The sequence below is a fragment of the Candidatus Melainabacteria bacterium genome, from assembly GCA_003963305.1.
Lineage (GTDB): Bacteria > Cyanobacteriota > Vampirovibrionia > Obscuribacterales > Obscuribacteraceae > PALSA-1081.
The window spans coordinates 115344-173014 of the sequence record RXJR01000024.1; the positions used below are offsets into that span (position 1 = coordinate 115344).

The window sequence follows — 57671 nt, forward strand, 5'->3', positions numbered from 1 at the left end:
ATGCCTCGCAAGAACGTAGCTGCCTGGGATTATGACAAGCGGAAACGGCTTTTAATGCAGGGAATATTCAGCATTTGCAATGTGGATTCAAGATCACCAGACAATGGAGTAACACTTTTGCCGAGCCGCACGGCTGTTCATGACGGTGATTTGGACGGGCAATACAATTCGTCAATGACTGCGGCCCGTGAGCTCATGGTCAGCACGCATCGAAGATATCTTCCGACGCAATTAGCTGATCTTCTCTCATCGATGGTCCTGGGAAATAGAGCGATCGCACTGCCGGCAGACATTACTCATAAATTCAGAGATGTTGGACTCTCGCACATTTTGGCAGCGTCAGGCTTCAACCTGACAATCGTAACCGTAATGTCGTACGCCCTGTGCCGCCTACTCACACCTTCTGTAGTGGCATGCAACACCTTTTGCTTCCTCAGCATTTTGGCATTCGTCTCGCTTGCCGGTCCGTCACCATCAGTAAACAGGGCAGCATTGATGTGTTCGACAGTGCTCTTAGCCAAATCCGGGCAGCGCCGTTGCAATGTGTTAGCAGCCCTCGCCGTTTCTTTTCTGCTTACACTGGTCTTCGATCCACTATGCACAAACGACCTGGGACTGCAGTTGTCTTATGCCGCAACGCTCGGTATTGTGCTGGGCAGCAAAGCCCTGACGTCCCATATTTATGCCGGAAAGACAAAATGGAAACAGTCACTCGCCGATGCTGTTTCAGTGGTGCTGATCGCACAATTCAGCGTCATGCCAATCCAACTCTTCTACTTCTGGAGAGCCGGAACAATGTTTATTCCAGCCAATTTACTGGTCACGCCTTTGATTACACCGCTGACTATGCTCGGCTTTGCCAGTTCGACGCTGGCTCTCACGCACATTCCCCAGACCCAGTTGCAGGCAGGCATCTCACTAATGATCGCTTTCGCAGACGCGATCGCTTTCATACCACTGACAGCAATGATGTTGCTTGTGAATGCGCTCGGCTCAGTGAACGGAGCAAACTTTTCAATTGGACCACCATCGCCCTTAAGCGTTAACTGCTACTACGCATGCTTCCTGGGTCTGCTGATTGCATTGCGCTTCAAATCGCGGATAACTCTTGCCAAGACAGCATTTACGTGCACGCTCGTTGCCTTGCTATGGCGCCCGAACGCGCCACTCGTGACGATCGCCAGTGTGCACGGACATACAATCGTGATCAACAACCAACGGCAGTCCATCGACTTAAACGCCGCACAAAATACGCCTCCAAGCAAATTAGCCGAGCGATTTGCGGCCTATTCGGGCGCCAATTTAGCACCAGAATCGTTCAACACGGGATCTTTGCGCTCAGGAATTGCCTTTGTTCAATCACAAAAATGGCTGCTTCTCCTGGTATCTAGCCCTGCAAGCATTGCCCACAGAGGCAACGCAATGGAGATTCTCTGCACTGCACGCAAGCTGCAATGCAACAGAATCATACTCATCGCGCGGCTTGACAGGCTGCCCACGACGGACTTTTTACCGCCCAGTGAATACAAACCGGTTGTCCAGACCGAAAATGAGCAACCAAAGTTTGTCGAATTGAAAAATATGGGTGCGCTACAGTTCGTAAGAAGGTAGCACTATTCCAACTCAGCGTGCGGTACTTCAGATAACTGATCGACTTTATAGTTGAAGGTGTAAAGCAAATCCAGATAGTCAGCCGTAAACTCGGGCGGCAGAGGTTTGAAGGGCGCACATGCGGTAATCGCATGCATAGCTGAATCGTCAGTGTCAGACTCGCCTGAACTGCGAATCAACTTCATCGAAACCAATCGACCATTTTTGCGAATACGAAACATGATCTGCGCACTGCCGGTAATATCATCAACACCAGGAGTCCAGGCGTGCTTAATACGCCTGTGCACATCTCTCAAGTAGGTGACAAGCAATGTTTGCGAGCCCGAGCCGCCCTTTGAATGCCCGCCATTCTGAGACACTTCGCTAGCCTTGTCGTTCGGCTCAGTCAGCTCGAGCAACTGGGCAGGAGCCACCTCCTCCAAAACTGGTTGCGTGGCCTCGACCTTCGGTTTGGACGTCTTTACAGGTTTCTTGTCCTGAGAGGCAGGCTCCGGGCTGGGCTGCTGCCTTACAACGAAAGCAGGCTCGGCCATCTCGTCTTTTTTCTGATTCGAGAAAGTGCCCGGAGTATTAAAAGTCTTTGCACCAGATGCGGTGGTAGTAGCAAGGAGCGGCACAGGGTGCAGAGGCGATGGCTGCGCCTTGATAGAGGGCACCACGACCTCATGCCTGCCTTGCACAGAGACATCGCGCGCCGGTTGTTCAGTTGGTTTGGTACTGGGCAAAATATCATGCCGATCTTCATAATCAGAGGGTGAAACAAGCACGATATCGACTACCTGCCTTCGCACTTCCATATGTTCAGGATGAGGCATGCCGTGAGTTAGAATCCAGCCGCCCAGAAAACCTGAAAAGATAGCGACAGTAGTTGCTATCGACCCCGCCAGCGTTGCCCAGCGATTCTCGCCAATACGGAAGACGCTCAACCGGTGTGACGCTCGTGATAAAGACAACCAGGCCAGAGTGATAACGACGCACAGCGAAAAGGAACAAACCCATGCCAGGGCCTCATGTATCTGACCGGATGTAACAAAGACACCAATCCAGGTCAAACTGAGCAAGATGAGAGCAGCAGCTGAGAGCGTTTGTCGACCCGATTTGATTTGATCTGGTCGCTTCAATTGGGCGCGCAAGATAGCACCATATTTGGTGCAGGGCACGAGCATTTCTTTTTCCGCAACGGAAACGGAATCAGCCATCAAGTGTTCTCGGTCGCGACAGCCGCAAAACGCGGCCCACTCATGTTAACACGGCACCTGACATGCCCGCATAAGCAGGCACTCATCTTCATTAAAAGCACTTAGTAATCGCTCCAGCCAAGCCATCTAAATGCGCAGAAATAGAGGCTGCCTGTATCTGACTGTAATGCCAACCGGAACTGACACCAATTTTAGTGACGGAAATTCGATATATTGTAAAAAGCACCTAATCAGCCACTCAAGTGGTTTCAAAATGACAAATTGGTTCACTTCAGATCATCACTTCGGGCACGCAAAGATCATCCAATATTGCGACAGACCGTTTGAAACAGTCGAGCAGATGAACGAAGAACTGGTTCAAAACTGGAATGCCCTGGTCGGGGACAACGATACGGTTTACTATCTAGGCGACTTTTCACTGAAAAGCAGCGCTATGGAAGAGTTTGCGCCTCGGCTGAAGGGGAGAAAAGTACTGATTGCAGGCAATCATGATGGCTGCCATCCCTCAAACCACGAAGGCAAACTGGGTAATCTTGCACTCTACAGAAAGTACTTCGATGCAGTCCATGAAGACTTAGAATGGGATGGACTGCATTTGCACCATATGCCTTACCACGATGACGTCGACCATCGTTACCCGGAATACAGACCGATAGACGCTGGACTGATCTTGCTACACGGACATGTGCACCAGCGATGGACAGTGAACGGACGGCAGATCAATGTCGGTGTGGACGTCTGGAACTACGAGCCCGTACACGAAAGTGAGATTCGAAAATTAGTCGCTCAAATAGAGTCACAGTCAGTAGACTGCGATTAATTGAAATTTGAGAGATGGCGCAACATCAGGCGCAGCCTGATTTGAGGCATTCGCCCCAACAAACTGCAATCCGAGCTGCCCACTGATACCCTGATGGTTAGCGCGTTATTTGCCCATTGCAGCGAAGTAGACGGCGCACGCGTGATCGATGTATTCGCGCGATAGCCGTGGATCTGTCTGCAAGAAGGCACAGAGGTTGATGACCTGGTCAACAACGTCGCGCGGATGGCAACAACGCATGTTGCGTCTGCCGCTTCGATATTGTGACTCGATCAAGTAGTTAACGGCTTCTTCGTTGTAAGGCACGCCGGTGCGTTGGCAATACTGCAGGAAGATCCACTTGAACTCATCTTCAGTCGGGTTGGTGATGTTGATCTTGTACGGAATACGTCTCAAGAACGCTTCGTCAACCAGGTCAGATGGATTCAGGTTGGTAGAGAAGACGATCAACTGTTCAAACGGCACTTCCAGCTTCTTACCGGTGTGCAGTGTGAGATAGTCGACGCGTTTTTCCAGAGGTACGATCCATCTGTTCAAGAGAGACTTATGGTCGATACGTTGTCTGCCAAAGTCGTCGATCAGCAACAATCCGCAGTTTGACTTGAGCTGAATCGGCGCTTCGTACAGCTTGGTACCGTAATCGAATTGCAACTCCAACATGTCGATGGTCAATTCACCACCGACCACCACGCACGGTCGTTGAATACGCACCCAGCGATGGTCATAATCGCGAGGATAGTTAGCGGCCGAGACCTGCTCATGGTTATGAGAGTCGAAGATTCGAACGATCTGACCGTCGATTTCAACGGCATAAGGAATAAAAATGTGTCCCTTGAAACTGCGCACAATGCGCTCTGCAATTGAAGTTTTACCGTTGCCTGCTTCACCGAACAAGAACATCCCGCGTCCGGAGTTGATGGCGGGACCGACCGAGTTGATGGTGCGGCGGTTGACCATGATGTCGGAGAAAGCGACTTCCAGGTCGCGCGGCGTTACTGACTCGCGGCGAATCGTCTGATACTTCAAGGAGTCGATGTAACGGCTCCATGGCACCGGACAAGCACCTACGTAAGCGTTGTGATCGAAGTAGGTTCTGGCTCGGTCACGACCTTTCTCAGTCGGCGTGTATTCGTAGTCGGCAAGTCCGCCTGAACTACGCACTTCGACGAGCAGTTGCTTCTTCAAGACTTCAAGTACTTCTTCGACGATTTTAAATGGCAACTGTGTGCGAGCAGCGATTTCTCGACCCAATGCAAAGTTGACGAGGTAGATGTCCTTGAGAATCAATTCTTCAAGGAAGCCCTCTTTTAAACCCGTATCCTGAATGGTTGCCGGGTATGGAGGAACGAATTCCTGCTGTTGCTGCGTACCGGTTTTGACCTGTTGAACCATAATGCTTTCTCTCTTGTGGTTACTCGCGAAGTACTTCACTCCACTCTATCGCGTAGACCGCGTTATTACTAGCTTTATGCCCAAATTTGGTCAATTGTCATGGTGCTTTGCGCGAACAAGTGTATGAATTTGATCGCTGAGCTGCTTCATTTGGCTGGCTCTCATCTCAGCCGCGTCGTCGCAGCCGAAGCGATCGGCAATGTATAGCTCCATGAAGTGTTTGCAAAGTGGCTCTAAATCAGGGTGTCTGTTGACTTCCGGATCAAAATCTTCGTCGCTTGTAAAACGCGCCAGCAAATCTTGAGGTGTGTCAGTTGGCAACCGATAGATTTTAACCCGAGCCAGGTCGTCTACGACCTTGAGATAGAGCAGAGTAGAGGGTTTCGGTTTTTCGAGAGTCTTTGCTTTTCGCGCCGCGCGGGCCTGATTAATGGCAGCTCGAATCGCCTGTATAAGCAATATCACTGCCGGCACCACGACAATCAGCAATATCATTTGATGCCAATCTATGGGCTTTTCCGGAACTTTCGGCGGCTCAGGTTTGGTTTCTTCCTTAGGCGGCTTGGCTCCATTTTTATCAGTCGTTGAAGAACCATTGCCTCCAGACTTAGTCGACTTACCGTCTTTGCCGGCAGTCGTGGTCGAATTCGTTCCCGTGCCTGTTCCCGTCGCAGTGCCGCCGCTGGTGGTGCCGCCGTGTCCTGACTGACCGGCTGCTTGTGGTCCCTTATCGGAGGTTGGAAGTGGCGGCGGAGTGGGGGTTTGGTTGGCAAATCGGTCTGAAAGCTGATCGATACCCTTCTTGATCGTTCCCATAAACGAGTTGTCTTCCGGCGTGGGCTTCGGCAAAAGTCCAGTCGGAGTAGCATCGAAAGGCACCCAGTCGTAGCCTGGAATATAGACCTCGCCCCAGGCATGACCGTGCAGGTTTTTGATTTCATGCATGCCTGTGCCTTCATTGAAGTCACCAGGTCCGAAGCCGCCGATTGAACGTGCAGGTAATCCAGCCGCTCGACACATGACCACAAAAGCGGTGGTAAACGGTCCACAAGCGCCTTCCTTGGTTCGGAAGAGGAAGTGATAGGCAATCTCTTCTTTGTCGTCGGAATCGCTAAGGTCCGAAGAATATTTGTAATTGCGGCGCAAGAAGTTACAGATGCGCTCGGCCCGCGCGAACCAATTGCCATCGCTTCCAGCCACTGATTTAGCCAGTTTTATCAGATCGGGACTGAGGTCAGCCGGCAATTGAAGGTAGCTCTCAAATTCTTTTCGCAGACTTTCTTCGTTCTTAGTATCAGAAGATGCCTTACGCATTTCGTCGAGATCGTAGTCAGGCACTTGCGATACAACCCGATAGTGCGTTCCGGCTTTGATCGGATCTTTAGTGCGCAAAGCCCCGAATTGATCGACGAGAATGGGATCTTTCGGATAACTGATTTGTTGAGGAATAGAGGCAACCGGAAGCAAATGTCCGATGTCAGACTCGACGGTTATCTCCTGAGTCAACTGCGCTGAATGCATACCAGGCTCGACAAACAGTGATGGAACGCCGCCCAGCTCCTGATAGGCATTTTTATGTTTGGAGCACTTCGAAATCTTTCCCAGGTCACTGATCGTCCACGAATGTCCATCATATTTGTCAAAACAGACACGCCTGAAATAGGTGTCTCGGCTGCTCATAACGCGCATGATCAGGTCATTTTCGTGCTCCACTGAATCCTTATTGCGGAAGACCATAGACTTGTCTTCCTCTTCCGGAGTCTTTTCCTGCTCACCTTTGCTATCTGCGCTTTTCTTTTGCGCATCGGTATTGCTGACGTCGCCTGGATTGTTACTCTTGCCGTTCTTGTCTTTACCGCCCTTGCCGGACTTGCCCGATTTACCGTCGGCACTCTTGCCGTCGCCAGGCGCTCCGCCGTTCACATTCTCACCTGATCCAGTGCCACCTGTTCCGGCGCCGGGAATGGCGCTTCCGCCAGGTCCACCAGCCGCTCCCGCTCCAGGCACAAGATCAGTGCCTCCCGGTCCCGAACGTCCGCCTGCTCTGCCATTGCCACCAGATTTGCCACCATGCTGACCATCGCCGGCCCCGCCACCTGTGGGCGCTCCTGAAAGTCCCGGTACGCCCCCGAGAATGCCCAGTCCGTTTGACGATCGCACCCAGGTGAGATTGAGCGATTCGCCGTTCTGGGCGCGGCGAATGTTGTTCAAAATCAAATCAAAAAGAGAGTCGACCCGCGGCAAAGCGAGGAAAATAACAATGCTAAGGACAGGCAACATAGCCAGAGAAAGAAAAGCATTGCCGACAGAGACTTTCTTCTTGACCGCGGCCTCGCGCAACTCATTGATTTCCGTACGTTCTGAAGATATGCCGGCAGCACCGGCTGAACGAGTGCGCGCCACCGCTTCAAAATAAAGCAAGCCGGCAATCAGAGTGATGTATCCCAGCGTTATGTAAGCAAAAAGCGCGTCACGCGCGATAACAGCCGTACAAGCAAATAATCCCAGACCGATTAGAGCCGAGACGTTGACGTCAGATTTGGCTCGCAAATCGAAAGTATGTAGAGCCTGCAAACCGGTCAGAACGTGTATGAACGGCACCAGCGCCTGGATTTTTCCGGAATTGAACTGCCCGACCATTTCCTCGAAAAAATTCCCGAGCACAATTAAAAGTCCGGCAGTAGTGATAAAGGTCAACCAGAAAGTCTTCTGATGCCTGAATTGATAGCTGACGTAACTGCCTGTGAGTGCGCCCCAGAGATAAAAGAAGATGAGCATCGACGAGCTGTTTACATAGATGCAAGCCGTGACTATGCAAAGCACGGAGATGCAGCACGATATGAGGCGCAGACCGATCGAATCTTCAGCCGGTTCGATTGTGACTTCTTTTTTCTGCGGAGCCGGTTTGGCGACCTTGAGCCCCGCCTGAGAGTTAGCGTTTTTCCCGAGCTGCGGCAGCGTTGGAAGTGACGGCATCTTCATAAGCGAACAACTTCCTCTAAGCGCTCGATCACGGTTATAACACGTCCCGTAGATTTTCCGGAGCCGCGTCGGTTGACGATACCGCCTTCGTGCACCGGCATGTGCGCCTCTTTTATGCTCTGCGCTTCCTGGGCAAGCGCGGCTTCCCAGGTTCGCGGAATCACAGCCAGGTCTACTGTTTCAATAACTGTATTGGAGTCGGCAGTTTCACTTGTGGTCGGGCGAATAGTTAAAAGCGCCGCGTGGGTGCTCTCACCGAGATTCGTGGCTTGAGACGAAGATGCCTTGCCCTGCTTGAGGGGCTCGACACGGGCGAGCAAATGACCGGAGCGGTGCAATCCCGGTGGCAAATTAGGCATGTCTTTCATAAAGTAAGGCAGATACTTGTTTTCGCCGTCGAGCGACGGAACAACCAGCAGGTCTGGAGCGCCACCTAACTTGAAGCCCAGATTCATCAAAGAATGAACAATCGATACAGCCAGCTCGAATTGCTCACGATTTACCCAGTTGGCACGCAAGTTGAGCAAGATGTCGTATCCGGGCAGTCCTTCTGCCTCGAACTCGCGCACCAACAGCCTGCCGACCCTGGCACTAGAGGCCCAGTGCACCAGGCGAGGACTGTCGCCGTGCAAGAATTCACGCACACCGCGCACCGAAGACGATACCACATTGGTAGGCTTACGACTGGCCACCAAGCCCATTGGAGAGTCAGTTGCCGACCTGATTTTGTAGAGAAAGTTGCCTTCGATAGGAACCATGCGAGGATAAACGACAATGGTTGGGCGACTGTCTTCTTCAGTCTCACTTTTCAGTTCAAAAGTACGAGACCACCAGGCCAACCCCAGTGGGAAACAAGAATAAATCTCCACACCATAGAGATGATAGACGCCTCTGCGGAGCGGTGATGTGGCAGCATAGACCCACGACTCATGCCCCACGTGCTCGACGAGCATGGGCTTCAAGACGCTGCTTTTGCCGTTGTTAGCAACGAGATTAGCCCGCACGAGCAGCCATTTGATCGGAAAGAACAGAGAAAATAATTTGCTGTGCTTGCGTCGCTCCAGAGTAATTTTTAAGAGCACACTGTCGCCGTCCATAGAATTGTTCGGAAGCGAGCACTGGGTAGTTACGTCCAGAACCTGGAAAAGCGGCATGATCACGCCAAGCACTATGGCCGAAATCACACCGGCGGCAATAAGGTAAAACCACTGATTGGTCGTCTCACCGGCAAAAACATAAAGCAAAGGCACGAGAAGAGCAGCAATGAAGACGCGTTGTTCTAAATAGAGTGCAATCTTTGTATTTGGACTATCTCGAAAACCGATGCGAAGGGCCTTCAGCCCCCACTCTTCGCCCTCAGGTGTGGCAACAAATTTAGACCGGAACTGGTACTTGCTCCAGAACCCTTTCAATAAGGTCTGCATGACTAACCCTATTATCTCTCACTTTAGGAATGACTCTGTGTCCCAAAACAAATGGACTGAGAGCCTTTACGTCCTCCGGGCGAACGAAATTTCTTCCGTCCAGAAATGCTACCGCTTGCGCGGCACGCATCAGCAACTGGCTGCCGCGGGGGCTCACGCCCAGAACAATTTGAGGATGCTTTCTCGTTGAACTGACGATGTTGACGATATATCTCTTGATAGATGGCTCAACAAAGATATTCTTCACGGCACTACGGCATTCGACCACTTCAGACTCAGACAATACTGGTTCGACCTGAAAAGCGCGCTCATCGAGCGTCTTGTCGAGAATCTCCACTTCTTGTTCGAACTTGGGATAGCCCAGCGAAAGCGAGAGCATGAACCGGTCTAACTGAGCTTCAGGCAACGGGAAAGTGCCGTGATATTCAATTGGGTTTTCTGTCGCGATGACAAAAAATAGTTCCGGCAATTTTCGAGTCGCACCGTCTGTGGTGACCTGATTTTCTTCCATCGCCTCCAGCAAACTTGACTGAGTACGAGGCGTGGCGCGGTTGATTTCGTCTGCCAGCAATATGTTGGTAAAAATCGGACCGGGAATAAATTTGAAGGTACCTTCCTTCTGCTCGAAGATACTGACGCCGCATACATCGGAAGGCAACAAGTCAGGTGTACACTGCACCCGCTTGAATGTGGCGGTAACAGACATGGCGAGCGTCTTAGCCATGAGCGTCTTACCGACACCCGGCACGTCTTCGATCAAAACATGACCACCAGACAAAAACGCGATTACAGCCAGCCGCACCGCTTGCTGCTGACCGACAAGAACACTGTTGATGTTGTTAAGAAGTGACTGAGCCTTGCCGCTAAGTTCGGCTAATCGTGTCGGAGAGGTCGCCTCTGCTTGCGTCTTTGTCGCAGTCGGTTGCTCCATTTGGTCATCATCCAACTCCGCCGTGCTCTCGGCTTTGGTCTCTGCTTGCGTCACTTTTACTCCTTGTGCAAACCGATTATCAGACTGACGCCCCGAGGTGCGTCAGAAAGGGCGACACGTGCGTTATGCCCGGCAATTTCACTTTCTAGACATACGCCAATGTGAATAGTAACCGGTCGAACCCGCTTGCAGGTGAGCAAACGGCTGCCATTAGCTGAATTTTTCAAATGCCGCGATTGTATCGGGCAACCTTGATGACCGCTCGGAAGATAGGATAAACTAGCTTCCCTGTTGGATTTCCTTGAGAAATCGCCTTATATTTCGAGGTCATGTCATGCAAGAAGCAGTGCGCTTGCGAGCCGAAGAAGCCGTTGGTCAGAAATTTCTATCGTTTCAAAAGGTAATTCAGACCCTGAATGACTTCTGGGGCGACCGCGGCTGCGCAGTGATGCAGACATTCGACCTGGAGAAAGGGGCCTCGACCATGAGCCCCGGCACTTTTCTGCGTGTGCTCGGTCCCGAACCCTGGAACATGGCCTGCGCCGACGCCTGTCGGCGCCCCACCGATGGTCGATACGGCGAGAATCCGAACCGATTGCAGCATTACTTTCAATATCAGGTGATCCTCAAACCCTCTCCAGATGACGTACAAGACGTCTACCTGGACAGCTTGAGAGCCCTCGGAATCAATCCGCTCAAACATGACATCCGTTTCGTCGAAGATAACTGGGCTTCCCCTACACTGGGTGCCTGGGGTGTCGGCTGGGAAGTCTGGCTGGATGGGCTGGAAGTGACACAATTCACTTACTTCCAACAAGCCGGAGGTTTAGAGGTCAAACCAGTTGCCGCAGAAATAACATATGGATTGGAACGCCTTTCAATGTATTTGCAGAACGTCGACAACGTTTACGACCTGAAGTGGAACGACCACATCAAATATGGTGAGCTCTATCACAAAAACGAAGTCGAACAATCGACCTACAACTTTGAAGAAAGCAACCCTGATTTGCTCAAGCAGCTCTTCAGTCTGCACCAGGAAGAAGCCCAACGCCTGATCGGCAAGAAGCTGATTATGCCTGGCTACGAGCAGATTCTGAAGTGCTCTCACTACTTCAACTTGTTGGATGCGCGTGGCGTCTTGGGTAGAGACGAACGCATGGCAAACATCATAAAAATCAGCAAATTGTCAGAGAAGATAGCCCGTGGATATCTGGAACAGCGTATCGAAATGGGCTTTCCGCTCCTGGACGAATCAGTTAGAGCAGAGACAGTCAAAACTTATCGCGAGAAATATTTGTCCGCGGAAGAAAAGTAAGGACGAGCGCTTCAGGGTTCAACCAGCGCACGCCCGCCACTTCACGCCCACTTCACGCCTGGAATCCATCAATGGAGATCGGCTCCAGGCGCGGCTTTCAGTTGCTCATCTGCAGGCGCGAGTCTGATACAGAGCCAAAAAAGGGGTACATTCTACCACCTGAAAACCAAGCGTATATGCCGCTTGGACACCTTGTTTCAATTTGTCAATACTGTTTATTGACGATCACTTTGGGTATAAAGAAGATGAGGGAAGGTTGCCATTTAGTAAGGAACTCTTGATGGAAAAAACTGTTCGCAATGAGTTGATTCGGCCGCTGCGAAAGTTTGCCGGATTATTGACATTATCTGCAGTGCTTGCCGGGTCATTCAGCCTCAGAGCTGAATCATTGGGAATGATTACTCCGCACGTCTTTAGAGGCGTAAGCCCTCACCTGGTTCCACACCGCGTGCCAAACAGAGTTCCTTCAAGGCGTTATGCGCCGGCTCCGGCTCGCTCATATCAAACTTCAAAATCCTCGGCGAAATCTTCAGCCAAAGCTCGTGCCCTTGCCTCTAAAAAGAAAGTGGTGGCAAAAGCAGTCAATCATCCCATTCAGCCGCAGAAATTTACTGACAGCATGAGCTCGGAAACGCTCGCACCAGGCGTAATTCACCGCTTTGTGCGCGGACCGCTTTCCATTCATTTGCTCGACATCGACATGAACTCGGCTCCAGTGAAAGTGCAACCGACCCTGGCCGGTGACTCATTCAATCAACTGAAAGACGTCGCTGCTCACGCGCGAGAAAACAACGCCATCGCCGCTATCAACGCCAATTACTTCAAGACCAACGGCACTCCTCTGGGCACTCTCATTATCAATGGAGAGTGGATTGCAGGACCGCTATACGACCGTGTTTCGATGGGTATCACCGACAACGGCCGTGTAAAAATCGATCGTGTCAGCTTGAGGGGCACACTCACCACCGACAATCCGGAAGTACCGTCGCTCTTTTGCAACACTATCAATCAGCCGAGACGACACGGTTCTCGCCTGGTTGTCTACACGCGCCGGTGGGGCAGTTTCGTGCGCCTGCCTTATGAAGGGTGTGTTGTAGCAGTGAACGCCCAGGGCGAAGTGCAAGATATCAGCTTGAAAGAGATGGCCATTCCATATGGTGGCTATGTTCTTACTGATTCCAAAATCGGCGAAATCTCAAAACTGAAAGTGGGAGACAAAGTCGATCTATCCTGGCACACAGGTCCAAACGACTGGCATGACGTGGTTCAAGCCGTGAGCGGCGGACCGATGCTGATCAAAGACGGCAACCTCTTTCTCGACCTGAAGGCAGAAAATTTCCGCAAAGGTTGGACAGGCGCGCAAATTCACGCTCGCACCGCCGCTGGAGTCACAGCCAACAACCACCTGCTGCTTGCCACCATTGAAGGACCGCACACACTCTGGGATGTAGCAAAATTCCTCCATAAGCTCGGCGCAGTCGATGCAATGAACCTGGACGGTGGCGGCTCAACGACTATGGTCGTACACGGCAATACCGTCACACGCAACGCCAACTCGCATCAGCGGCACGTAGCCAGCTCGATTGCAGTTGTCGACATGCGTACAGCCATGCAAAACAATCTCAATCGCGTGCCGCCTGAAACAGCCGAGCCGACCGAAACTCCTCCGGCAAAGGAAGAGACGAGCGAATTTACAGTGCAAAAACCGAGTCAGACTGAAGAACCAGCTGCAGTGATGCCCGAAGCACCAGAGGACCTGATGCAGTCACCAGCTCAACAACCGATCAAGCCGCCCAAAAAGCATTTGTTTGGTTTATTTCATTAATCGCAATTGATGGGGCGATTGTGACCGGCAGCTAAGAGGAATAGCCTGCATTTCAGAGGCATTCTGTAATAGAATTGCGTGGTCTTTCCAACTCGATGTATATACAAAATGCCAGACAAATTCGCTGTCGGAGTCGATTTTGGCGGAACCAAAATTTCAGCAGGCGTGGTCAGCTTAGAGACCGGACGCCTGGTGAGCGCCGCCAAGAAAAAAACTCGTCAAGTCCAGGAAGAAACCGACGTGGTCAAGAGAATCATCTCAGTGATCGATGATTGCTTGAATGACGCCAACGTCGATATGAAGAAAGTGGTTGGCATCGGCGTTGGTGCCGCCGGCATGGTCAACAGACAGAAAGGTATTCTTTTGGCAGCCGTCAATATAGGTGCCAATGATTTACCGCTGACTGAGCCGCTCTCCAAGTACTACGGCGTTCCGAGCAAGTTAGGAAACGATGTTGAAGTGGCTACTCTCGGAGAACTGACTTTCGGGGCCGGACAAGGCTGCGACGATTTCGTCTGCATTTTTGTTGGCACTGGTATCGGATCTGGTATCGTTCGAAATGGCAAGATCATTCGCGGTGCTACCGGCACTGCCGGCGAAATAGGGCACATGATCTTGTTTCCAGACGGCAAACAATGCGGTTGCGGCGCCTTCGGCTGCCTGGAGGCTTACGCATCACGTACGGCTGTCGCCAAGAACATTCTTGTCGATTTACAACGTGGACTTGATTCGTCCATCCGAGACAAAGTCGATATGCAAAAAGGAATTTTGCGTTCAAAAGCAATTTCTCAGGCAATTCAAGCAGGTGACGAACTTGTCACCCGTGCGGTCGTAGACTGCGCCCAGTTCATGGGAGTAGGGCTGGCTAGCGTCGTCAATTTCTACAATCCACAGCGAATCATTCTTGGTGGCGGGCTGGTAGAGGCTGTCGACTTGTATTTAGAAGTTGCAGAGAAAGAAGCAAAACGACGCTGTTTGAAAATTCCTTCCAAAAAACTTGAAGTAGTGAAGGCCGATCTCGGCGACTATGCAGGCATCATCGGCGCTGCACTGCTTTGCGCAAACTGATACGCTTCGACATGAGGATGCGCGGAGTCATGCACGAGGTTTGTTTGGTCAGTGCAAAACCAGGCAGTTGAAACTCCTTCTCAGCCCAATGCTGCGCGCAACTGGTCTCGCAACGACTATGTGGCGCTAATGGCCATCTGCGCGGCAGCAGCCATGGTTGTTCTGCCGGGACTCGGCACTTTTGGCATTATCGATCCCAGTGATGGACTCTACGCAGAAGGCGCGCGCGAAATGATGGAGTTGAAAAACTACATCACACCTCATTTCAACTATCTGCCCTTCTACGAAAAACCAATCTTGCTCTACTGGATGATGATCGCGTCCTATTCGATTTTTGGGGTTCAGGAGTGGGCGGCGCGGCTGCCCTCGGCGCTTTGCGCCATCAGCACGTGCGGGGTCGTATTCGCGCTCTCGCGATTTTTCATTGCCCGCAATGCGGCTGTTTATTCCGCGCTGATCCTGATCTCTTGCCCGCTCTTTGCGGCAGTTGGTATGCTTGCGCTCACCGACATGCCTCTTTGCTTTTTCCTCACCACGACAATGCTCATATTCCTGCGAAGATTGAGCGGCGACAATTCGAAATTGATCTGGGCCGGTTATGTCAGCCTGGGATGCGCAGTTCTTACCAAGGGACCTCTGCCGATAGCGCTGACAGTCATGGTCTTCGCAGTCTATCTCTTGCTTATTAGCGGTGACAATTTAAAGAAACCAGCCTGGTATTGGCAAAAATTTCAACAATTAGAACCCGCCATAGGCATTCCGATCGTGCTGATTATTGCGCTGCCCTGGTTCGTCATAGAGAGCGTAGTCACCAACGGTGAATTTTTTCAGGAGTTCTTCATCAGACAGAACCTCGGGCGATTAGGAGGAATGGTCAATCATGTAATGCCATTCTGGTTTTACTTTCCAGTCTTGCTGGTCGGAACCATTCCATGGGTGGCATTTCAATTCCTCGTGCCCGAGATGCTAAGAAAGCTCCTGGAGAGGAGATCAATTGCTTTTCCGGCAAACGCACTGGCGCTCTTCTGTCTTTGCTGGAGCGTCGTAGTCTTTGTTTTTCTGACCATAGTCAAAACCAAGCTTGCCACCTACATACTACCGGTGGTACCACCAATTGCTCTGACCGTGGGTATACTTTTCGACCGCTGGGAATTGGTAAAACCGCGCACACGCTTGTTTTCCGCTGGTGCTTTGATGGCATCGCTGCTTTTCATCGGCGCCGGAATACTGCCTATGATTTCCGATCATCTGCCGCAAAAACTTACAGATGGACGAATTACACTTCTGGAAATCGGCGCGGTGCTACTGGCGATCGGATGGATTGAATTCAGCTATAGAATCTGGCGCGACCAGATCAATCAAGCCTTCAAAACGGTACTCTCATTTTCAGTTGCAGCTATGGCAATAATCATTCCGACCGCCATCTCGGTCGTCGACAAAGAAGACGATCAGCCCCTTCGTCAACTCATATTTCAAGCACGAGATGCCCATGCCCGCCTTTCCGTCTTCGCGAGAACCTGTACAGCGGCGCCTTTCTATCTAAGGGAAAGTGTACCGATGATAACGAACGAACAAGAATATCAAGCCTTTGTACACGATAGCGACCGACCACACTGGATACTCGCAAGCAAAGATGTGGTGCCGCAGTTACTTGTTCACCCGGGCGAAATCAAACTGGTCGGAAAGAAAGGCAAGTGGTCGATGTTCTCGTTGCAGTGATACTGAATACGGTTGCACTCGAATAATCAAACCTCTTTGAGCGCCATGGCTCACTGTCGCGCTCACTATAGCGCTCACTGTTGAGCTAGCGCTACTAATTCATTGCCGCCATGAACCCCAAACTAGTTTTGGCGAGAATACTTATTCATAGCGATATAATTTCAAACCATGTCTACCAAAGGAATTCCCGCCATGCCAAAGTACAGCAAATTGTCTAAAGAGAACGCCGCCGTGTTGCTCATCGACCACCAGGCAGGGCTGCTATCTTTAGTGCGAGACTTTCAACCTGATGAGTTCAAAAATAATGTCCTGGCGTTAGCTGATATTGCTAAGTTTTTCAATTTGCCAACCATTCTGACAACAAGCTTTGATCAGGGACCAAACGGTCCAATCGTGCCAGAACTGAAGGCGATGTTCCCAGATGCCCCCTACATCGCCAGACCCGGGCAGATAAACTGCTGGGACAACGCCGATTTCGTTGACGCGGTAAAGAAAACCGGTCGCAAGCAATTGATCATGGCGGGCGTTGTCACTGACGTTTGCGTTGCATTTCCGGCGCTGTCAGCGCTTGAAGAAGGATTCGAAGTTTTCGTCGTCACCGACGCATCAGGTACATTCAACACGACGGTCAGAGATGCAGCATGGAGCCGCATGACGGCTAATGGTGCTCAACTGATGAATTGGTTCAGCGTTGCATGTGAATTGCATAGAGACTGGCGCAATGACATCGAAGGACTCGGCAACTTGCTTTCAAATCATCTGCCCGCATACGCGAACCTGATGCAAAGCTTCGGCACAAAAAAATAGAACGTGCCAAACAAATTCGCGACAAATTCGCGACAAATTCGAGACAAATTCGAGACAAGGTCCAGACAGGATTCGAGAAGGGGTCAAGCAGGCTTAAACCGGCTGCCCTGGCTGGTGCCGCGCCGCGCCATTTCTTTGTCGATCAGATCCATCGTGTGACGCTTATCAAAGCACCACTCCGGACCAATTACGTCCTTGCGCGAACCTTCAGCGACAAGTCGCATAATCACCTGATTTGGTGGCAACATTTCCAGAGCATCGCAAACCATCTGCACATATTTCTCTTCTTCGAGGAACTTCAGCTTGCCGCGCTCTAACTCGCTTTCCAGAGGTGTTCCTTTGTAGACGCATAGCTGGTGAATTTTCACACCGTCTACGGGCGAATTGGCAATCTTCTGAACTGTCTCGAACATCTCTTCTTCAGTTTCGCCCGGAAGTCCAAAAATCAAATGTGTTGCTACTTTCAGGTTGCGCTTCTTAGCTCGCTCAAGGGCATCGAAAAACTCTTCTGAAGTATGACCTCGATTGATAAGGTCAAGGGTTCGGTTGTGAATCGACTGCAAACCCACTTCCAACCAGACAAAGGTTTTTCTGTCGTATTCCGCCAACAGATCAAGGATGTTGTCAGGCATGCAATCGGGTCGAGTGCCGATACACAATCCAACAACGTCCTCGAACTCGAAGCAAACATCGTAAAGACTGCGCAACACTCCTTCTGGTGCGTAAGTGTTTGTGAAGGCCTGGAAGTAACCGAGAAATTTTTTCGCCTTGTATCGCCCGATAATGCGCTCTATTCCCGTACTCAGCTGTTCCCTGACATTGAGGGTCTGGTCGATCGTTGGCGCGCCCGACCCCTTCTCGTCACAGAACGTACAACCGCCAAAAGCACGAACACCGTCGCGATTGGGGCAAGTAAAGCCTGCGTCGATAGGCACTCGATAAACTCGCGTTCCGAAATATTCCTTCAAGTAATTATTGAAAGTTCGATATCTTGGCGAGTCGGTTTCGATGACTTCAGTGTCGAGTAACGTGTTCATAGGCGCAATGGGACGTCGTTAGCTGGAAATATGGAATGGAAAACCTCAATACTACTACGAGTTGCCAGTAATAAGTAATGAAGCACTTCGAGTTGACACCATTTAGTGCGTTTTGTTATTCTGGCTTACCGATGCTGTCTGCGTCTTAGACTATGCCCCCATCGTCTAGAGGCCTAGGACACCTCCCTTTCACGGAGGTAACGGGGATTCGAATTCCCCTGGGGGTAAATTTTTCAGGCATTTGATGCCTTGCACCTTGAAGACCTCCATCCAACCCTCGCTGCGGTTGATGAGCTAGTCGTATACAATTTAAGCGTGACGACACAGGTGCGCTAAATGGAACCGGAGAGCAAGCCAATCAGACTTGGCGAATTGCTCACAAGAGTTGGCTTATTGCGCTCACATGAGTTGACAGAAGCCATCCAAATCGCTGGTGAAACGGGCTTGCCCATTGGGCGCGTCTTGATTATGTCTGGTTACCTGACCGATCAAGAGCTGCAGGCAGCGGTACAGGCACAGTCTTTTATCAAAGACAAAGTGATTGACATGGATCTGGCAGTCAATGCGCTGCAAAAGGTCTCACAAGATGACCTGACTTTCGAGCAAGCGCTTCGCCAGTTGGGCTTTACAGTTAAACCATCCCATCAGACTGCCAAGCTGGGTGAACTGGTTATCGGTGCTGAACTGGTCACTCAGGCACAGTTGAATGAAGCTTTGCGCACTAGTCAAGAAACGGGACTGCCGTTAGGGCGGGTACTCGTACTCACTCAAGCCCTGAACGACGAAATGTTATCAGCAGCTTTGACCGCGCAGGTTCTCGTGCGCGACGGCAAAATTTCCCGAGACCAGGCAATTCAAGGACTTAAATCGGCAAAACGACGTCGCGTCACGCTTGAAGTGTCGCTCATGGATCACGGATTCTATCGACCACCTGTGCGCCAGTCAGTAAAACTTGGTGAGCTGCTGGTGTTGTCGGGGCTGGTAAATGAGGGCGATTTGATGAACGCACTCGAACTCGGGCTACTCAGGGAACAACCGATCGGGCAGGTGCTTGTAGAGTCCGGATACATTACAAAGGAAATACTCTCAGCATCACTGAAATTACAGCAGATGGTGACTAACGGAACGTTGAATGCCCTGCAAGCCTCGGAAGCGATTCGCCAGGTGGCAACTCGTGGCGTGTCGATGGCACAAGCGGTTGCTGAACTCGGCTTGCTCAAATTCGAAGCCAACGAGACCATTAAACTGGGCGAAATCTTGACGGTATCAGGCGTAATCACTGATGAAGATATCAAAAAAGCGATCGATCTCAGTTCGCGGAACTCTGCACTGGTAGGCAAAATGCTGCTCGTGACCGGTATGATTGACGAACAGATGTTGCACGCCTCACTGCGCTGTCAATTTCTTTTGAGAGAAGGCTTTCTTCAAATGGAACAAGCCAAACAAGCGCTATTGCACTGTCAGCGAAACCGCTGCAACTTCGACGATGCGCTGCGAGAATTGGGTTTTGAAACCAACACTCGCTCGAATGATGTTCTCGATATAGCTGACGCCCCGCACGAATTCTAGATAACAGAATTTAGCGCTAAATAACCAGAGTTTCGAGTTGGTCGTGCACAGCCACTGGACCGGCGACCACGCGTACTCCCTTCAACAATGCGTCCGGAACATCGAACTTATTGACTTTGCCACCGGCGGCTTCGATTATTGCAATTGCGCCAAAGCAATCCCAGGACCACATGTGTGGTTCGACATGTCCGAGCAGCCTACCGCAGGCGACATATACCAGAGAAAGAGCACCCGATCCACTTCGGAAAAACATGCCTTTACCATCTAAAAGTTTAGTCAGCGAATCGAAGAGGAACTCTCGCGGCGACCTGCTGGAAAAGCCGATGCTGACAAGACCGGCGGTAAAATCAGTACCGGCATTTGGCGAGACCGGCTCACCATTGACGGTGGCAGGAAAGTCTCTGCCGCCCGAAAATAATTCGTCCATAGGTGGGTTATAGATCAATCCAAACTCAATAACCCCATCGAGAACGTAGGCAATTGAAATGCACCAATTCGGCATGCTGAAAAGGAACGGCTGAGTTCCGTCTATCGGGTCTACAACCCAGACGCCGCGCGCCGTATCGAGGGCAGTGGCACCGGTCTCCTCTCCAAAAAATGCGTCGTCGGGAAAATGTGTATTAAAACGCTCCTTGATCAGAAGCTCCGTGTTCAGATCTGCTTCACTGACCAGGTCATGTGAACCTTTGCTTTTGACAGTCAGCGAGGAAAGCTTTTTGAAGTATCCGTTCGCAAGCTCTCCAGCCTCACGGATAACTGCTTGAGCAACTTCGAAGCGCTTTCGCAAATGCTCGACTCTATTAAAAGTAGCTGTGGATGAAGTCACGATAGGTCCCCTGAAAGAAGACCAGATTTTAACAGAGTTGCCGCTCCCCCCTGGCGAACTGTTGAAAAATAATTCGCCCTGCCAAATTTCTGCCAAACGATTTGATTATCTTCTTGTTGTCGATGGATTTCGCAGTTCGACAAACCAACTCAACTTACCAGCAGGTGATCAGCATGAACAATTCAGAAAATTCTTTAGTCAAACATGTTGTACACGAAGGAAACATCTATATCGTCGACTTCAACGCACCTGCAGCGGTGTGGACCTATGCCATGCCTTTAGCGCTCTGGGCTGCCAGACAAAACCAGCAATGCCGCAATCAATTTCCTTCTTTCCACGCTGATTCAGAAAGCCGATAGAAAATATATTGCCTCACCTCATAAAGTCTGTCACGAAACTTCTGAAAGGATCATGGAAGCTCAATTTTTGCGCTGGTTGCGGTACGACAGCTGCTGTATCGACGGGAAATTTTCCAGCGAAATCGGCAATGACGGAATCAATCGAACCTTCCTGTAGATTCGCGAATGGCAGCAGGAACTGTTTGTCCACAGGATCCGAAAGGTAATAGCTCGCTGTCGAAACAAGCGGTAGTCTAGCGGACTCCGCCGCATCGAGAACCTCTTCAGCGCTGCAGTCAGCCTTGAACGTAACGATCAGATTTGTACCACTGTCTTCTGTAGCAATTGATATGCGCTGCGCAAAATGCTTCATCAAAGCAATCACAAGTTGCTGGCGACGATGAGACAGCAAGCGCTGATTCTTTCTCAAAGCCCGCTCGTACAGACCGCGTTCGAGGAAATGAGTGAGAACTTGCTGCTCGAGAAAGTTGACATCGCGCTCGAGCATTTCTTTGTATTTAGTGACGAGCGGCATCCAACTGTCGGGAAAGACTGCAAAGCTGATTCTCGTAACGGGCAGAAGAACTCTCCAGAACGAGGCAAGATAGACAACGACCCCGTGATCATCAAGTCCCTGAATCGCAGGTACAGGGCGATTCCGACGATGCCAGTACTCGCTGTCATAGCCATCTTCAATAATTGCAGTGTTCGAACGAGCAGCCCACTTGAGCAGCTGCCGACGCTTCTCGAGGCTCATCGTTGCGCCTGTCGGATTCTGATGGGCCGGAGTGACGTAAACGAATTTGGCGTTTTTCTCACTATGGACAAGCTGGTGAACATCGATTCCGTCATTCTCAACGCCAATCGCTTCGATCTGCGCGCCATAAGCAGCGAAGACATTTCGAGCATGCTTGAAGCCGGGATCCTCCATAAAAATGGAGTCGCCTCGATCAATCACTAATCGCGCAATAAATTCAAGCGCCGAAGTTGGTCCAGAAAAAACCACCACATTTGACGGCTTGCATCGTGTCGAGCGAAATCTATTTACATACTTGCTTATCGCCTCCCGCAACGGTTCATGCCCGAGCGGATCGCTCTCACCATCATGCCTGGATTCCTTAATGACTTCGATCATGATACGGCGCCATTGTTCAAGAGGTGTCAAATCTTCCTGAGGCGATGAAACCTGCGATTCAGGGAATCGATAGTTACGGTCTGAGAAAAGCAAAGAGCGCCCGAACCCAGAAAGCAGGTTCTCGGACACGACAGCCCCCGACTCAGGCGGAGGCGAAAAATCGCAGTCAGCATCCTTATCTACAACAGAATCAGCTTGCGAACTTTCTCTGCAAAAGACACGTAGACTCTGATCTCCTGAATCTAAATAGCCTTGCGTCACCAACAATTTTGTCGATTTCAAAACCGTATGACGCGAGACTCCGAGCTTTCTCGCCAGATCGCGCGTTGAAGGCAAAACCTGACCGCCCTCCAATCGCCCGTCCAAAATAGCATCACGCAAAATCTCGTAAAGCTCGATAAACAGCGGTTTTTCCGAAACACCGAGGACAATCGGAATATCAGCAAAAGAAGTTTTCAACTCAATCACCTTTTCCAACTTGAACAACTGATTTTCAAATCCAAATTACTTATCAGCGCAGGAATTTGTCTGGAATTTCCTGTGACAAAATCGGGTAAAAACTTTTCAAAATCAGGCTTGAAATTCACCAATCATTCCTCTCCGGCTTTCTATGCCTGCTTGCCACCAGTTGCTTTCTGCAAGAGGGATTCAACCATGTCGCCAGGTTTGAAATCGAGAGCAGAGAACGGAACGTATGCGAGCATCACCATAAAAGCTGTGTACACAATGGGTTCCCACGCGCTTGACGGGTCGTAACTTCCCATCTCTTGCAGCCAGTGAATGCGCGTGCACATGCACAATAAGATAATGCACCACCAGAAGCGCCAGAGAACAAGGTCGATAAGAGCATTGACCCAGTTGGAAAAAACTGGACGAAAGAGCGTTCCTGCGCCCTCCGGCCAGGCGAACATAGCAGCAGCAATCGGACCAAGCAAAAACAGGTAGCAGACTGCAACCAGTTGATATGTGGTCAGCACCATAAGTCCGGTGTTAAGAAGAGCCTGCACGCCTCCAAACACAGCGCGGGTCGTGGAATCAGCCGTAGACTCGCTCTTGTTGCGAGCTGATACCTGAGCCGGAGTCATGTTTTTGGTCGGATTCATCAAATCTTGTGACCACTGACTCACCGTTTGAAGATCGATTTCTTGCTTCACAGCATCAGTCATAGAATTGCCGAAATCGATGGAATAGCTTACGACCAGTTGCACCGTTCCCAGTAAAAATATCGCCACGATGGAACGGAGAATGCCTTCAAATGGCTGCCACGTAGATGCCATAGCGGACGCAAAAGGTGCAGACACGTAATTTTTGGTCTGAGTTATAACCGCTCCCACAAGCAAAAGGAGAACTCCCAGCGGAAGAAAAAACGCTTTGTACATTTGCTGGACAATCCAGACTGACTGCGACAACGTGCGCTGCGTATCAGTGCCTCTCGCGGGAGTGGCGACAATTTCGTTGGCGACGTTGATTAGTGGACTGGAAGTAGCATTGAGATTAGCCTGAAAAGCAGAAGCAGCGGCACCGTTGGCGGCATCAGCTGTCTGCTGCGCGGTACCCTGATATGTTGCCTGAGTTGTCTGGATATTAGGATTAAGCAATTGCTCTGCGGTTCGCTGCGTTGCCGTCAATCGCGCCGCCTGATCCACCAGGTCACTGGCAGGAGCACCAGTCATCAGTGGCATGCCCGAAAAAGTGTTGACGTTCTGAGTATTCGAAATCGGATTATTAGGCAGAATATGCATATAAAAGTGTTCGCCGACTGGTGGTCCGAAGTGACTGAGCATCGGATTAGAATCGATTGTGAATTCCTTCTGCATGAAAGGCTGTGGTATCACGCCCGGCAGCACTTGCTGCGCTGTAGCGGAGAACGCTGGTGTCGTCACAGAAGGGGCTCTGCCTGAAGGGCGAGTTCCTGCTTGATTAGGCATCTGGTAGGTTGCCGGCTGATCGGCGCCCAGCTCAACGGAGAAGGGCTGCATCAAATCGGAGATGCCGAGGTGCGGCAGCATTTGATAGAAATTCTGCTTGATTCCGAAGAAAGAATTGCTCTGAGGCAACGTAAATGAAACTGCCCCTGCTTTACCCGTTAAGTTGTTACTGATAGCGGCTGGCGCACCTGCAGTAAAGGATGCACCGACAAGTAAACACAAGGCGAAAAGAGAGTCAATTCTATGTATTCGGTTCATTTTTCTGCCCTGAGAATGTATTTCGAAAGAATGCCGTAACATCAGGTGAGGTCGAAGGTGAGGCGCTCGATGTATCAGCAATTAGCCAGTGGTGGCAATGCGATACCATGATCGTGTTCGGCGGCGAAAAACATTACACTCTCCAGGCTTTCATTTTGAGAACTGCGCGGCTTCAAGCCACTGGTATTGTGCAGCATGTCGAAGCGTGGAGCTGACGTAGAAGCGTCTGACATACGTCTAAAGAACTCACGGATTGACTCAGAATTATTCATTGCAGTTTCCTCAAATCAAATCCTCGAACGAGGATCAGGAGTTAGTAAAAGCCAGACATGGTGAGCTGAAGGGCATTTATTCGCTGGCAATGAAAGATTAGCTGGGACGACGTTACAGCCACCGGACAAAATTGTAACTAAATTGGGTAAACGAAAATTCCGTGCTCAAAGCAGCCTTGCTTACTTCGTGTTGCGCCATTTAAAATCACCCTCTCTTCTTCGTTGCCTCATCTAAAATCCACCCTCTCTTCTTCGTTGCCTCATCTAAAATCCAACTCCTTACTTGAAGGTAATTAATTAGATGACAAACGATGCCCACCAGCTGGCACTCAGGCCGCATCGAATTAATTACATCGAAGTAAGGGGCTTGAAAGTTCCATATCGCCAAGAAGCAGGCGCAGTAGGGTTTTCAGAACAGAAACGTAGCATTACCGACTTTGACGATGGCTGCGAGGGTCATAGGCTGGCTGTTACGAAGAACAAGCGAGAAAAACGCATATAGAAAGGACTCGGGGCAAGCTTACACAAAAAACACACAAATCGTTCCGTTGCTGTTCCTCCAGCGCTTGCTAGATTTCATGCACCGCACGAGTCCATTCTGGGAGATTGAAATGACTTCTAGCGCTCGCTCTATAAGCAAAGCTTTCAAACTGGCTCTGGTAGCCTGTCTATTCATAAGCATAAAAACAGCATCAGCAGCTCCTGGCGCCCCCGCCAATCCAAATATCGGTCATGCATCGCTAAATACGATGGCTGATCAATACTTGCAACAGTATCCTGAAGCGAAGTTCTTGCGAGATGCAGACCTACGTGATGCCAACAACAATGCGATCCCAGGCATTGTTACTCCTGCGGCGATCCCCGGTGCGGGTCCGTTAGGCACAATGTTTCCACCTACGCCGGCAGCAGCAATGAACTTTCCGACTCCCAGCAGAATGGAAGCTGCCATGATCACAGCCGGGCTCACGCAGATGGGCGGATTCAGTGGGCAACAACCGTCAGACCTGAAAACCTATCTCGGTCAAATGGTATCAGGCAGCTTCATGGCTCGCTCACTGCAATACCCGCCCAACGTTGCTAACCAGGCTCGTGCGCAAGCGATCGGACAGTCGCAGGCGATGACGAACGCCATGGGCGACATGTCCAAATCGCAGGCAGCAAGTGCGATTGGATACTGCTCCAGCTTTCTGCAGAACTTTACTAGCGACGACAGCAACAGATGGAACAAAATTCGCAACGGCTTGTTCGTTCCAATAGCTGTTCTACTGCTACTCCCAGGCGCTATCCTCACCCAGGTAAGAGCCATGGCTGTTGCCGGTAACCCAGTGTTATCCGACCCTTCAAAAGGCGATGTCAATCCGTTCGAAGGAATTTTACGTGCGGTTGTGGCAATTTTCTTGATTCCAGCAACTTACCTTGTTATTAACTACGGCATCGACTTTTCTAATTCCGTTGTCGATTCAATCGCATCGACTTACCAGACCATCATGGGCTCGAACATGTATCAAGATGCGCTTGGAACACAAGTGAACGCATTTCCGGTTCGCACTCCAAAGCAAAATCAGAACGCAGGTTTTGCCAAAGAATGGCCGCAAACGGCTATTACAGATCCAAAATCATTCGAACAGAACTTGATCAGAAATCTCGATCCTGTCACCGGTCAACCTATACCCGGCAAAACTGACGAAGCGATGCCATCGGCAGCCGTAGCCGCTCGCCAGCTCTCGTTTGGCGCCAACGCTGGTCTGACGGCGGCATGGAACATTCTCTGCGCCTTCCAGATGGCATATCTCGGCTACCTCTTTTTCGTTGGACCAATTGCAGCGGCACTCTGGGTGTGGCCAATGGCAAACTTCCGCAGTGCCTTTCCAAACTGGATTGAAGGCGTAATTACACTCTGCTTCTGGAGTCTCTTCTGGAACACTACCATCTTGCTGATGGCATGCTTCAAAGGCTCTGACGAAAGCACCACAATGATTACTACTGCTCTGAATTTCCTGGCCACGTCATCCGTCAAATTCGCGTTCGATTTCGCCAGCCTGGTCAAAGCGGCGGGACAAGAAGCCGGTTCCAAGGCACTGGCTGGGAACCAGGGCGGCGGCGGCAAGGGCGGTGGTGCCGGCGGAAAAGGAGCGCAAGGAAAGGCCGGCGCAGGCATGGACGCGGCGCATAAAAATGCGGGGGCGCTAGCACATCAACCGATGGGAGCAACGCACGGAGCAGCCCCAGCATCCGATGCATCGCACGCCGAACAAGCAACGGTACAGCCCTCAGGCTTGAGCTCCGCTCCATCGCAAGGTGGGTTCGAGCCAGGCGCTACCCCTTCCTCCACCGACAGTTCAACAGAAACAAGCAATGCCTCTTATTTCGCAGCACCGCAACTGCCACCACTGGCACTAGCACCGCGCCAGGAAGCCAACTCGATCAGAACTGAAAACACATCCCTGGGCAATTTTACAGTCAGCCGCAGTTTCAATGAAAATGGAGAGCCAGTAGATGTTCTGAGAACGGCTACTGGAGAAGACATCGGTACACTTCCATCCGACCCGTCTCTTCCCGCACATTTGAACTACGACGGTCAACAAATCGACGTTGCACGCGTAAACACAGCGGAAGGCACCAGATTCACATTGAGCAGCCCATCTGACCCTGGTCATTCTTTCACAGCCATGATGCCACCCGCCAGCGCTTTCCAACCAGAAGCTGTTTTGGGCGGAATGCTGAACGGCAGCGGCAATAGAGCAGAAGATTCAATCGCGCTTCGCTCAAACTGCGGCACGCTACTTCTAGAAGATGGCGGCAACACCATTCTCGTACCATCGAGCGATCAAAACGGATACGACTCCTTCACGTTGCAGCCAGGTGCTTCGGAAGGAACATTCTTGAGCGAAGGACGAGCAGTTACAATATCATCCCTCAACCCTGGAGACCCATCGAATCCAGACCGAGCGGTTTCTCTGCGCGCCGCAAATGGCGCACTAGAGTCGTTCAACATCAGAATGACAGGCGACGGGGCGTACAACATCGCGCATAGCATCAATGGACAAAACGCCGGCAGCAGCTACGTTTCAACAGACGGACAGAACACCTATTACGCAAAATACGACGCCAACGGTGTGCTCACCGACATGGATCAGATCAATGGCAATCAAATCAACAGCACGCTTTACTCCGATGACTCCACTGTGCTTGGTTCCGTCAGTACAACCTACGAAGCTAACGGCAATTCCGAATCGCTCTACTATCAGCCAGACGGCACACTCGCAGCCAGTGCCACGCACATGTACAAACCAGAAGGTGGCTTCATCGACACAGTACGCAACGCTCAGGGCGAAGTAGTTAGCGTGCAGAACGTCGGTCCGAACCAGTACTACGGCAGCGCATATGCACCAGCCAGCAGTTATCAAACGGATGCGAGTTATCAAACAAACGCAAGCTATCAATCAGCTGCGGGTTCCGAACCAGCCAACGTAATGCAACAATACAGTTCCGCAGCTTCGACAACTCACAACTATAACGACGACTCACAGACCGTTGTCGCCGAAACGTCCGCCATGGCTAATCAAGCCGCCGCATTATTGCATCGAGACGCGCAATCGGCAATCGCGCACCAGAGCGCCTCTTCCGCACCAGCACCGGCACTTGCTCCGGCCCTGGCACCGGCGGCACCAGTCCGCGCTCGCGACGCTGCCGATGTGCACGCAGCAGCGGCGACTGCGGCATCGGCAGCAGCAAACGCTGCAACCAGCAATCAAAATGCAAACATGCGCAGCTTCAGAACCATTTCTGCCATCCTCGCAGGAACTACGCCTGCTGCAGTGGCTCGAAACAATAGCCAGAGCATAGATAGCAATGGCACCGGAAGAACCAGTGGCGAAAAAGTTTCAGCCCCGACAGTTGATGTTCAGGAGCAATATGCAGCAGCAGCCATGGCTGCACAACATGCTACCTATGCGAGGGAGCAGCTTAACTCAAACAGCCAGGTGCTAAGCGTTTCATCCACACCAAACAACACCAACGTCAATCCCATTTTGAGAAGTAGCTCCTATCCCGAACATGCACGGGAAAAAACTTCCGCCAACAACGCTTCGAACTACGAAATTCTCAATTCGCTGCTGCAGATTGGTCACTTTCAGCAGGCCCGATTAATCATCCCGATCATTCATCAAGAAATCGCTAAACAGCACATCACAAATGACACCCGACAAATGGTCAACGCCTACGTTCGATTGTTGCAGCAATACAACATGAATGACGAGGCGAAGTTGATTCAGAGCACAATCGGTCAGCCAGCCAGCGCAACGCTCTAAGAATAAACTGGAAACAGTTGTGCACTCTTGAATGGCTGTGTGGTCTCCACACATTGGCCACAAAAAACGTGCATTCTCTAGATAGCCCAATTCAAATCTCTTACCATCACAATGCAACGGCGCTCGCCAGGCGCCTACTTCAGCTGCACCAGAACACACGCTTCGTCGACCAATCGGACGGGCACGGTTTCGTTTTACTGAAGAGAAATCTCAGTCAATCAACGTGAACACGGCACCCTAAAGAACAGGAGCTTCCATGTCTAGTGACTCGCAAAGAAAGGGCGATTCGTGCCATGAAGGTCGAGATACCGGTTCGATTTCAGTTAATTCGAATCTGATGCATGAAATTTCGGAACTGCGGAGAAATCAATCTGCACGTGGTCAATGCGCACAAACTCAAGAGAGCCCGGATAATCGACCAAACACCCTCGCATACCTACCTTGTTTACACCTTTACAGCGGGAACGACCAACATTCCAGCACGGATGACGAACACCATCGGCGCAACGGTTACGACCCTCATCCAGACCGTGACGAGCATCACCGGCATCACGATGACGAACATCATTCAGACCGAGATGAACACCACCGGCATCACGATGACGAACATCACCCAGACCGTGATGGACAGCACCGGCATCACGATGACGAACATCATTCAGACCGCGATGGACATCATCGGCATCACCACAGACATGACCACGGCGAACACGGTGAACATCACCACGGGCACCGTCATCAGCACCACGCTCACAACCACCCGAGCCAAGATGGGAACGACAACAATTCTTCTGCATCTCAGCCAGACAAACCGCCTGTGGGACAACCGAGTGACTCAAATAACGAACAAACTACGAATCCGCCGGAGACCTCTCCAAGTACACAAACAAGCCTGGGCAGCCATATCTACAGCGATGGTCCTTCATACTATGTTTCTCCCAATGGAGATGACAAAGCCGATGGCAGCAAAGAACATCCATTCGCCACGCTGAAACGTGCTGCTCTGGCGATGGAAAACTCGTCAATCAAGACAACGACAGTAGAAGCTGGAAACTACAAGATGCAAGAAACACTTCATCTAACCCAAAAGGATGATGGCGTTACTTTCCAGTTTGATAAAGCAAGCGGTCCAAACCAAGCGGTTTTCGACGGCGGAAATTCAATAGACCGCATGATTGATATCGAAGGCGGCTCACACATTACGATCAACGGATTGCGCCTCACTAATTTCAAATGGACTGGCATCTTCAACCACGGTGGCACGGTCGATCATCGAGATAAATCAAGTCAAAATGTCGGCTCGGCAAGCGGGAATAGATTCGTCAACAATGAAATCGATCACAATTCTCAAACAGGTGATTGGACTGTCGGCGCCACGGGAGTTAGTGCGGCCATCGTCAACGACCAGGTGACACCCGACACACTCGTCGCCAACAATTACATTCACGACCTCCAATACATGGGCATACAGGCAGGACGCTCATCTGATCTATCTGCCGCAGCAGGGGATTACAGCGGCACCGTAATTAGTGGCAACGTCATCGACCACGTCATGCAAGGCAGGCACGATGGAGGCGCGATCTACTTATGGAACGCGCGCAAGCAAATCTCCGGTGGAGAAATTATCGAAAACAACTTCATCACGAACTACAGCAGTTCGACGCTGGGAGACGGGAAGGGCATCTATCTCGATGATGGAGCATCAAACACTATAGTCAGAGGCAACGTCATCTCTGAAACAGACCCTCAAAAGTCCACATCTGAAGCCATTTTTATTCATGGAGGAATTAACAACACAATCACCAATAACTTGATTGATCTTGGTGACTCGGGAAAAATTGCGGCACTGGGATACGCTTCAAGCCCTCTGCATCCCGGCGGAATGACAGGCAACGTTTTTGAGAACAACGTTATCGTCTCCGATTTTAAAGGCAATCAGCAGACAAGTGGGATGGGAGTGACCGGCTACACCTACTTGAACGGTTATGGCAATGCAGCACGCGGAGCCAATCCCCAGATCAAAAACAACATCTATCACAACTACGCCGGTGGACAAGAGCGCACTGATGGTAACGGTATTGGCGATAGTAGTCCAATCCACGAAACGCCGAACCAAATACCACTGGAAGGGAATTGGGGTCCGCTTGGATACTCTCTCCCGGCAGATCGAAAGGCTGCCCTTCAGGAAACTAACTCCTCACCAATTGCCGAGACAAGTCCCTCTCCATCAAACTCAGCTAACGGTTCCCCAAGCAAAACCCTCGACTTCACGCCTCTTCCATATGCGGAATCAGCCGCTACCATTGCCGTTCTTCCGGTCAATCAGATTCAGGCGCACGTCGATGAAAACAATAAGTACAACAATCAGGCTAAAGCTGGTGGAATCAAAAAGCTGTTTGTCGGCGACTCACTGACGGAACTGCAACCTGCGGATATATTTCAGCAAAACTTCGGCACAGATGCAGCCAAATTCGGAGTAGGCGGCGATAAGACGCAGAATCTCCTCTATCGCTTGAAAAATGGCGAATTGGACTTTCCAGCCAACGATCAGCCCAAAGTTGTTGTCATGGAAATCGGCACCAACAACATCGGAAACACAACAGCCAGCCAAATTCTTGACGGCATAAAAGCAAATATAGATACGATAAAGTCGAAACTGCCTCACACAAAAATCTTGCTGGAAGGCATATATCCGCGTGGCACGTCCATGACTCCGGCGTCCATCGTGGCCCTTAATACCGAAATCGCGAAGCTTGCAGATAACAAGAGTATTTATTACACGAACGCGGGCGGAGAAAAGCTCCTGAACGCAGACGGCAGCGTCAACACAAGCTTATTTAGATCGGATCATGTGCATCCCAACGCTCAAGGTTACGCCATATTGGATGCAGCGCTTGCTCCGATCGTCGACGAGCTAGCCGCGAGCTAGCCGCCTGATCGGTCCTGAGGTGGCAAATTAGGGTCTTCTGCGCGATTAACGTTCCGTCTCAGGCATGGGATACAATCATTAGACGATCGTTCGACAAGTGGGCGAAAGGTCGCGTTCAGACCTGGATGAAAAGTCGAGTTTAGACCTGGCTGCCCATTGCAGGGAAAAGGTAGACCGAAAAATGCCGAAATTGCTTCTAGCAGATGACGACAATCAGCTCCGCCAACTCGTGGGTGACTGGTTAGAACATGAGAATTACAACGTAGACCTCGCCTGCGACGGACCTGAAGCAAAAGAATATCTGTTATCCGGTGACTACGACGTGCTCATCCTCGATTGGAGCATGCCGGAACCTTCCGGCATCGAACTCTGCAAATGGTTCAGGGCAAAAGGCGGCAGCACGCCAATTATTATGCTGACTGGTAAAGACGAAATCGAACACAAAGAAGTCGGGTTCAGCGCCGGAGTAGACGATTACCTCACCAAACCATTCGAATTGCGAGAACTGGCGGCGCGCTTGCGGGCTCTGCTGCGACGTGGAAATGTGGCAGCATCGCGCACTGTCAAGGTTGGTCCTCTTGTGCTGGACCCTGACAGCCACAGCGTCACTGTTGACGGTGGACCGCTGACACTAACAGCGACAGAATTTGCGGTGCTCGAGTTTCTCGGACGTCATCCCAACCAGGTCTTTAACGCGAACGCGCTTTTGGACCGAGTTTGGAGCAGCTCATCCGAGGTATCACCAGATACGGTGCGCGTCTACATCAAGCGACTGCGAGCGAAATTCGAAGGCATTGGATATCCCGACTTGATTCAGAACATACACGGCGTTGGTTATAAATTGAACGTGGTGTGATGCCCGCGAGACGCGGGCGTTCCATTCGGCCTGTCCGCTAGACGCGGGCGCTCCATTCGGCCTGTCCGCTAGACGCGGGCGCTCCATTCGGCCTGCCCGCGAGACGCGGGCGCTCCATTCGGCCTGCCCGCGAGACGCGGGCGCTCCATTCGGCCTGCCCGCGAGACGCGGGCGCTCCATGCGCGCGAATCAGCTCATTGCCAGTGATTGATTGAATAGTTTTAGCGCCTCCGGCTCTCCTATCTGTGCCACCTTGTCAGGCGTCAAACCAGCGCGCTCCATTGCCGCTTGCACTCCTTTTGGTCCCGCTTGATTGAGGGCATCGCACAAAGTAGCCAGAGCGGAATCGCTCTTGATTCCCACTGAAAGTCCAATCTTCTCAGCAGAAACTACATTTTCGCGAGCCAGAGCCAACTGCACCTCTTTCATTTTTGGATCGCTCAATCCCTTCTTCAGTTCGCCAAGCATTGCGTCGGCTTCGGGACCGCCCGAGAAATCGAAGTTACGAAGCTTCTCCTCATCTATCTTTCCGTCGGGTCCAACGAACTGCTTGAACAAATCAGGAAACAATTTCTTGAATAACTCCGGATCGTTCTCCAACATTTTTTGCAAAAGCTCAGGCAATCCTCCGACTCTCTGATTCCATTGCAACATTCCAACCGACAATCCGTGACCAGAATCATTTTTATTGATGCTGTCGAACGAACCTGCATTCTTAGCCAGATTGCCGACTATCTTGTCAGTCAGCGCGGACATCAGCAAGTGCTGATCGGCAGGCAAGCTATTATAGAATTGGTTCTCCTCGGCACCAGGACTGCCCGTGGCGACTCCCGCAGGCGTGTCGGACAGGCGCTGTGGAATACCACCACCTGTGCCACTATTATCACCGCCGAACATCGATCCATTACCACCGCCACCGCCGCTCTGACCAATCGCAGACTGATCGCCGCGTGGAACAAAAGGTGCCTCAGTATTGCCGGCGCCACCATCATTAGTGACAATACGCGGTTGATTGGTACCATCACCTGACCATACCGCCGTAAAACCCTTTACCGGCGAATTTGTAAGGAAACTCGAGAGATGGTCTTTCGTCCAGTGCGTAACTCCGGGGCTGGCTGGGTCTCCAACTATGTACGTGCCGTCAGGAGCTTTTCCTGCCACATAGATAAAATGATGCGGACCATTGACGATGCACCCACGCCCTTGCGCCAACTGCTCATCTAAAGCGTTTATATCAGTGCAGTTTGCCTTATCTTCAACGCTCAGACCCCTTTTCTGCGCCTCCTGCGCCATGAGCGAAGGACCACCCGGGAACTGACCTTGAGCCATCACCCCAGTCTCATTCATGACACGCACACGCTCATCTTCAGTTGGCGGATGCGAAAAACCCGGTGCGTTAAAGTCTGCGCAAGCCATAGTCAGGCTCGTCGCGCCGCAGCCAAAGAGCCCGCCACTGCCAAATTTGCGATCGCCCATTTGCGAGATATAAAACCTGTTCCTGTCCACAGTATGCTCTGGTGCTACCGGTTGAGCTTGTGGAACAGCCACAGCCGCCTCAGGCGAACCCGGCCGAGCGGCAGCTTGCAGCTTGTCCGTGGGCGAATCAGTCATACGAGGAGAAGCGGATATCGCTTGTTCGGAGCGCGCCGCAGTTGCACCAGCCGCTGCTGTTTCAACTCGTGCCATCGCTGGTGCTACCATGATCTTTGTCACCTTACCAGTATTACAATTCCAACTCTAAACTCTTCCAGCGGAACGAAGCCGGAAATATTTGTGCATTTTTTGGGACAAAACAGTCCTGGCTAGTCGTTGTGAATGCCATCACTGGTTGTTTCGGAACTGCTCATTGTATGATGCGCGCCGCGCGACTCCTCGAACGAAACTTTGCCATTGTCCAGCTTGATGGTGCTGCCAACGATTTCAACAAACGTTTGACTGCCTTCTCTGTTGTAGTACCACTTGCCGTCTCTTTGCGTCAGAGTGTAATCACCCTGCCCATTGTGCACGCTGTACTGATTGACGTTTCCATCTTTATCGTATTTAACTCTGGTACCATTTTGGTTCTGCTCGTAGGTCGGCTCGCCCTTTTCATTAAGCGTCACGTGTGTTTGGCCCTCATGCCCCTTGAAGCCTTGTGGCAAATCATATGAAATCTGCCCATTTGCTTCGATGCGAACGTTCTGCGGTTGCTTGCCATCTGCCTGTCCGGGAAGTCCAGTCCACTGCCCATCTTCACAATGAACCCCACTCATACCAGGAGCGTTTGAGGCAAACTTGGTGACATCGCCACCGGCCCTGGCGCGATCGACTGTTGTAACAGTGTTGTCCTTATTTGTAATTTGGGTTGTCTCTGTGCCGCCCGGATGAACGGTGACAGTACCGTGTTGACCATCGCCAAGACCAGTGCGATTCATCGTCAACTCACCCGAATTCGGATCGAGTTTTACTGATTTCGGATCGACATCGGTGTGGTTGAAAGTATCCACAGAGCCGTCCTGGGATGTACTGGTGACCTGAACACCTTTATCGCCGACACTGAATGCTGTTGTCCGTCCCGCATTGTCCATGAACATTCCACTTTTACCATCAGCGGAAGTTCCACCATATCCGGTGGCGTATCCTCGATCGTCAACCTGCACACCAGCAACAGCCTTATCACCGGTGAAGTTGGCACGATCACCGGCGGCGCCATCTGGGTCTACAGCCGCGTCAGTAAGATCAATTTGTGGAAGCAATCCATTCAAAGTTGGATTGCTGCGCGCATCAGAATGGACTTGATTATAGACAGCATCAATCGTTGCACGATACTGGTCCGGATTATTTTGACGAAGATCACGAACATACGCTTGAATGTCTTGCGACGTCCGACCTTGCTGTTCGAGATATTTGACGCCATCGTCGACCTTGCCTTTGGAAGCATTCTGCGCGTCGGCAGTATCATATTTCGGTGCCATTTCTCATTCCTCGTCTGATTGCAGCAATAGGACTGTAGAGGCGACAAAACTCAGATCGGGTAGCATTAATTGCTCTGCGATTGCTTATTGTCTTGCGATTGGTAAGTTCCTGCTGATGCTTTTAAGAATATCGCTGAAAACGGAACTAAGTCTGGTACACATTGTGAATTTTTTGGTTATGCAATATCGAGTTGCACACTAACAACCCGACTCGACTTAGGACACGATATCTATGTGGCTCTGGATCTGACTCAGTGTCTGGGGTAGCCAGGTCCGAAACAACGAGCTGAACTGACTTTGACCAGTCAATACGGCAAAACCTTCTGCAAACGACTCAGAGCGCGCACTCCATTCCGAGTCATTCTTTATGAAGTATGCAAGCTGGTCGATATCCTTCTTCTGAGCAAATGCCTTGATGTTTTCCACGTCCTTCCGCCACGCCCAATCAAATGAGGTGCGCTGGGATATGTAGTTTTCGGCCCGATCGAATGCATGTCCGAACTCATGTCGCACGACATTAGCTACATCCATTGCAGAAACTTGTGGACCGTCTGGTCCATACTTATACGTCTGAGCCAAAACAATTTCGTTGTTTCCGGTGTCGTAAAAGGCAGGATTATTTTCGAATGTCAAATTGGAGTCATAGCCGGAAGGCTTGGTACCGGCAAGATGGGGGTAAGGGTCTGTAACCTTTTCACAGAGACGGATTTTAGTATTTCCTTCTAAAAATACGACGTCTCTCACGCCCTCAGGAATCTCAGACAACCCGCGACAAGCTTGCTCAGGCATGGAAGTCGAAACTGGAGAAGCTATCTCAATCGCATCACCGACCTCGCGATAACTTAACCCGAAGTTTTGGGCTGGCAAAAAAGTATCACCCGGGTTCAGAGTTTCCGTAGGTTGAGCGATCTCCAACCTGCCATCCTTCACGACTCGATGAACAAGATTGCCTGGTACCGAAGGAGATTCTCCGCTCACAGGCACTTCAGCTGCACCGCCAGGCTCTTCAGTCGCCCGGAGTGGCAACTTGAACTTAGATGCAACAGTGACGGCAGTTCTGGGTACAACGCCGTCCAACCCAGCTGCCGCGACGCCAGCTCCGCCTGCCACGCCACCTGCGATACCAGCAGCAGTTTGCGCTCCGAAGGCTCCTAACTGGCGCAAACCCGCCTCCGCAGACAACTCCTCTTCTTTAGTGTGTGGACCAGATCCGGCGACGACAGCCAGGTCATTGCCCCAGTCGACCACAGAATTTCCTAATGCTTTAGCATCATTAACAACACCATCAATACTCCCATCGTTCTTCACCAGTTCTGTAGTCGCAAGCGCTGCCGCACCGAGCCCCAGAGCCACAAGCGCACCACCACCAGTAGCAACAGTAAGAGCACCAACGGCTGCGCCAATTGCCACATCCTTCAGAATTTCACCAGGGTGATGTATAACCTCATCGACGGCACCCTTCTCAATTTCTCCTATAGCTTTAATTGCATGAGTTCCTGTTAGCGCGTCCATAGCAGCTATTGGCGCAAACGCGACACTATTGAACGTATCGAGGGGATGATTCACAACCGCATCCTCTACATGACTGGCAGCACTTGTGATTGAAGACATAAATCCAGTACTTCCGTTGCCCAAAGTCTGGTTATCTTTACCGAATAAGCCACTTTCGCTGTAAGTAACTTTACCCTGCTCATCCATCTTTATCGAGTCGCCATTGACCTCGACAAAATCATGGCCTTCACCATTTTGATGGTAATACCACTTTCCATCATCGTGCCTGGATAGCGTGTAGTCACCGTTAGAGTACTCTTTGACTTTGCCCTGATCGTCCTTCTTTACTGAAGTGGCTCCATGAGCTTCATCGCATCCGGTGGCTGATGCCGGGGACTCTGAAGCATTGCCGGCGTTTGTCTGATCGTTCGGTTTACTGCCAACTCCAGTTCTGTTCGAACTGGAATCAATGATTTGCAAATCGTGAGGAAGATACAAAGACGCAGTGTTAACACCTTTAGAGATATTCCCGAAGTCACCCGGCTTTACGACGGACAGCATGTTCAAACTTTGATTATCTGTTTCGTTACGCTGCTGCAGATTAGTATCATCAGCCGCTTTATAAACACTGCGTGTGGTGTCTGCAACCATACCGCGAACCTCATTCAACAAAGCGAGGCGCACCGATCTACTCTCGATAAACCGATCTAGAAGCGCAGCCATTAAGTAGTAATTGCGTTACGAACGTTTCGATAGTAGAAGAAGCGATGGAACTAATTCCGGTACCTAAAGGGAATTTTTTGGGTACGGTTTATTTAAGGCGCCCAACTTTTCCCGCACTTCCGCATCATCCTTTATTTTCAAAGCCAGCGCATATTCAACCGCAGCACCTTCTAAGTCTTTCTTTGCAACGGCACTTTCTGCCAGTTTGACGTGGTCACCAAACGAATCAGGATCCAGACCCAACTTTCTGATTGTGTCTGAAATGTTGACTTGCGCAGGCTCGTTGAGAGGGTCAAAAAACAGGGCACGATGATAGTAAGTTAGAGCTAACTGCGGACTAGCTATGCTTTTCGCTTTGCCATTGTAGGCAATAGACAAATTGCGCGAGGCTAAATCATGTCTCTTATTTAAGTCCAATGCAATCTGCCATTTTTTAAAAGCTGTTGAAAATTCGTCGTGAGCGTCCACGCCCTCCTCACGATTAAGACTGGCTTCTAGGTCCATAGCCATTTTGAACTGCTTAATTGCCGAATCATAATTAAGGCGTGCAATGTCATCTACACCACCATTGTTCAACATGATGATTCGATTATAAATATCCTTCTTCGCTTGAAATCGTGCGGGACTTTTCAACAAGATCTTGTAAGCATCGTTGGCAATTACTGTTGCCTGCGCCAGCTGAATCTTTACTTCTGACTCCTTTTGCTTTCGAATCGACTCGTGTAAAGCAAGCCACTGTTTGTAATCATCGGCATGAGAAGCAGCGCTGATAGCTCTGTTTAAGTTCTCAGAAGCAGCAACGCTGTTACCTAGTTGTTGATAAACCGATGCCCGCATTGAATAAAGCGAACCCTCCTCGACGTCTTTTTCCGGCACCACTTGTACACGAAAAGTGCCGAACATTGATTGAAGAGGAATACTGACGCTGCCTCTATCATAAAGCTGAATAGACTGCGAAATCTCTGCCAGAGCTTCTCTATATCGCTTCTCGGCGTAATGAATCTGCGCTTGCCAGTACCAATAGAAGTATACTTCTGGCTTCAACATTATGGCAGTGGAAAGGCAACGGCGCCGGAATTCAGCGGAGCCTTCGAAATCCTTAGATAACAAGCCATAGATCAAGTCGAGGCGACTGAACAATGAGCCTCGATTGTATTCTCGAAGTGAGTTCAAATCTGCCGCTCTAACAAGCTGCTCCACCTTGAACATACAGACAGGGAAGGTGAAGAGAGCACTAATACATACAGTCAGCGGAAAAGCCCAGAGCGCCAGAACCAACAGAACCGGTGCGCCCTTGCATTTCCAGATGTTCGATGGCAACAAGGCTATCGAAGAAAACAACTTCAAAAGATAGTCCCGAAGCAAACCATTCAAAGACGCATTAGAAGACAACCTATCCCTGCCGTCCTCTGCCCGAACCAATCTTCCTGCCATCAAATCTGCGAGAGTTTGATTCCGCGGCGTCAGCAGTGCCATTAGATATGGTGCCAGCAGAAACCCCAGTACCAGAAAAACAGTCTCGCCTTGCATGGACGGAACCGCCGCACCAAAAGCCTTTAACTCGGCAGGGCTGCTGACAAGTTGACTAGACGTGCCGGACATGATCAACAAAACAATGGAAACAAGCAGGGCGAAGATAAGCGGCTGCAAGAGTACATGCCGCGCCGCCTGACCGAAAGTTTGCCTCTGCCCTGACACACTTGAACATCTGAGCCCGAGAACGTACTTGCCTAAAGTCCCCTGCCAATCAGAACTCTCAAAGTGGCATGGATAATAGAACAGGAGAAACGCAAATGCGCAGCTCACAGCAATCAAGCAAAGCAAAAGACCATCTACCATCACGGTATAAAGCAGTCCAAAATTTTCCAGATAGCCGAAAACAGCCAGCCAAAGCGAAGCTATGATTGGAGCAAATGCAACGACTGCAATGACAAGCAGCAAAGCCAGATCAATGGCGGCCGCGAGCATCCTGCGGAAGCAAAGCCCGATCCTGGATTGAACCGATTGTCTCAGGCTTCCCTGCTGCATGACTAGAACTCGAGAAACGCCTGAGATATCTTATACATAGCGATTCTAACCCTTTTGCCCATCGGCTTCCATAACGTGGCCGGACCCGTCTAAAATAGTCTGCAAACCATAGCAGAATCTTACAGCAGCACCCTCAGGACTGCTTTAGATTTGGGGAAACCGGCCCTTAGCCCAACCGCAAGAACAGGCCGGATATGCGCGCCCCAGCCGATCTTCTAGGCACTGATCGGTATTTGAGGTAGACTGGAACCTATCGAGTCTCCTTCCCTCAAAATTCGACCAATGGCTAAGATCGAGGGTCTGTAGTCGACATGTTAGACTGCGATCTGAAGACGAGTCGATAGAAGTCGAGTAGCATCGTTGCACGAACTAAATTCGGACTCTTATTCACAGGAGTTTGTCGCCGATTATGATTGCCAAACGACAAAGAAGACATCAGAGTGGCGCCAGCCTGGTTGAAACTGTCGTTGGGCTCTTAATCATAGTTATAGGTACAGTGTTCGGAGCGCTCTTGCTCTTGAACGTCGGCAGAGTCACCTATTACAAACAGAAAATCAGCTTTGTGGCGCAACAGCTTGCTTACTATGCAGCCATCCTTCCAGCCCCTCAAGACGACCCAACTGTGCAACCTCTCCTTCAGACTATGGGTCAACAAATGATCGATCGAATGGGGTTGAATGCTTCGACAGTAACGGTAAATGCTGGACCAGCCCCAATTGCAATCGATCCCGATGCGGGCGTAGGCGTTAAGGTTGACCTGACTGTCAGTTTTCCGACTTTGCTCTCGGCAGGCTTCAATGCGACGATTCCACTAAACGTTACTCTGTCCGATTCCGCTGTCACTGCTCAGAGTGCATGGTTCAGACAATACGGAGTGCTCTACAATCCACCGCTCGTAGATAAGGTGACATTTCCAGTATTTGAACACCAACCCCTGACCGGATACATTGCGCCTCCGCATGATGGATTGCCAGCCTGGAGCATGAGTATCGTGAACATGTGGCCAATACCAGGATACCCATAACGCATTACACAAACACCGCTGGCAACCCTTAAAGACCCTCTTCAATTCCCAAGTCCCGACTCGAGAAAGCTATGCCTTCAAAGAAAAACAAAATCAGAAACGCTCGTGGCGCCGGAATTCTGCAAGGGATTGTTTGCTTGATGATTTTGGTGATCGGAATAATACTAGGTGTGCTTTTGCTCATCAACACAGGAATTGCGGCATATCAGAAGGAAAAACTCTGCTTTGTAGCCAATCAATCAGCTGCCTATGCCACATCGTTTCTGCCAAGCGAACAAGCAACAGCGCCGCCGAAGGTTATAAATTTTGCGCGTCAAATTCTGAGCAATATGGGCGTCAATTCCGCCGATGTCACCGTCAACCTCGGAGTTCCTTATGGCACGCAAAAGGCAGCGCAGGTGGGCATCACAGCACCAATCGGCACCTTTGTTCCAGCCGCTTTCACATCAGTCATGCCCACCGGTTTGCAGATGTCCGACACCGAATCCGTTCCTAATCACTCATATTACACAGCTTATGGACTGGGTATCCTCGGCCAAGCTGGTATCGTGGGTGGTAGCGTTCTTTTCCCTGTGACAAAACTCGGTTTAATTCCGCCGGACGACGGATTGCCTGCCTGGACTATAAACCAGGGCATTATGATTCGTATTCGTTGAGGAACGTTTATGCATTTACATAATCAGCTCAGAAAGAATCGCGGCGCCGCAGAATTAGTCGAAGGCGTGGTCGGACTCTGGCTCATTATCGGATTCACGATTGTTGCAGTCGTCTTGCTTATAAACATATTGGCCGCCTCATACAACAAAGAAAAACTTGGCTTCGTGACAGACATGGCAGCCGTATACGGCAGCAACTTGCCACCAGACACAACCAATGCGCCCCAACTTATCGAAGACAGAGTGCGATTGCTCTTGAACCAGATGAGTGTAAAAACGACTACATTGAACGTGACTTCGAAATGGAACGACCACAGCGCCGCCGGCAAAGTCGGCACCCGCCCGGTGTGCTCAGTCACAATCGATGCAACGGTGCCAACGCTGTTGTCAGCCAGCCTCCCCGCTTTCATGCCCGTTAACATCAAAATGTCGGACACTTCGATTGCTTTAATGCGCCCCTGGAACTGGAGCTACGGCTCCTGCTCGATCGCAGCGGCCGTTCTGCCCGGCTGGATAACACCGGGTTTGAACGTAACCGGATACGTGCCTAAAGACAACAAACCAGTCTGCAACGTGATTCTTCCTGAGCTGGTCACGCGAGGTCACCACTAGAATTCACGAATGAAAATTCTGTCAAAAGGATTGATTCTTGTTGTCGTTCCACTGATATTTGGCATCTGTTTTATTTTATGGCTGTTCAACGGTCTTTCAGAAGTAAACACTCTGGTTCAACGCGGATTGATACTGAAAGACTCAATCATCACCTACATCACCGCAGATCGTCATAACCTCGTCGCCAGGCGCTGCTACCTGGTTTTTAAATACTCAAACGACCCATACTACAAAGAAAACTGGCAGTCCAACAAAAAGGATTCGCAGGCTGCAGTCGATCATATTCATGCACTTTTGAAAGCGGATCCATCGCTGCCTTTGCCACCACTGCATGGAACAGGCGAGCAAACCACGCTCTTCGGGGCGCTGGACAAAGAGCTGACAGAGATTTGTCAATTGGGTCTGGGACAAAAACAGGACCTCAGCGAGACATCGGAGACGCTGCTACCGCTGCAATATGCAAGCGACGTTCAAACCAAAAGAGCAGTGACGGCGATGGACGCGCAGATCGCGACTCTCAATACTGGCGTGATCAGCGAGCTGCTTATATCCATCGCGTTGATGCTCTTCTTCTGCTTGAGCGTAACGCTCCGCTTGAGCAAAATGGTCGACAACACCCTCAGCCTCGCCAATGGATCGGACCTGAAACCGCCGGTGAAGGGGAAAGACGAGATCGCCGAGCTGGACCAATTTATTTTCAAGTCGGCACTGGAAATAAAAGAGCTTGAAGAATTCAAGAAAGGAATGATCGGCGTAGTGAAAGACGAGCTCAGTAACCCGCTCAATTCAATCGGGCAGTTTCTCAATTCACTCAGTCAGGGCGCGTTCGGAGAGCTTGCAGGCAAAGCCAAAGACAGAGTTGACGGCGCAGCGTTGAGTATCAAACGACTGGCGGGACTCCTGACCGATCTGCTCATGCTTGATAGATCTCAATTGAAAATATCCCCCCGACAAACAGACGTGCAACGAGTTTTAAATTCAGCTGTAAATTCTGTGCAGGAGCTGGCTAACCAATCAGGCATCGAGATTGTCGTAAAGAATGAGACTGGAACAATCGTTGCTGACGACGACCGATTGGTGCAAGTAGTCGTCAATTTCCTTTCAAATGCCATCAAATTTTCGCCAGCAAAAGCAAAAGTAATAGTCCAAACAGTGCAGCGCGGCGATTGGTTCGAGTGCAGAGTAAGCGATCAGGGGCGCGGCATTCCAGAAGAATTTCGGAAGACGATCTTTGAACCGTTTACACAAGTGGATGCCAAAGATGCAACTACCAAGAAGGGTACAGGTTTGGGTCTTACGATTTCACGCTCCATCATCGAGCAGCATGGTGGCGTTATTGGCGTCGACTCCGAGGTCGGCAAGGGAACAACATTCTGGTTCAAAATTCCCGCATCAGGGCTCGAACAATCCACACAGAACTATCTGTCGCAAGATCAGCGAAAGGCGGAAGTGGGCGCCCCTGCTGCTGCTGCAACCACAAAACGGAATGAGAAAAAGAAAAAAGGAAAGTTCAGCGTTCTCATGCAGGGCATCGTAATCATCTCGGTGCCGCTGATCTTTCAATTGTGCTTCATCGCGTCACTGGTCGATCTGTTCAAACATGCAGGAGAACAGGTTCAACGAGAAGAAGCATCAAAAAACGCCCTCGTAGCACTCAATCACATGTCAGACGAATACACCGATTCGGCGCGATGCGGCGTCATGTACGCGTATACGAAGAGTCCCTCTTTCTGGAAGCTGTTCGAGATGAGTAAAGGCAAAGCACTGGAGCAACTGGAAAAAGCAAGAACGTTTTTAAGTGACGCCAACGCTCAGTCTGCCGAGGATCTGAAACAGATTCGCTCCTCTCTGGATGGCTTTTCAACGATGCTCAAAGAAGAGGCAGACCGCTTGCACGAGTCGAATGCTACAAGTGAGCTGCGACCATATTTTACAGAAGGGAAAATGCCTACTGCTGCGCAAATTCACGCTCTTGCCTCAGACAAGACCAAGCAACATGCGGTCGTGACCCAGATTGTCTCACTGCTTGAAGATAAGACTCACATCGCGAGACTCTATACACCACTGGTTGAAGTCTACAAAGCACAAGAGCGAGTTATGGCACGAGAGCAGGTAACCGGTGAAGAGCTGGCGAATCAGCGTGCCGACATGGTCAAGCGCCTTCAAAACGCATTCCTGGCAGGACTCATCGTCAACGTCATAATTTCGATTTTTCTCGTAGTATTCCTGATGAAAAATCTTACCGACCGCCTCAAGCATGTTATGAACAACACTGCACGTATCGTGAAACGAGAACCACTGGCGGCGCCGGAAAGAGGCATCGATGACGAAATCGCTTACCTGGACCGAGTCTTGTTTTCTACGGGCACGCACATTATCGAACTCGACAACTTTAAGCGCGACCTGATCGGCATCGTCAGCCATGAACTGCGAACGCCCCTTTCGTCTATTTCAGCGACGTTAGAAGCTCTGAGCCTGGGAGTCTTCGGCGAACTGTCTGACTCAGCTCAATCGCGCCTGAAGCTCGCGGATGAAGAAGCGCGTCAATTGGTAGCGCTCATTAACGACCTGCTCGATCTTGAAAAGATGGATGCCGGCAAATTCATCATGGACAAATCCGAGTGCAACATTCTAGATGCAGTGGAGGCGGCAGTGGAAGCTGTTGCAGCGCCTGCGGAATCTAAAAACGTGCAACTCGTCATTGACGAATTTGATGACAGCCTGAAAATTCACGCGGATAAAAGTCGCTTACGCCAGGCTCTGACAAACTTACTGACAAATGCAATCAAGCTATCACCAGGGAATGAGACTGTTCGTCTAACAGTCTCTAAAACGGCTGAAAACGCAATCGAATTTCGATTCGTCGACCACGGAACAGCCATTTCAGACGAACTGCAGAAGCGAATCTTCGATCGATTTATTCAAGTGGATAGCTCAGACGACGGCAGATTCCGTACTTCAGGGCTCTCACTGGCGATTACAAAAGCAATTGCAGAACAACATGGCGGATGCGTCGGTGTAGAGGCGCAGCAAGGAGCCGGAAATACCTTCTGGATAAAAGTTCCAGTCGGCATGCTCTAAAAGTCGCTTCACAAATCCGGCACGCTCCACAAATCCGGCACGCTCCCACATACCCAAATTAGTCACAACGCTGTACGGATTTATTCTAGCTTCGCGGCGCATGCTGCTTCCAAGCATGGAAAACGGCACAGAGGTGATTTATGGCAAACGTTGATTACGACGGGCTGAATCCAGAAGAACTGTTGCTCATCGATGCTGCGCTGCAATCGACGCCGGACAACTGGGCTAACATTGCGTTGCAGATTCAAGATGATTTAAAAGAAGGCAAGATAGGCAAATTCGAAAGCTCAAGCGCTCAGGAAGTAGCAAAACTCGATCGAATCATTTCACAGAATATCGACCCTGGTTCGCCCGATCGCTTGTTCCCTCAGTTTCAAGTCGACAGCAAAGGAACCATCACTTTCACACCGCAGGAACATCATCTGCAAAGAAAAGTACTCAATCATCATGATCATCCACTCAACAGCAGTCCGCGATGATCACAGCTAAGACCGATACAGACATCTAAGACCGATACAGGCATTTAAGACCTGACAGATATCACTTTTACTCTCACGACAATTTCTTACTATGTCAAAAACAGAAGCTACGCCGGAATCATCAAAACCTTCAGACCAGACGCACAAGAACGACAGCAAAACTCATGCTGATCCTCAAAGACTGTTCGCAGAAGGCTACGGAAGCGCGCCAGGATCAAAAGGTTCGGACACAAATCAATTTCTGCCAAGTTTGGCCATACACGGAGAGGAACCTGGGCAGAGAGATTATGGTGCTCCCAAAGTTCCTGAAACTCCAAAAGACGGCGGACCAGAAGCATCTGCCACAGCTCTGACCATCACGCGCGATGCGGATGGAAAACCTACCGCGTATCACAGCAACGGCTTTTCATTCGAATACCATAAAGACAACGACACCTGGTACTACCATCAGGACTCGGGCGGCGACTACGTCAAAATTGATATCCCGACAGTAAATGACAACGGCACGGTATCAACACATGAGAGCGGCGGCTTCAATGCAGGCAGGACGCATGAGCTTTCAGGCAGCGGACAAACGACCGAAGATTGGCTGGATTTGAAGAAGAATGATCCTTTGATTGCGGGTATCTGGCACGGTCTACCTGGCAAACTGGCCGGCGACATAATCAGAAGCGATGTGCAAATCGGAAAAGATTTACTACACGGAAATTTTCTAGATGCGGCGACGGGTCTTGTAAAACGTGACGTGAATGAATTCAACGATTTACTTACTGCCGCCAAAGGCAAAAATCCAGTCAGTGCCTGGGACTGGGGGCAGCGACTGGAAGCGGATCTAGCCACCAGTGGTGAAGGCTCGGAGCAGTTCAAAAAAGACCTCGACTGGCTCAACGAACTCTGGGACGGCACTAGTTACGGTGGCACGACGCGCGGCGACCTTTCGCGCTACTACGACGACAATGCCTGGATCGGAATTGCCATGGTCGATGCTTACAAACAGAATCCAAACAATCCAGAGTATTTAGACCGTGCGAAGAAACTGTTCGATTACGTTTCGTCCGCAGCTGAAGGAACTGAAAATCTGCCGCACCCAGGTGGATTATTCTGGCAGCAGGGTGAGGATGTTCGCACAGCTGTGAGCACCGCTGGAGGGACACAGCTGGCGCTAGAGCTATACCAGCAGACACACGACGAAAAGTATCTCGACTTTGCAAAGAAACAGTACAACTGGATGAATGATACGCTCAAAAACAAAGACGGACTATTTCTTGACGGCATTAATGCCAACGGAAGTAATGACAATCACGAAACGCTCTTCAGCTACAATCAAGGATTGATGCTGGGTAACGCGACAATGCTCTACCAGATCACTGGTGACAAAAACTATCTCGACCAGGCCAATCAGATCGCAAAGGGAACCATAGACTGGCGTTTCAACGAGCAGGAGCCGTTCTTCAATGCAGTCTATTTCAAGAATCTGATGCTTCTCGATTCTGTCCAACCTAACAACGAATATCGTCAGGCATTGAGCAAGTACGCTGGCGAATTACAAAATACGCTCAAGGGCGGAAATATCGACAAATGGCATGATCACGAGCTGACCCAGGCAGCAGCAAGGCAAATTTTCGCACTATCCGAACAGAATCCGCCCACTTAAAATTCAATCTAATTCTGAGGGGCTTTTCAGCACTTTGTAAAGTGAGGCGCGCGAGATCCCCAGGTGTTCAGCAGCAGTAGAGGCAGCCCCGCGCAGTTGCAAAAGACCTTCTGCCGACAGGAGCAGAATCACCTCACGGCGCTGCTGTGTCGATAGAGCACGTGGCTGTGTGTTACGCTGAGCGGCGTATGTTCCGATTGCATTACGCACCTCGTCTAGCGAGCGTGAACGCAGAGTTTCCCGCACTGGCGCGCTGTTTGAATATGACGAGGTAAGCTGTTCAATCACCATCTTCATGGACGAGAAAAGAGAGATGTCCAGATTCAAACAGATTGCGGCAACGAACGTACCCTGACTGTTTCTTATACCGATTGATGTGCTTTTGACTGGGCGCCCATCTGGAAAGGTGTTGGCATAGTTCTGAACCACATCAGGAAAAGACGCATCGTTGATGCGCGCCAATCCCATCTCGGTTGCAGGTTCACCAACTCGACGTCCAGACAGTGGACATTCGATAGCCAGTATCGCGTGTTCTGGATTCGTGAGGTCATGAAGCACAACTTCGCAACAAGGGGCAAACATCCGTCCCAATGCTTCCACAATCTTGCGCGACTCCTTTAATAGGAGCGCGTTCTCCGTCTGAACTGGAGATTCGGATTGTTTTGCGCTGGTTGTTTTGCGCTTTGAATTACCTTGTGTATTTGACATCTACCGCCTCACTTCCTCTTGGTTGACATTTTGTAATTTATTAGACACAATGTCACCCGGTTGACTATTTGCACACTATTATACAAAACGTCACCCACCAGGAGGAGGAACGCATCTATGAATGGACAGCTTATTGCCACGTCGCTAGCGGTTACCTATGCTGATATAGAGGAAGCAGCCCAAACACTGCACGGTATTGCTCACCGCACTCCGGTCATTACCTCGCGGCAAGCTAATGAACAGGCAAACGCCAGGATTTTTTTCAAGTGCGAAAATTTCCAACGCGTCGGCGCCTTCAAATTTCGCGGTGCTTATAACGCCATATCTCACTTAGACGACCGTCAAAAACAGCGAGGAGTGGTTGCTTTTTCATCAGGCAATCATGCTCAGGCGATTGCGCTGGCGGCACGCCTTCTTAACGTGCAAGCGACCATCGTCATGCCAACTGATGCTCCTTCTATCAAACTTGCGGCAACGAAAGGTTACTCTGCTGAAGTAATTCCCTACGACAGAGAGCAGGAAGAGCCAGAGTCCGTCGCGGCCCGAATTGCCAGCGAGCGCGGATTGACGCTGATTCCGCCTCACGATCACCGCCACGTCATTGCCGGACAAGGAACAGCTGCGCAGGAACTGATAGAGGAGGTTGGAGAACTCGACTATCTCTTCGTCCCCGTCGGCGGCGGGGGCCTGATCTCCGGCTCAGCCATTGCTGCCCATCACCTTTCTCCGAAGTGCCAGGTCATAGGGGTCGAGCCAGAAGCGGGCAACGATGCACAACAATCCTTCCGCACTGGACGGATTGTAACCATTCCAGTGCCTGACACAATTGCCGACGGTGCACGAACACAGCACGTTGGCCAGATGGTGTTACCGATCCTGCGCGCCCATGTAAAAGACATCATTACGGTAAGCGATCTTCAGTTGTGCCAGCAAATGCGATTCTTTGCTGAACGCATGAAATTGGTCGTGGAGGCAACTGGTTGCTTGGCTGCAGCTGCCGTATTCAATCGTGCTATCAATTTTGACGGAGCTCGCGTTGGTGTCATACTGAGCGGCGGTAACGTAGATGCCAGTTCATTCGCTCGCTACATCAATACGGCTCTTTCGGAGAACGCTGAATGATGCAATTTATTGAAACCAGTGCTGCACCATTGCCCGCGGGACATTATTCACAAGCTGTTGTTGTGAACGGATTAGTGTTTGTGTCTGGAGTGTTACCCCTTGCACCGAACACAGGGTGTCTCATTCCGCAGGGCATCGCCGCCCAGGCAACGCAACTATTTGAGAATCTAAGCGCTGTTCTCCGTGCAGCCGGCAGCGATCTGCAGCAGTTGGTCAGCATACAATTGTTTATTCCAGATATAGGGTCGTGGGAATCCGTAAACGGCATCTACCAGAAGATTCTTGGAGCTCATAAACCGGCGCGATCGATCATCCCTTGTGGACCTCTACACTATGGAGTTCTGATAGAGGCAAATGCAGTTGCCATTGTTCCTGCGATTGAAGCGAGCGGCTAACATTCCTCATTCGTCGTCCATTTCACATCTTGCAATTAGAGAAGAGGAATGGCCATCCCTGACCAAACCTCTCTCTTCCTGCTTAACTTGTTGACCATATTGATTCCGCTGAAACTTACTTCTTCAGCAGAAACCGACTTGATATTTCGCTAGACAAAAACTTTCCAACATCGCTACTGATACGGTGCAAATGCCGACACAAGTGAACCAACAGGAAAACCAGCCACCTGAGCCGTCTCCGCAGCGGTCGTATTTAACCGATAGCCGACACCGTGCACGTTCTCAATCAGATTCCGGTAGCCCACAGCTTCCAACTTTTGACGCAGACGTTTTACGTAAGCACGCACGGTATCACATGAGGTGTCCATAGAATCTTTCCAAACGTTGTTCAGGAGTACTGTTGGAGACAACACGTTATTCGGATGCAGAGCGATATATTCGAGCAAGGCAAACTCAGTTGCGGTCAAACTCAACATATGTCCAGAAATAGAGGCGGTATGCATAGTCGGATCGATAGTGAGCGGACCTTCCACAATGCGACTATATGAAGTCATGCTGCGACGCCTCAGAGCGTTGACTCTGACAGCCAGTTCTCGCAGAGCCAATGGTTTGCTCAAGCAATCATCCGCACCAGCGGCGAAAGCCGCAACTTTATCCTCGATATCGTCGCTGCCCATTAGCACGAGCAGCGGGCTTCTGCCTCCACGGGATCGAAACCACTTGATCATTTCGAGACCGGTTGGTGCTGCAAGATGCCAATCAAGCACGACGACGTCAAAGAGATGTTTGGCCAGCAATTTCTGGCATGCCGCACCAGTAGAGGCTGTTTCCACAGTCAGATGCTGGCTCTCAAGCCAACTACATATCTGGATCAACAAGCTCTCGTCTTGATCGACAACTAGAACTTTAGGCATTGATTATGATTCCTCGGGTAACCGAACAACCTGATGTTATTTCGCGAGCGAGGAATAAAGCCGTAATAGGTTGTGTAATGTTTGGGTATTGAGATCCGGCTGTTTACTCAAGAAATTCACAACAAAATCCAGATTTGTTAACGGTGACAAAGTTATAAACAATGCAGTTGAAAACAAGGAATCAGCGAGGCACAAACGAGGAGCAATCGCCTTTTCAACAATTCACTTCAATAGACAATTTTGCAAAGGGGTCGTCCGGTCATTCAGTGAGTGAGCGGGCGATTGCATCTTTAATTGCGTATACGGCAGTTCTGCAAAAACCGAACGCAAAAACACGAGAGCAGCGGTCATAACTCGCTGCTCTCGTATTGCTTCTACCAAAACTAACGCCTAGCGGATGAGGCGAGCACCATTTTTCACAACTCCGAAGACGGACTCTTTCGCAGTATAAGAAACTACAGCCGAATGATTGCAGAGCGGCTTACTTGAGAATTCACTGTTCTGATAACTCATGACACCGGAATTCATTTTGCCGTCTCCGTTTATCTTTCCGCAATTTACATGCGCAGAGGGGAAGCAAAACGGAATCTTTCGTGTACATTTTGGGTAGGATTAGTTGGATGATATTTCAGGACGCAATTAGGAGTTCCACATGCCAAGGGTACTGGTAGCCGACGATGATGATCAGTTGCGCGGAGTAGTTACCGATTGGCTCGAAAGCCAAAATTTCGAAGTGGAAGCGGTCAACAACGGTTCGGCGTGCAAAGAAGTATTGGAAGGCAAGACCTTTGATGTCATGGTTCTCGATTGGCAAATGCCGGGTATGTCCGGCGTTGAGGTCTGCCGTTGGTATCGCGAGAAGGGAGGCACCACGCCAGTGCTGATGCTGACAGCAAAGGACGAAATCAAAGACAAAGAAGCCGGCTTTGGTGCGGGAGTCGATGACTATCTGACAAAACCATTCATACTGCGAGAACTTTCGGCACGTCTGTCAGCCCTGCTGCGAAGAGGACAAGTAGCGCCTTCTCTCGTGGTCGAATTCGGACCTCTGAAAGTCGATCCAGACAAACATCTTGTCACCGTCAATGGTGCACCGATAAAAGTGTCGCCGACAGAATTCTCTATTCTCGATTTTCTGATACGACACCCAGGGCAGGTCTTCAACACCACAGCTTTACTGGATAGAGTCTGGAAAAGCACGGCTGACGTTTCACCTGATACGGTGCGTGTCTATATTCGCCGATTGAGAGACAAATTCAAAGAAGTCGGCTATCCCGAACTGCTTCAGAATATTCATGGCGTCGGTTATAAGTTGCAGATACCAGAGTGAACGGATCTTTTACTCAGGCGCCAGCCGGTAAGCAAATCTCTATTGTTCGACCTCGATTAGAAGTAGTGAGCTGCAAGTCTCCACCGTGTTGCTGAGCAGTCTGTCGCGCCAGGTTGATCGCCATTTGTTCTCGCGCCAGCTCCCGATGTTTGTTCGAGTAACCACTTTTGGAAATTCCATAAGGCGCGCCAACTGCAAGGACTATTTGATCTCTTACGGTTTTGCACTCAACCGACACTGAAGATTTCGCAGGCAACCGCTCAACTATGCTGCGAATCAGCGCCGTCAAAGCCTGACTGAGACGACTGCTGTCGCCCAACAGCTCTTGCTTGCAGTTCTGTATCTCAAGAATGACACCTCGATTGTCGGCAGGCTGCAAATTATCGTTCTTGATCTGCTCGAACACGGTTTCGACATTGATCTTCTGCTTGGTCACCAGTATTTTGCCTGATTCCATTTTTTCAAGATCGAGCAAATTTGTAATCAAAACAATCAGCTCACTTGTCTCGAGGCGAGCACTGGCAAGAAGCTTGTGCCCCTCGTCAGTCAACTCACCAAATACGCCCGCTTCCATAACCTCAATCAACGCGATGATCGATGTTAGCGGCGTCCGCAGCTCATGACTGGTTATACCGATCATTTCGGCACGTAGAGCTTCTAATTCAATCAACTTCTTTCCAGCTACGTACAGTTGCTGCTCAACAAACGCCAGCTCATCATCTCCTGGCTCCGGCTCAGGAAGCTCGCGACGTTCCGAAAAATGCAACGCCCTGTCGGACAATCTGGTTGCGCGGCTGGTAAGACTTTTCGCAATTAATAAACCTAGAGCAGCGGCTACGAGCGAAGCAACGATAGCAGACACAAACAACAGCGTTGAAAACGCATGCCGTATTTCCTCCGAAGCAAGAGCGTTGCTGGCAATCAAATCCTTCTGATACAAAAGCATATCGTGCATCGGGCGGCGTACATCAATCAAGAGACTTTCCTTCTTATCAGTGCCTCGTTCACCGATAAAAGTTGTCAGATCCGCATCCTGCGGCGCATCGATCAGATGTTCGTGAAAAGCAAGATGAGCGCTAATCATATCCAGCAGTTTTTGGGTCAAACCATCAGTGATCGGTTCACCAGCCGTTAGCTTTTCTAATTCAGCCATGTTCTTGCGCAGGCTTTCGTCTTCGGCCCTGGCTGCGTCAAGGTCGGCTTGACGCCTGTCGGCGTTATACAGTAAGGCATACATTCCGCCTTTGGCAACACTAGCCATGAGCATGTCGCACAACGCAGTGACGCGCGGAATTTTTTGCATCTCTGCTATCTTCTCAGAGTTTTGATGCAAGAAATTGAACAAAGCAAATACTGTAACGAGTTGCACAATCATCGGCAACGCCACCACCAGCAATGCCTTCTTCCAAATTGTAGGTCTCCACCCCCGTTCCTCAACGCTCAGCTTCTTATCGACGCGCTGCGCGTGTTTTTCAGGTGCCTTTTTCGGCAGCGAAAACCAAAATGTAGACCCCTCACCAATTTTGGAGGAGAAACCAATCTCACCTCCTTGAGATTCAATTATTTCCTTGCTTATCTGCAAACCAAGCCCGGAGCTAGCCGGTCGCTCAGCGCCCGGGTTCTCGGCCTGCTCGAAGCGTCCGAAAATTCTGGCATGAAACTTTTCCGGAATCCCTGGCCCCTGGTCGCGAACAGATACACGAGCCTGGCTTTCGGAGGAACTGATATCAACTTCGATTGTGGAATTGACTGGAGAATATTTGATTGCATTAGAAAGCAAATTGATTAAAACTTGAGTCGTTTTGTCGGCATCGGCGAAGACAGTGACATCATCAGCGCGACGGGTGGATATGGATATCGACTTTAACCGCGTTAGAGGTTCGACAATCTTCAAACATTTATTGACAGTTTCGTTCAAGTCGAGCATATGAACGTCCAGGCGCCGCCCGGCTGCGTCCAGGTTCACCAATTCGAAAACAAGCGAGCCAAGACGCTTAACTTCAGCGAGCGAATCGCTCAGCCGCCTTGAGCCCTTTTCGCTCAAACTTGCGAAACCTACTTGAGGCAAAGCCTGCAGCGCGGCTTCTACTTCGGCTAGAGGTTTGTTCAACTCCTCTGCGATGATGGCAGTCGTTTGCGCCTGAAATTCTTCTGCATCTCTGATTTTATTCGCCGTCGACACCACCGCCGCATTCAACTTGCTGATTTCATCCCCGCCCTTCATAGAGACAAGTTCGCTCTTGCCATCAGCGAGAGCATTGATGTTTGCAAGAACAGTCTTCAGACGGCGCGAAACAGAGAAACTAAACATCAACCCACTTACCAGGCTGGCAAGCAACATGGCGAAAAGTCCGAAGTAGAGCATGGAATAGATAAATTGCATACGCGACTGTACGGCTTCATCTTCCTGCTGCTTTTTCTGCTTATCTTCAACAAAATATTGTTCGATAAACGGCACCTTGGTCATTTTGATGTTATGTTCAATCATCATGCGACCGCCGGCCACACCCTGGCCCATCAGCTCGCCGACAGTTTGTCTCCGACCCGTATGCCCAAACTGGCTGATCACAATGCGGTCTCGTTGCGAACTCATATTCCAGAGTTTCTGCAAGCCCTGAGCGCGCTCCTGTTTGTCAATCCAGAGCTTCGAAAGATCGTTGCAGATAACACGCGTGTCGGCACAAGCTTCTTCGAACTTGCGTGCGCAACTTTCCTCAACGGTTGCCAGATACATCGTCATAAGAAGCAGCAGCTGGCGTTCATTAATGAACAATCGGTCACGAGCCATGACAGTCTCGATATCATGTTCTGCGAGAATCTGCTCGTCGGCGAGTTTCTTCAAGTTGTCCGACAAAAATAGGAGAAACGTCACTTGAATAGCAAGCGGAATCGCCACAACCAGCAATATTTTCTGCGTCAGAGATAACTTCATGCGTAAATCATATAAGCCTGGCAGCTTTGCTGCATAGACTACCTCAGACAAGTCGAATCGCTTCCCTGCATACTTACCCAAAAACTTCACACCAAATTCCGGAGTAATTATTTGCCTTACTCGAATATGAATGTGTTCCCAGGCCGAGGTCGGTGCCGATGTGTGCACATGAGAATTTCGATGTTGGCACTTCTAGTTCTGCCATCAATTCATTTGCGCTGTTGACCAGAACGCCGATTCACAAACACATTCCGGCTCCTGGTGGGCAAACAACCTTGCCGGATGGCTCCAGAGTAGTAGCAAATGAAAAGGGTGAACTTATCTATGTAAGTTACTCAGAAGGCAGTACCATGATGCGCTTCCAAGATTATGTCGTTTGCTCAAACGTTCTTTCGGACCACTGGTTCAGAAACCGGAAAATGGAGTGGATGCGCCTGGATTGAACTTTTCGTTCAATGCTCAGACGCATTCATTCCTCAGCGTAAACTTTTTTCGAATCAAGAAAGAAGAGAATAGCGACGCGAATTCAAGTCGGTTTGATTGCCTGCCAAATCAAATCAAAATCACGCCGCCTGTCTCATCCTGCTACTTTTTGGTCCCCGCTTGAGAGTCAGGCGGTATCGACATTTCCTGTCCGGAAGCATCTGTATAACTGAACGAACCATCTGGTTGAACAACTGGATTATTGAATGGTGCCGGCGAGCCGTCTGCTGCGACCCATGCACCGTCCTTCATCGAATATGTCTGACCACCGTCCTGAATTCCAGACAACTGAATCGACGTAAGATTGTGCTGCTCGTCGTAGGTGAAGCTCAAGCTGGAATCATTAGCATATTTGACGCTGGCTACATAACCGTCCTTAACTTCTACGTTCGAGGCGAGATTGTCTCCGGCTGCAGGGTTAGGCTGTGCTTTGGCATCAGTTGAGGAGGTCTGCGAACTATCCGTTGAAGCACTGGTCGAGGAAGTCGAAGCATCGGTCGAAGTAGCCGCAGCCGTCGACGCATCAGTTGTGGTCAACAAGTCCTTTGGAATTATGTAATCGCCGGGTTGATAGTTGCCGACATTGTCACCAGTGGCGTCAGCAGCAAGACCATTCTTGCCCTGATTGGCTTTTACGATCTCGTCCAACACTTGCTGGGTATCTTTACCGCTCGCCTTAGCGATTTGATCGGCATAGTTCCACAACCACTTACCGTCGCCGCCTTCCAGGTTGAATGTAGTGTTACCTTGATCGTCGGTCTTGGTTTCGAAAGGCAATTTCACATCAGCAGGCTGATTGTTTCCGTCAGTGGAGTTACTTCCATCGCTGGAGCTGGTAGCAGAAGCGGACGAATCTGCACCGACTACAGGACCATCAGCGGTATCTTTGTGATTAACATTGTCTGGAGTGGAAACGACCTTCGATCCGTCGGGCATAGTCAGCGTAACGTTGCCGGAGGAATCGATAGAAGCGTCGCTGAACGGTGCGGCAGTCGTTGTGGGCTTACCATCCGCACCAACTGTCACCCATTTACCGGAGCCATCCTTAGCGAAAGCCATAGGATTACCCTTCTCGTCGACGGCGGTCAGACCTGTCAACTTGCTGGCGTCGTTCGCATCATAGGTGAATTTAGAAACAGAGCCGTCTGGCGCTTTAATCTGCGTCACCTGACTGTCGCTATTGACGGTGATTTCACTGGTCTGAACCTGGCCGGGAATTGGATTTCCTTCTTTGTCTAATTTAGGGAATCCTTGCTGGTAAGTAAAATCGGCGCTTGGCGGAACGAAATTGCCGTGATCATCTGCCTCGACCCATTTTCCATCCTTGTTTTGGAACGCATAACGTCCATCACTGGTAACGACCGGATTTCTGTTGCCTGTGCTGTCATCAATGGTGCCGTCAGCCTTGACCGCTCCCCAAACACCTTTGTCGTTGGCTTTGTAGACAACAGGATCGCCACCGCCAGGAGGTGTTTCGGTGATGCGATTGATATTTCCATTGGCGTCGTATTCGAACTGATCGACGCGTCCGTTATCGTAGCTGACACTTAGAGGCTTGCCATCAGCACCTTTGACCACGGTTGGTGCAGGAACGGGATCGCCGTCGCGAGCTTCGCGATAGGCTTTGGCCAGATCCGCATATGAGGATTTGCCGTCTTTGATATTTCCTTCCAGGTCAGGAATTCCGAAGTCGGCCGACAACTCACCGACGCTGAATCCGTCGCTGATTTTGTCGTTGCCGTCGCTCTTCTTGAGCTGCCCGTCATACTTACCGTCACGAATATCGCGCACCACCTGGTAATTCTTATCGTTCTTATCGTGCGAATTCAGCCAGGCATCCAGGTCATCTTGCGAAACCTTTCCGTCTGCTTTGCCGCCGTCTTTGGCAGTGTCTAGTTGTTGGATAAGAGGCGTGTCTCCGTCGAACAACTGGCTAATTTTGCTGGTTGTTTTATCGCCATCTTTTGCGACCAGGCCGCGATTAGTAATAGCGCGAGTTTCTTGATCGAAGTATGCCTGCGTGCTCTTCGGTCCAAGATATGCGTCATGTCCCGGGTTGCCGCCTGTGGCAGCAGTAGCTGCGTCAAAGGTGCCGCCGTTGATATGCACTCCGGCGACATCGCCGCCATTCTCCAGCTGCGCGCCGTAAGCTTGAACCAATGTGCCGTCGAAGTTGCCTTTCATCAAGCCGACTGTGGTGCCAATTGCGTCGTGACTGATACCGTTATCGGGCAGATTATTGCCGCCTCCATCACCTTGTTTGGAGCTGAGTTTGTGCAAAATGTCTTTATTTGCACTGGCCCACTCCAGCGAGAGGTCGGGCAAGGTGCCGTTAGCAACAAGGTCCTTAACGAGGGCATTCTGGTAATTCTGAAAGTCAGCCTGCGTATAACCGTTTTTGCCAATCTGGTTATAGTGATCCTGAACTTCGGAGTTCAAAGCCTTGTAAGCGTCTCCAGCGCCTTTGCCGCCCTGGTCTGCCGCCTTCACCTTGTCAGCGGTGGCTTGCGCGTCCTTCGTAGTATTGATGTCCA

The 57671-nt window shown here is 50.5% G+C and carries 40 protein-coding genes and 1 tRNA gene (2 of these 41 cut by a window edge); 23 read left to right on the forward strand and 18 right to left on the reverse strand.

Annotated features, from left to right (window positions below; all coding sequences use genetic code 11):
- Positions 1-1611, forward strand: partial view of a ComEC family competence protein gene (locus EKK48_23385; GenBank protein RTL37632.1) — the 3' portion only. 537 nt of this gene lie to the left of the window's left edge; the window shows 1611 of its 2148 coding nt (coding positions 538-2148); its start codon lies off the left edge, out of view; it ends in the stop codon at positions 1609-1611.
- Positions 1612-1613: 2 nt separating this feature from the next.
- On the opposite strand, the gene EKK48_23390 is transcribed toward EKK48_23385, so the two are convergent.
- Positions 1614-2810, reverse strand: a complete 1197-nt coding sequence (locus EKK48_23390; protein ID RTL37633.1) for a TonB family protein — start codon at positions 2808-2810, stop codon at positions 1614-1616.
- 253 nt (positions 2811-3063) lie between these two features.
- On the opposite strand from EKK48_23390, the gene EKK48_23395 reads away from it, so the two are divergent.
- Positions 3064-3630: a hypothetical protein gene (locus tag EKK48_23395; protein RTL37634.1), complete on the forward strand. Its 567-nt coding sequence runs from the start codon at positions 3064-3066 to the stop codon at positions 3628-3630.
- A gap of 105 nt (positions 3631-3735) precedes the next feature.
- Here the strand turns inward: EKK48_23395 and EKK48_23400 are convergent, their stop codons facing one another.
- The 4 genes from EKK48_23400 to EKK48_23415 form a co-directional block, all read right to left on the reverse strand.
- Positions 3736-5022, reverse strand: a complete 1287-nt coding sequence (locus EKK48_23400) for a hypothetical protein (protein RTL37635.1) — start codon at positions 5020-5022, stop codon at positions 3736-3738.
- A 90-nt stretch (positions 5023-5112) separates the two neighbouring features.
- Positions 5113-8004 (reverse strand): DUF3488 domain-containing protein, encoded by a 2892-nt coding sequence (locus tag EKK48_23405; protein ID RTL37636.1) that lies wholly within the window; start codon positions 8002-8004, stop codon positions 5113-5115.
- Positions 8001-9428, reverse strand: coding sequence for a DUF58 domain-containing protein (locus EKK48_23410; GenBank protein ID RTL37637.1), 1428 nt, complete (start codon positions 9426-9428; stop codon positions 8001-8003). Before EKK48_23410 ends, EKK48_23405 begins: the two co-directional genes overlap by 4 nt.
- Positions 9379-10359 carry a MoxR family ATPase gene (locus tag EKK48_23415; protein ID RTL37758.1) on the reverse strand — a complete coding sequence of 327 codons (981 nt, stop codon included), beginning with the start codon at positions 10357-10359 and terminating at the stop codon, positions 9379-9381. The genes EKK48_23410 and EKK48_23415 overlap by 50 nt, the downstream gene beginning before the upstream one ends.
- Before the next feature lie 334 nt (positions 10360-10693).
- Here EKK48_23415 and glyQ point away from each other — a divergent pair, with 334 nt between their 5' ends.
- The 5 genes from glyQ to EKK48_23440 all read left to right on the forward strand — a co-directional run bounded on the left by glyQ (position 10694) and on the right by EKK48_23440 (position 17093).
- A complete protein-coding gene (gene glyQ, locus EKK48_23420; protein ID RTL37638.1) occupies positions 10694-11674 on the forward strand; it encodes a glycine--tRNA ligase subunit alpha in 981 nt (326 codons plus the stop codon).
- 280 nt (positions 11675-11954) lie between these two features.
- Entirely contained in the window at positions 11955-13499 is a 1545-nt protein-coding gene (locus EKK48_23425; GenBank protein RTL37639.1) for a hypothetical protein, read from the forward strand.
- Positions 13500-13607: 108 nt separating this feature from the next.
- On the forward strand, positions 13608-14567 hold the full coding sequence (locus EKK48_23430; GenBank protein RTL37640.1) for an ROK family protein: 960 nt from the start codon (positions 13608-13610) through the stop codon (positions 14565-14567).
- Positions 14568-14618: 51 nt separating this feature from the next.
- A complete protein-coding gene (locus tag EKK48_23435; protein ID RTL37641.1) occupies positions 14619-16286 on the forward strand; it encodes a glycosyltransferase family 39 protein in 1668 nt (555 codons plus the stop codon).
- A gap of 192 nt (positions 16287-16478) precedes the next feature.
- Positions 16479-17093: a hydrolase gene (locus EKK48_23440; GenBank protein RTL37642.1), complete on the forward strand. Its 615-nt coding sequence runs from the start codon at positions 16479-16481 to the stop codon at positions 17091-17093.
- 83 nt (positions 17094-17176) lie between these two features.
- On the opposite strand, the gene EKK48_23445 is transcribed toward EKK48_23440, so the two are convergent.
- Positions 17177-18130, reverse strand: a complete 954-nt coding sequence (locus tag EKK48_23445; GenBank protein ID RTL37643.1) for a TIGR01212 family radical SAM protein — start codon at positions 18128-18130, stop codon at positions 17177-17179.
- Between the two features lie 154 nt (positions 18131-18284).
- Here EKK48_23445 and EKK48_23450 point away from each other — a divergent pair.
- Positions 18285-18357: transfer RNA gene (locus tag EKK48_23450), tRNA-Glu, on the forward strand.
- A gap of 109 nt (positions 18358-18466) precedes the next feature.
- Positions 18467-19699: a hypothetical protein gene (locus EKK48_23455; protein ID RTL37644.1), complete on the forward strand. Its 1233-nt coding sequence runs from the start codon at positions 18467-18469 to the stop codon at positions 19697-19699.
- A 16-nt stretch (positions 19700-19715) separates the two neighbouring features.
- On the opposite strand, the gene EKK48_23460 is transcribed toward EKK48_23455, so the two are convergent.
- The gene (locus tag EKK48_23460) at positions 19716-20621 is read right to left on the reverse strand and encodes an inositol monophosphatase (GenBank protein ID RTL37645.1); all 906 of its coding nucleotides are present in this window, start codon (positions 20619-20621) and stop codon (positions 19716-19718) included.
- A 77-nt stretch (positions 20622-20698) separates the two neighbouring features.
- Between EKK48_23460 and EKK48_23465 the strand changes: the two genes are divergently transcribed.
- Positions 20699-20884 (forward strand): hypothetical protein, encoded by a 186-nt coding sequence (locus tag EKK48_23465; GenBank protein RTL37646.1) that lies wholly within the window; start codon positions 20699-20701, stop codon positions 20882-20884.
- A 13-nt stretch (positions 20885-20897) separates the two neighbouring features.
- On the opposite strand, the gene EKK48_23470 is transcribed toward EKK48_23465, so the two are convergent.
- The 3 genes from EKK48_23470 to EKK48_23480 form a co-directional block, all read right to left on the reverse strand.
- Positions 20898-22484: a PLP-dependent aminotransferase family protein gene (locus EKK48_23470; protein RTL37647.1), complete on the reverse strand. Its 1587-nt coding sequence runs from the start codon at positions 22482-22484 to the stop codon at positions 20898-20900.
- Positions 22485-22606: 122 nt separating this feature from the next.
- Entirely contained in the window at positions 22607-24184 is a 1578-nt protein-coding gene (locus EKK48_23475; protein RTL37648.1) for a hypothetical protein, read from the reverse strand.
- A gap of 74 nt (positions 24185-24258) precedes the next feature.
- The gene (locus tag EKK48_23480; GenBank protein RTL37649.1) at positions 24259-24456 is read right to left on the reverse strand and encodes a hypothetical protein; all 198 of its coding nucleotides are present in this window, start codon (positions 24454-24456) and stop codon (positions 24259-24261) included.
- A 611-nt stretch (positions 24457-25067) separates the two neighbouring features.
- On the opposite strand from EKK48_23480, the gene EKK48_23485 reads away from it, so the two are divergent.
- From EKK48_23485 to EKK48_23495, 3 genes are all read left to right on the forward strand, one after another.
- Positions 25068-28766 carry a hypothetical protein gene (locus tag EKK48_23485; protein ID RTL37650.1) on the forward strand — a complete coding sequence of 1233 codons (3699 nt, stop codon included), beginning with the start codon at positions 25068-25070 and terminating at the stop codon, positions 28764-28766.
- A gap of 256 nt (positions 28767-29022) precedes the next feature.
- Entirely contained in the window at positions 29023-31695 is a 2673-nt protein-coding gene (locus EKK48_23490) for a hypothetical protein (protein ID RTL37651.1), read from the forward strand.
- Between the two features lie 97 nt (positions 31696-31792).
- On the forward strand, positions 31793-32551 hold the full coding sequence (locus EKK48_23495) for a response regulator transcription factor (protein ID RTL37652.1): 759 nt from the start codon (positions 31793-31795) through the stop codon (positions 32549-32551).
- Between the two features lie 189 nt (positions 32552-32740).
- On the opposite strand, the gene EKK48_23500 is transcribed toward EKK48_23495, so the two are convergent.
- From EKK48_23500 to EKK48_23515, 4 genes are all read right to left on the reverse strand, one after another.
- Entirely contained in the window at positions 32741-34252 is a 1512-nt protein-coding gene (locus EKK48_23500; protein ID RTL37653.1) for a hypothetical protein, read from the reverse strand.
- 101 nt (positions 34253-34353) lie between these two features.
- Complete coding sequence (locus tag EKK48_23505; GenBank protein ID RTL37654.1) at positions 34354-35505, reverse strand: hypothetical protein; 1152 nt, start codon at positions 35503-35505, stop codon at positions 34354-34356.
- Positions 35506-35721: 216 nt separating this feature from the next.
- Positions 35722-37647 carry a hypothetical protein gene (locus EKK48_23510; GenBank protein ID RTL37655.1) on the reverse strand — a complete coding sequence of 642 codons (1926 nt, stop codon included), beginning with the start codon at positions 37645-37647 and terminating at the stop codon, positions 35722-35724.
- Between the two features lie 135 nt (positions 37648-37782).
- Positions 37783-39747 (reverse strand): hypothetical protein, encoded by a 1965-nt coding sequence (locus EKK48_23515; protein ID RTL37656.1) that lies wholly within the window; start codon positions 39745-39747, stop codon positions 37783-37785.
- 409 nt (positions 39748-40156) lie between these two features.
- Here EKK48_23515 and EKK48_23520 point away from each other — a divergent pair, with 409 nt between their 5' ends.
- The 6 genes from EKK48_23520 to EKK48_23545 all read left to right on the forward strand — a co-directional run bounded on the left by EKK48_23520 (position 40157) and on the right by EKK48_23545 (position 47253).
- Positions 40157-40771, forward strand: a complete 615-nt coding sequence (locus EKK48_23520) for a hypothetical protein (protein RTL37657.1) — start codon at positions 40157-40159, stop codon at positions 40769-40771.
- A 71-nt stretch (positions 40772-40842) separates the two neighbouring features.
- Positions 40843-41427 (forward strand): hypothetical protein, encoded by a 585-nt coding sequence (locus EKK48_23525; protein ID RTL37658.1) that lies wholly within the window; start codon positions 40843-40845, stop codon positions 41425-41427.
- A gap of 9 nt (positions 41428-41436) precedes the next feature.
- A complete protein-coding gene (locus EKK48_23530; GenBank protein RTL37659.1) occupies positions 41437-42039 on the forward strand; it encodes a hypothetical protein in 603 nt (200 codons plus the stop codon).
- Positions 42040-42048: 9 nt separating this feature from the next.
- Positions 42049-45120, forward strand: a complete 3072-nt coding sequence (locus EKK48_23535; GenBank protein RTL37660.1) for a HAMP domain-containing histidine kinase — start codon at positions 42049-42051, stop codon at positions 45118-45120.
- Positions 45121-45260: 140 nt separating this feature from the next.
- On the forward strand, positions 45261-45599 hold the full coding sequence (locus tag EKK48_23540; GenBank protein RTL37661.1) for a hypothetical protein: 339 nt from the start codon (positions 45261-45263) through the stop codon (positions 45597-45599).
- Between the two features lie 91 nt (positions 45600-45690).
- On the forward strand, positions 45691-47253 hold the full coding sequence (locus EKK48_23545) for a hypothetical protein (protein RTL37662.1): 1563 nt from the start codon (positions 45691-45693) through the stop codon (positions 47251-47253).
- A 3-nt stretch (positions 47254-47256) separates the two neighbouring features.
- Here EKK48_23545 and EKK48_23550 read toward each other — a convergent pair whose 3' ends face one another.
- Positions 47257-47961 carry a transcriptional regulator gene (locus EKK48_23550; GenBank protein ID RTL37663.1) on the reverse strand — a complete coding sequence of 235 codons (705 nt, stop codon included), beginning with the start codon at positions 47959-47961 and terminating at the stop codon, positions 47257-47259.
- 117 nt (positions 47962-48078) lie between these two features.
- Between EKK48_23550 and EKK48_23555 the strand changes: the two genes are divergently transcribed.
- Complete coding sequence (locus EKK48_23555) at positions 48079-49083, forward strand: threo-3-hydroxy-L-aspartate ammonia-lyase (GenBank protein ID RTL37664.1); 1005 nt, start codon at positions 48079-48081, stop codon at positions 49081-49083.
- Positions 49083-49478: a RidA family protein gene (locus EKK48_23560; protein ID RTL37759.1), complete on the forward strand. Its 396-nt coding sequence runs from the start codon at positions 49083-49085 to the stop codon at positions 49476-49478. Before EKK48_23555 ends, EKK48_23560 begins: the two co-directional genes overlap by 1 nt.
- 173 nt (positions 49479-49651) lie before the next feature.
- Here EKK48_23560 and EKK48_23565 read toward each other — a convergent pair whose 3' ends face one another.
- Entirely contained in the window at positions 49652-50392 is a 741-nt protein-coding gene (locus EKK48_23565) for a response regulator transcription factor (protein RTL37665.1), read from the reverse strand.
- A 652-nt stretch (positions 50393-51044) separates the two neighbouring features.
- On the opposite strand from EKK48_23565, the gene EKK48_23570 reads away from it, so the two are divergent.
- The gene (locus EKK48_23570) at positions 51045-51722 is read left to right on the forward strand and encodes a response regulator transcription factor (protein ID RTL37666.1); all 678 of its coding nucleotides are present in this window, start codon (positions 51045-51047) and stop codon (positions 51720-51722) included.
- A gap of 13 nt (positions 51723-51735) precedes the next feature.
- Here the strand turns inward: EKK48_23570 and EKK48_23575 are convergent, their stop codons facing one another.
- Positions 51736-54744, reverse strand: a complete 3009-nt coding sequence (locus EKK48_23575; GenBank protein RTL37667.1) for a hypothetical protein — start codon at positions 54742-54744, stop codon at positions 51736-51738.
- Between the two features lie 68 nt (positions 54745-54812).
- On the opposite strand from EKK48_23575, the gene EKK48_23580 reads away from it, so the two are divergent.
- Positions 54813-55097, forward strand: coding sequence for a hypothetical protein (locus EKK48_23580; GenBank protein ID RTL37668.1), 285 nt, complete (start codon positions 54813-54815; stop codon positions 55095-55097).
- A gap of 142 nt (positions 55098-55239) precedes the next feature.
- Here EKK48_23580 and EKK48_23585 read toward each other — a convergent pair whose 3' ends face one another.
- Positions 55240-57671, reverse strand: partial view of a hypothetical protein gene (locus EKK48_23585; protein ID RTL37669.1) — the 3' portion only. It continues 4 nt past the right edge of the window; the window shows 2432 of its 2436 coding nt (coding positions 5-2436); its start codon lies beyond the right edge, outside the window — the gene reads right to left on this strand; the stop codon is at positions 55240-55242.

Bases quoted from the DNA above. Each gene is read 5' to 3' on its own strand.
- EKK48_23390 (RTL37633.1), bottom strand. From the start codon at position 2,810: ATGGCTGATTCCGTTTCCGTTGCGGAAAAAGAAATGCTCGTGCCCTGC.
- EKK48_23395 (RTL37634.1), top strand. From the start codon at position 3,064: ATGACAAATTGGTTCACTTCAGATCATCACTTCGGGCACGCAAAGATC.
- EKK48_23400 (RTL37635.1), bottom strand. From the start codon at position 5,022: ATGGTTCAACAGGTCAAAACCGGTACGCAGCAACAGCAGGAATTCGTT.
- EKK48_23405 (RTL37636.1), bottom strand. From the start codon at position 8,004: ATGAAGATGCCGTCACTTCCAACGCTGCCGCAGCTCGGGAAAAACGCT.
- EKK48_23410 (RTL37637.1), bottom strand. From the start codon at position 9,428: ATGCAGACCTTATTGAAAGGGTTCTGGAGCAAGTACCAGTTCCGGTCT.
- EKK48_23415 (RTL37758.1), bottom strand. From the start codon at position 10,359: ATGGAGCAACCGACTGCGACAAAGACGCAAGCAGAGGCGACCTCTCCG.
- glyQ (RTL37638.1), top strand. From the start codon at position 10,694: ATGCAAGAAGCAGTGCGCTTGCGAGCCGAAGAAGCCGTTGGTCAGAAA.
- EKK48_23425 (RTL37639.1), top strand. From the start codon at position 11,955: ATGGAAAAAACTGTTCGCAATGAGTTGATTCGGCCGCTGCGAAAGTTT.
- EKK48_23430 (RTL37640.1), top strand. From the start codon at position 13,608: ATGCCAGACAAATTCGCTGTCGGAGTCGATTTTGGCGGAACCAAAATT.
- EKK48_23440 (RTL37642.1), top strand. From the start codon at position 16,479: ATGCCAAAGTACAGCAAATTGTCTAAAGAGAACGCCGCCGTGTTGCTC.
- EKK48_23445 (RTL37643.1), bottom strand. From the start codon at position 18,130: ATGAACACGTTACTCGACACTGAAGTCATCGAAACCGACTCGCCAAGA.
- EKK48_23455 (RTL37644.1), top strand. From the start codon at position 18,467: ATGGAACCGGAGAGCAAGCCAATCAGACTTGGCGAATTGCTCACAAGA.
- EKK48_23465 (RTL37646.1), top strand. From the start codon at position 20,699: ATGAACAATTCAGAAAATTCTTTAGTCAAACATGTTGTACACGAAGGA.
- EKK48_23475 (RTL37648.1), bottom strand. From the start codon at position 24,184: ATGAACCGAATACATAGAATTGACTCTCTTTTCGCCTTGTGTTTACTT.
- EKK48_23480 (RTL37649.1), bottom strand. From the start codon at position 24,456: ATGAATAATTCTGAGTCAATCCGTGAGTTCTTTAGACGTATGTCAGAC.
- EKK48_23485 (RTL37650.1), top strand. From the start codon at position 25,068: ATGACTTCTAGCGCTCGCTCTATAAGCAAAGCTTTCAAACTGGCTCTG.
- EKK48_23490 (RTL37651.1), top strand. From the start codon at position 29,023: ATGTCTAGTGACTCGCAAAGAAAGGGCGATTCGTGCCATGAAGGTCGA.
- EKK48_23500 (RTL37653.1), bottom strand. From the start codon at position 34,252: ATGGTAGCACCAGCGATGGCACGAGTTGAAACAGCAGCGGCTGGTGCA.
- EKK48_23505 (RTL37654.1), bottom strand. From the start codon at position 35,505: ATGGCACCGAAATATGATACTGCCGACGCGCAGAATGCTTCCAAAGGC.
- EKK48_23510 (RTL37655.1), bottom strand. From the start codon at position 37,647: ATGGTTGCAGACACCACACGCAGTGTTTATAAAGCGGCTGATGATACT.
- EKK48_23515 (RTL37656.1), bottom strand. From the start codon at position 39,747: ATGCAGCAGGGAAGCCTGAGACAATCGGTTCAATCCAGGATCGGGCTT.
- EKK48_23520 (RTL37657.1), top strand. From the start codon at position 40,157: ATGATTGCCAAACGACAAAGAAGACATCAGAGTGGCGCCAGCCTGGTT.
- EKK48_23525 (RTL37658.1), top strand. From the start codon at position 40,843: ATGCCTTCAAAGAAAAACAAAATCAGAAACGCTCGTGGCGCCGGAATT.
- EKK48_23530 (RTL37659.1), top strand. From the start codon at position 41,437: ATGCATTTACATAATCAGCTCAGAAAGAATCGCGGCGCCGCAGAATTA.
- EKK48_23535 (RTL37660.1), top strand. From the start codon at position 42,049: ATGAAAATTCTGTCAAAAGGATTGATTCTTGTTGTCGTTCCACTGATA.
- EKK48_23540 (RTL37661.1), top strand. From the start codon at position 45,261: ATGGCAAACGTTGATTACGACGGGCTGAATCCAGAAGAACTGTTGCTC.
- EKK48_23545 (RTL37662.1), top strand. From the start codon at position 45,691: ATGTCAAAAACAGAAGCTACGCCGGAATCATCAAAACCTTCAGACCAG.
- EKK48_23550 (RTL37663.1), bottom strand. From the start codon at position 47,961: ATGTCAAATACACAAGGTAATTCAAAGCGCAAAACAACCAGCGCAAAA.
- EKK48_23555 (RTL37664.1), top strand. From the start codon at position 48,079: ATGAATGGACAGCTTATTGCCACGTCGCTAGCGGTTACCTATGCTGAT.
- EKK48_23560 (RTL37759.1), top strand. From the start codon at position 49,083: ATGCAATTTATTGAAACCAGTGCTGCACCATTGCCCGCGGGACATTAT.
- EKK48_23565 (RTL37665.1), bottom strand. From the start codon at position 50,392: ATGCCTAAAGTTCTAGTTGTCGATCAAGACGAGAGCTTGTTGATCCAG.
- EKK48_23570 (RTL37666.1), top strand. From the start codon at position 51,045: ATGCCAAGGGTACTGGTAGCCGACGATGATGATCAGTTGCGCGGAGTA.
- EKK48_23580 (RTL37668.1), top strand. From the start codon at position 54,813: ATGTGTGCACATGAGAATTTCGATGTTGGCACTTCTAGTTCTGCCATC.